Annotated in this window: 50 protein-coding genes and 1 tRNA gene (2 of these 51 running past the window's edge); 15 read left to right on the top strand and 36 right to left on the bottom strand. The window is 63.0% G+C overall.

The annotated features are described in order from the left end of the window. The 3 genes from LDN70_RS18810 to LDN70_RS18800 form a co-directional block, all read right to left on the bottom strand. A protein-coding gene (locus LDN70_RS18810; RefSeq protein WP_223941099.1) for an FG-GAP repeat domain-containing protein crosses the window boundary here: on the bottom strand, window positions 1–1,119 show its 5' portion. It extends 87 nt beyond the left edge of the window; only the first 1,119 of its 1,206 coding nucleotides appear in the window; its start codon is at window positions 1,117–1,119; its stop codon lies off the left edge, out of view. A 128-nt stretch (window positions 1,120–1,247) separates the two neighbouring features. Beyond that, window positions 1,248–1,691, bottom strand: a complete 444-nt coding sequence (locus tag LDN70_RS18805) for a GNAT family N-acetyltransferase (RefSeq protein WP_223941098.1) — start codon at window positions 1,689–1,691, stop codon at window positions 1,248–1,250. A 36-nt stretch (window positions 1,692–1,727) separates the two neighbouring features. Beyond that, complete coding sequence (locus tag LDN70_RS18800) at window positions 1,728–2,066, bottom strand: ribbon-helix-helix protein, CopG family (RefSeq protein ID WP_166842153.1); 339 nt, start codon at window positions 2,064–2,066, stop codon at window positions 1,728–1,730. A 395-nt stretch (window positions 2,067–2,461) separates the two neighbouring features. Between LDN70_RS18800 and LDN70_RS18795 the strand changes: the two genes are divergently transcribed. After that, complete coding sequence (locus LDN70_RS18795; protein WP_166842154.1) at window positions 2,462–3,391, top strand: threonine/serine dehydratase; 930 nt, start codon at window positions 2,462–2,464, stop codon at window positions 3,389–3,391. A 97-nt stretch (window positions 3,392–3,488) separates the two neighbouring features. Here the strand turns inward: LDN70_RS18795 and LDN70_RS18790 are convergent, their stop codons facing one another. Then, on the bottom strand, window positions 3,489–4,481 hold the full coding sequence (locus LDN70_RS18790) for an ABC transporter substrate-binding protein (protein WP_166842155.1): 993 nt from the start codon (window positions 4,479–4,481) through the stop codon (window positions 3,489–3,491). A gap of 280 nt (window positions 4,482–4,761) precedes the next feature. Here LDN70_RS18790 and LDN70_RS18785 point away from each other — a divergent pair, with 280 nt between their 5' ends. After that, the gene (locus LDN70_RS18785; protein WP_142937697.1) at window positions 4,762–5,751 is read left to right on the top strand and encodes an LLM class flavin-dependent oxidoreductase; all 990 of its coding nucleotides are present in this window, start codon (window positions 4,762–4,764) and stop codon (window positions 5,749–5,751) included. A gap of 10 nt (window positions 5,752–5,761) precedes the next feature. On the opposite strand, the gene LDN70_RS18780 is transcribed toward LDN70_RS18785, so the two are convergent. The 5 genes from LDN70_RS18780 to LDN70_RS18760 all read right to left on the bottom strand — a co-directional run bounded on the left by LDN70_RS18780 (window position 5,762) and on the right by LDN70_RS18760 (window position 12,742). Further along, the gene (locus tag LDN70_RS18780; RefSeq protein WP_223941097.1) at window positions 5,762–7,198 is read right to left on the bottom strand and encodes an amidase; all 1,437 of its coding nucleotides are present in this window, start codon (window positions 7,196–7,198) and stop codon (window positions 5,762–5,764) included. Then, a complete protein-coding gene (locus LDN70_RS18775; RefSeq protein WP_223941096.1) occupies window positions 7,195–8,427 on the bottom strand; it encodes a M20 family metallo-hydrolase in 1,233 nt (410 codons plus the stop codon). Before LDN70_RS18775 ends, LDN70_RS18780 begins: the two co-directional genes overlap by 4 nt. A 44-nt stretch (window positions 8,428–8,471) precedes the next feature. After that, complete coding sequence (locus LDN70_RS18770; protein ID WP_142937700.1) at window positions 8,472–9,815, bottom strand: MFS transporter; 1,344 nt, start codon at window positions 9,813–9,815, stop codon at window positions 8,472–8,474. A 339-nt stretch (window positions 9,816–10,154) separates the two neighbouring features. Further along, entirely contained in the window at window positions 10,155–11,072 is a 918-nt protein-coding gene (locus LDN70_RS18765) for a LysR family transcriptional regulator (RefSeq protein ID WP_166842158.1), read from the bottom strand. A 29-nt stretch (window positions 11,073–11,101) separates the two neighbouring features. Next, window positions 11,102–12,742 carry a PucR family transcriptional regulator gene (locus tag LDN70_RS18760; RefSeq protein ID WP_223941095.1) on the bottom strand — a complete coding sequence of 547 codons (1,641 nt, stop codon included), beginning with the start codon at window positions 12,740–12,742 and terminating at the stop codon, window positions 11,102–11,104. Window positions 12,743–12,854: 112 nt separating this feature from the next. Here LDN70_RS18760 and LDN70_RS18755 point away from each other — a divergent pair, with 112 nt between their 5' ends. The 3 genes from LDN70_RS18755 (at window position 12,855) to LDN70_RS18745 (ending at window position 18,550) form a co-directional block, all read left to right on the top strand. Next, window positions 12,855–14,342, top strand: coding sequence for a CoA-acylating methylmalonate-semialdehyde dehydrogenase (locus tag LDN70_RS18755; RefSeq protein WP_223941094.1), 1,488 nt, complete (start codon window positions 12,855–12,857; stop codon window positions 14,340–14,342). 43 nt (window positions 14,343–14,385) lie between these two features. Beyond that, a complete protein-coding gene (locus LDN70_RS18750; RefSeq protein ID WP_223941093.1) occupies window positions 14,386–15,747 on the top strand; it encodes an aspartate aminotransferase family protein in 1,362 nt (453 codons plus the stop codon). Between the two features lie 166 nt (window positions 15,748–15,913). Next, window positions 15,914–18,550, top strand: coding sequence for a trehalase-like domain-containing protein (locus LDN70_RS18745; protein ID WP_223941092.1), 2,637 nt, complete (start codon window positions 15,914–15,916; stop codon window positions 18,548–18,550). A 272-nt stretch (window positions 18,551–18,822) separates the two neighbouring features. Here LDN70_RS18745 and LDN70_RS18740 read toward each other — a convergent pair whose 3' ends face one another. The 8 genes from LDN70_RS18740 to LDN70_RS18705 form a co-directional block, all read right to left on the bottom strand. Then, on the bottom strand, window positions 18,823–19,746 hold the full coding sequence (locus LDN70_RS18740; protein ID WP_223941091.1) for a nucleotidyl transferase AbiEii/AbiGii toxin family protein: 924 nt from the start codon (window positions 19,744–19,746) through the stop codon (window positions 18,823–18,825). After that, window positions 19,743–20,765, bottom strand: coding sequence for a type IV toxin-antitoxin system AbiEi family antitoxin domain-containing protein (locus LDN70_RS18735; RefSeq protein ID WP_223941090.1), 1,023 nt, complete (start codon window positions 20,763–20,765; stop codon window positions 19,743–19,745). The genes LDN70_RS18740 and LDN70_RS18735 overlap by 4 nt, the downstream gene beginning before the upstream one ends. 221 nt (window positions 20,766–20,986) lie before the next feature. Then, the gene (locus LDN70_RS18730; RefSeq protein WP_223941089.1) at window positions 20,987–21,913 is read right to left on the bottom strand and encodes an AEC family transporter; all 927 of its coding nucleotides are present in this window, start codon (window positions 21,911–21,913) and stop codon (window positions 20,987–20,989) included. A gap of 173 nt (window positions 21,914–22,086) precedes the next feature. Next, a complete protein-coding gene (gene panD / locus LDN70_RS18725; RefSeq protein ID WP_178995752.1) occupies window positions 22,087–22,518 on the bottom strand; it encodes an aspartate 1-decarboxylase in 432 nt (143 codons plus the stop codon). A gap of 155 nt (window positions 22,519–22,673) precedes the next feature. Further along, on the bottom strand, window positions 22,674–24,185 hold the full coding sequence (locus LDN70_RS18720; RefSeq protein WP_223941088.1) for a rhamnulokinase: 1,512 nt from the start codon (window positions 24,183–24,185) through the stop codon (window positions 22,674–22,676). An 8-nt stretch (window positions 24,186–24,193) separates the two neighbouring features. Further along, on the bottom strand, window positions 24,194–26,230 hold the full coding sequence (locus LDN70_RS18715) for a bifunctional aldolase/short-chain dehydrogenase (protein ID WP_223941087.1): 2,037 nt from the start codon (window positions 26,228–26,230) through the stop codon (window positions 24,194–24,196). A gap of 2 nt (window positions 26,231–26,232) precedes the next feature. After that, the gene (gene rhaI / locus LDN70_RS18710) at window positions 26,233–27,399 is read right to left on the bottom strand and encodes an L-rhamnose isomerase (protein WP_142937712.1); all 1,167 of its coding nucleotides are present in this window, start codon (window positions 27,397–27,399) and stop codon (window positions 26,233–26,235) included. Beyond that, a complete protein-coding gene (locus tag LDN70_RS18705) occupies window positions 27,396–27,800 on the bottom strand; it encodes an L-rhamnose mutarotase (protein ID WP_223941086.1) in 405 nt (134 codons plus the stop codon). The genes rhaI and LDN70_RS18705 overlap by 4 nt, the downstream gene beginning before the upstream one ends. 126 nt (window positions 27,801–27,926) lie before the next feature. Between LDN70_RS18705 and LDN70_RS18700 the strand changes: the two genes are divergently transcribed. Further along, window positions 27,927–28,937 carry a LacI family DNA-binding transcriptional regulator gene (locus LDN70_RS18700; protein ID WP_166842166.1) on the top strand — a complete coding sequence of 337 codons (1,011 nt, stop codon included), beginning with the start codon at window positions 27,927–27,929 and terminating at the stop codon, window positions 28,935–28,937. Window positions 28,938–29,045: 108 nt separating this feature from the next. Here the strand turns inward: LDN70_RS18700 and LDN70_RS18695 are convergent, their stop codons facing one another. From LDN70_RS18695 to xylA, 7 genes are all read right to left on the bottom strand, one after another. After that, complete coding sequence (locus tag LDN70_RS18695; RefSeq protein ID WP_166842167.1) at window positions 29,046–29,942, bottom strand: aldose 1-epimerase family protein; 897 nt, start codon at window positions 29,940–29,942, stop codon at window positions 29,046–29,048. Beyond that, window positions 29,939–31,474, bottom strand: a complete 1,536-nt coding sequence (gene araA / locus LDN70_RS18690; RefSeq protein ID WP_223941085.1) for an L-arabinose isomerase — start codon at window positions 31,472–31,474, stop codon at window positions 29,939–29,941. The genes LDN70_RS18695 and araA overlap by 4 nt, the downstream gene beginning before the upstream one ends. Before the next feature lie 72 nt (window positions 31,475–31,546). Further along, entirely contained in the window at window positions 31,547–32,254 is a 708-nt protein-coding gene (locus LDN70_RS18685; protein ID WP_142937718.1) for an L-ribulose-5-phosphate 4-epimerase, read from the bottom strand. Further along, complete coding sequence (gene araB, locus LDN70_RS18680) at window positions 32,251–33,981, bottom strand: ribulokinase (protein WP_223941084.1); 1,731 nt, start codon at window positions 33,979–33,981, stop codon at window positions 32,251–32,253. The genes LDN70_RS18685 and araB overlap by 4 nt, the downstream gene beginning before the upstream one ends. 227 nt (window positions 33,982–34,208) lie before the next feature. After that, entirely contained in the window at window positions 34,209–35,192 is a 984-nt protein-coding gene (locus LDN70_RS18675; RefSeq protein WP_142937769.1) for a LacI family DNA-binding transcriptional regulator, read from the bottom strand. Window positions 35,193–35,259: 67 nt separating this feature from the next. Beyond that, the gene (locus LDN70_RS18670; protein ID WP_166842170.1) at window positions 35,260–36,690 is read right to left on the bottom strand and encodes a xylulokinase; all 1,431 of its coding nucleotides are present in this window, start codon (window positions 36,688–36,690) and stop codon (window positions 35,260–35,262) included. A gap of 90 nt (window positions 36,691–36,780) precedes the next feature. Continuing rightward, entirely contained in the window at window positions 36,781–37,968 is a 1,188-nt protein-coding gene (xylA, locus tag LDN70_RS18665; RefSeq protein WP_142937721.1) for a xylose isomerase, read from the bottom strand. A gap of 82 nt (window positions 37,969–38,050) precedes the next feature. Between xylA and LDN70_RS18660 the strand changes: the two genes are divergently transcribed. The 3 genes from LDN70_RS18660 to LDN70_RS18650 all read left to right on the top strand — a co-directional run bounded on the left by LDN70_RS18660 (window position 38,051) and on the right by LDN70_RS18650 (window position 40,760). Then, complete coding sequence (locus LDN70_RS18660; RefSeq protein ID WP_223941083.1) at window positions 38,051–39,319, top strand: ROK family transcriptional regulator; 1,269 nt, start codon at window positions 38,051–38,053, stop codon at window positions 39,317–39,319. A 131-nt stretch (window positions 39,320–39,450) separates the two neighbouring features. Further along, window positions 39,451–40,530 carry a YihY/virulence factor BrkB family protein gene (locus LDN70_RS18655; protein ID WP_223941082.1) on the top strand — a complete coding sequence of 360 codons (1,080 nt, stop codon included), beginning with the start codon at window positions 39,451–39,453 and terminating at the stop codon, window positions 40,528–40,530. A gap of 5 nt (window positions 40,531–40,535) precedes the next feature. Continuing rightward, entirely contained in the window at window positions 40,536–40,760 is a 225-nt protein-coding gene (locus LDN70_RS18650) for a hypothetical protein (protein WP_223941081.1), read from the top strand. Between the two features lie 4 nt (window positions 40,761–40,764). On the opposite strand, the gene LDN70_RS18645 is transcribed toward LDN70_RS18650, so the two are convergent. From LDN70_RS18645 to LDN70_RS18630, 4 genes are all read right to left on the bottom strand, one after another. Further along, window positions 40,765–40,938: a hypothetical protein gene (locus LDN70_RS18645; RefSeq protein WP_165450167.1), complete on the bottom strand. Its 174-nt coding sequence runs from the start codon at window positions 40,936–40,938 to the stop codon at window positions 40,765–40,767. 236 nt (window positions 40,939–41,174) lie between these two features. Next, on the bottom strand, window positions 41,175–42,017 hold the full coding sequence (locus LDN70_RS18640; RefSeq protein WP_223941080.1) for a sugar phosphate isomerase/epimerase family protein: 843 nt from the start codon (window positions 42,015–42,017) through the stop codon (window positions 41,175–41,177). After that, a complete protein-coding gene (locus LDN70_RS18635; RefSeq protein WP_223941079.1) occupies window positions 42,014–43,228 on the bottom strand; it encodes a dihydrodipicolinate synthase family protein in 1,215 nt (404 codons plus the stop codon). Before LDN70_RS18635 ends, LDN70_RS18640 begins: the two co-directional genes overlap by 4 nt. Next, window positions 43,228–44,397, bottom strand: a complete 1,170-nt coding sequence (locus tag LDN70_RS18630) for a Gfo/Idh/MocA family protein (protein ID WP_142937728.1) — start codon at window positions 44,395–44,397, stop codon at window positions 43,228–43,230. The genes LDN70_RS18635 and LDN70_RS18630 overlap by 1 nt, the downstream gene beginning before the upstream one ends. A gap of 195 nt (window positions 44,398–44,592) precedes the next feature. Between LDN70_RS18630 and LDN70_RS18625 the strand changes: the two genes are divergently transcribed. Continuing rightward, window positions 44,593–45,630 (top strand): LacI family DNA-binding transcriptional regulator, encoded by a 1,038-nt coding sequence (locus LDN70_RS18625; protein WP_223941078.1) that lies wholly within the window; start codon window positions 44,593–44,595, stop codon window positions 45,628–45,630. Continuing rightward, window positions 45,627–46,379 (top strand): alpha/beta hydrolase, encoded by a 753-nt coding sequence (locus tag LDN70_RS18620; protein ID WP_223941077.1) that lies wholly within the window; start codon window positions 45,627–45,629, stop codon window positions 46,377–46,379. The genes LDN70_RS18625 and LDN70_RS18620 overlap by 4 nt, the downstream gene beginning before the upstream one ends. An 11-nt stretch (window positions 46,380–46,390) precedes the next feature. Here LDN70_RS18620 and LDN70_RS18615 read toward each other — a convergent pair whose 3' ends face one another. Together LDN70_RS18615 and LDN70_RS18610 are read right to left on the bottom strand one after the other, a co-directional pair. Then, window positions 46,391–47,164, bottom strand: a complete 774-nt coding sequence (locus LDN70_RS18615) for a sugar phosphate isomerase/epimerase family protein (protein WP_223941076.1) — start codon at window positions 47,162–47,164, stop codon at window positions 46,391–46,393. Window positions 47,165–47,440: 276 nt separating this feature from the next. Continuing rightward, entirely contained in the window at window positions 47,441–48,295 is an 855-nt protein-coding gene (locus tag LDN70_RS18610; protein ID WP_142937733.1) for a LysR substrate-binding domain-containing protein, read from the bottom strand. Window positions 48,296–48,461: 166 nt separating this feature from the next. Here LDN70_RS18610 and LDN70_RS18605 point away from each other — a divergent pair, with 166 nt between their 5' ends. Continuing rightward, window positions 48,462–49,847, top strand: coding sequence for an MFS transporter (locus LDN70_RS18605; protein WP_223941075.1), 1,386 nt, complete (start codon window positions 48,462–48,464; stop codon window positions 49,845–49,847). A gap of 49 nt (window positions 49,848–49,896) precedes the next feature. Here the strand turns inward: LDN70_RS18605 and LDN70_RS18600 are convergent, their stop codons facing one another. The 4 genes from LDN70_RS18600 to LDN70_RS18590 all read right to left on the bottom strand — a co-directional run bounded on the left by LDN70_RS18600 (window position 49,897) and on the right by LDN70_RS18590 (window position 53,023). Continuing rightward, a complete protein-coding gene (locus LDN70_RS18600) occupies window positions 49,897–51,054 on the bottom strand; it encodes a N(5)-(carboxyethyl)ornithine synthase (protein WP_223941074.1) in 1,158 nt (385 codons plus the stop codon). Further along, complete coding sequence (locus tag LDN70_RS21185) at window positions 51,051–51,185, bottom strand: hypothetical protein (protein WP_011776304.1); 135 nt, start codon at window positions 51,183–51,185, stop codon at window positions 51,051–51,053. Before LDN70_RS21185 ends, LDN70_RS18600 begins: the two co-directional genes overlap by 4 nt. Before the next feature lie 144 nt (window positions 51,186–51,329). Beyond that, window positions 51,330–51,403, bottom strand: a tRNA-Gly gene (locus LDN70_RS18595). Window positions 51,404–51,514: 111 nt separating this feature from the next. Next, window positions 51,515–53,023: a M15 family metallopeptidase gene (locus LDN70_RS18590; protein ID WP_464093672.1), complete on the bottom strand. Its 1,509-nt coding sequence runs from the start codon at window positions 53,021–53,023 to the stop codon at window positions 51,515–51,517. 215 nt (window positions 53,024–53,238) lie between these two features. On the opposite strand from LDN70_RS18590, the gene LDN70_RS18585 reads away from it, so the two are divergent. Further along, window positions 53,239–53,682 (top strand): SRPBCC family protein, encoded by a 444-nt coding sequence (locus LDN70_RS18585; RefSeq protein WP_142937738.1) that lies wholly within the window; start codon window positions 53,239–53,241, stop codon window positions 53,680–53,682. A 55-nt stretch (window positions 53,683–53,737) separates the two neighbouring features. Here the strand turns inward: LDN70_RS18585 and LDN70_RS18580 are convergent, their stop codons facing one another. Beyond that, window positions 53,738–54,916 carry a CAP domain-containing protein gene (locus LDN70_RS18580; RefSeq protein ID WP_286198867.1) on the bottom strand — a complete coding sequence of 393 codons (1,179 nt, stop codon included), beginning with the start codon at window positions 54,914–54,916 and terminating at the stop codon, window positions 53,738–53,740. Between the two features lie 295 nt (window positions 54,917–55,211). Between LDN70_RS18580 and LDN70_RS18575 the strand changes: the two genes are divergently transcribed. Beyond that, window positions 55,212–55,700, top strand: coding sequence for a hypothetical protein (locus LDN70_RS18575; RefSeq protein ID WP_223942709.1), 489 nt, complete (start codon window positions 55,212–55,214; stop codon window positions 55,698–55,700). A gap of 204 nt (window positions 55,701–55,904) precedes the next feature. Continuing rightward, entirely contained in the window at window positions 55,905–56,480 is a 576-nt protein-coding gene (gene dcd, locus LDN70_RS18570) for a dCTP deaminase (protein WP_011776299.1), read from the top strand. Window positions 56,481–56,601: 121 nt separating this feature from the next. Here the strand turns inward: dcd and LDN70_RS18565 are convergent, their stop codons facing one another. Beyond that, window positions 56,602–56,877, bottom strand: partial view of a cation:proton antiporter gene (locus LDN70_RS18565; protein WP_142937739.1) — the 3' portion only. Its footprint extends 924 nt past the window's final position; the window shows 276 of its 1,200 coding nt (coding positions 925–1,200); the start codon falls outside the window, past its right edge — the gene reads right to left on this strand; it ends in the stop codon at window positions 56,602–56,604.

Here is a 56,877-nt window from a genome sequence, read left to right as displayed (position 1 = left end):
CGTGACGAGGTCGCCGTTGCCGTTGATGGCGACAAGATTGTTGTACTTCTGATGAGCGAAACTGCCAAGGCCCGCCACATCCAGGAACTCATTCCAGCCACCACCCATGAAGGCCTGGGCGCCCCAGCCGCCCTGGCCGTTGGCTGAGTAGAGCTGGAGGCCGCCGTTGATGTCCCGGCCGAAGACCTCCACGGTGCCGTCACCGTTCATGTCGCCCCCGGGGATGATCTTGTTCATGACCTGCCAACCCCAGCCCACCTTGGACGGGGCGAGCCATCCGCCGTTGCCGTCGCCGGGGTAGAGGAACAGCTCTCCGGCAGCGTTTCTGGCCAGGACGTCGTTGGTGCCATCGCCCGTGAAATCCCCGGGACCCACGATCGAGTCGAAAATGTTCCACCCTGCACCAACCTGACGGGTGGGGAGCCAGCCGCCGTTGCCGTCGCCGGGATACAGGAACAACTGACCTGACGCGTTCCGCGCCAGGAGGTCGTTGAACCCGTCGCCGTCAAAATCTCCGGGGGAGAAGACGATGTTGAACATGTTCCAGCCGGCACCCACCTGCCGGGGTTCATCCCAAGAGCCGAAGTAGGCCGGGCAAGGGCCCTCGCACATGCCTTTGTAATAGGTGTACGTGCGCGGATACAGGACCAGCCTGCCGTCATGGGTGCGGGCAAGAGGTTCAAAATTGCCGCGCCCAGTCCAGCCCATGGCTCGGCTGGAAGCCTTGATGGGTGTGGTCTCGGCGCTGACTTGCGTTCCAGTGGGGCAGCCTTGTTCACCAGGAGTGAGCGGGTAGACCCTCAAGGAGATGCGGCTGCCCTGGTCTTCAGGGAGAACACGCAGAGTTTCACCCTGACGCTCCGCCGGGAGTGGTTCGCCGTCCCTTAACCACTCCAAGGTGATGGCATCCCCGGAGCCATCCGGGTTCCGGCAGCCCCAGTAGTCGTAGTTGTACTGCCGCCTCATCTCGGAGCCCACATAAGGGACGCCGTCGATGAACGGCGTAGGCTGTGATGCCGCAGTGGCCGGACCGGCGGCGACTAGCCCTGAGCCCAGTAGTCCCATTGCGAGTGCGGTGGTGGCGGCGCTCTTGAATAGGCGCGCCTTAAAGATCCCCATGTTTCCCCCCGGAAAGTATCGCGTGGTAGCCGCGTGGTGTGTGCTGAGGGTACCGCACTTCCGACCACCGAGTCAGGGGGTGGTGGTTAGGGGGTGGTGGTTAGGGGGTTGGTGGTTAGGGGTGGCGGTCACGGCTTGGCGGGCGCCACCATGAAGACATCAACGGGGTCCTCGGATTCCAGCACGAAGCCGTGGCGTTCATACAGGCGACGGGCCGGGCTTCCCTGCAACACGTCCAGACGAAACGGGCGCTCGTCCACCGTTGCCGACATCACGTGGCGAAGCACGGCACCGCCCAGCCCTTTGCCCTGATGCGCCGGAGCCACATAGAAATGTTCAATCCACCGGCTGTCCGACTCGGGGCGGATAGCGATCACGCCCGCGTCAACGCCGTCCGAATGGATGATGTACGTGTGCTCGGGCTGGAAGCCTTTCAGAAAGCGCTCGCGGACCCTCACTGGATCAAAGCGCTGCAGCCGTTCGAGATCCGGGCGCATCACCACGGCGCGCAGTTCGGCAATCCAGGAAGCGTCGGTGGCAACGGTGGGGCGGAGGACGAAGTCAACGGACATGGGTTCAAGCCTATGTCCACCCCCATATCGTTTTGTTCAGGACGCCTTGGCCAGGTACTCGGCCAATGCATCACGCATGATGGCTGAGGGCTTTCTCTGCTCAGCAGCGGCGCGGGCCACCAGTTGTGCGTCCATTTCCTCCGGAAGCCGGAGGGAACGAGACGGCGAGGTGCCCCGGGCACTCAATGACGGCTTTCCAACGGCGCGTCGTACAGCTTCCGCTGAACCCAGCGCAGCCTCAAGAATCGATCGTCCAGCTTCGGGACCGCTAGCCTTCGTGATGTGAGCATCAGGTCCGATGTCCGCTATCTCAGCCCAGTCGGCGAGACCCGCGTAGCGGTCCTCCTCTTTTGCTTCCATTCCAGCGTCACTCATAGCGCACTGCCCCTTTCTGCAATATCAAGAATCTTACGTCTGGCTTCCATGACGTGAAAGACAAAGATGTCGTCTGGCGGTGTAATAGACGCCATCACCTCTAAGGTCATCCGGTTGTCCCTACTGGGTCCGATAAAAAGATCAGGCCTGGTGGTTGTGTCCACGCGAGGCTCATCAAATTGTTGGATGCGGTAGGTGTAATTGAGGATTGCGTTCAGGGCATCTTCCCGCGTTACGCCATGTTTACCTGAGCTGCTAGCCCATCTAATCCCCATGGATTATTGTCACACAATAATGGTTAATATTGCAAGACAATACAAGTGGATGCTGGAACCGGCAGGACGTCGCGCGCCCACGCGAACCATAGGATGACATGGACGAAAGGTGCAGCCAGGATGGTCACACGTGAAGAGGTAGAAGCAGCGTACTCAAGGACGGCAGGTTGGGTTCGTCATACTCCGCTGGCTGAGAGCGGCGACCAAGAGGCCTATCAGCTGTGGTTCAAATGCGAGTACATGCAGCACACTGGATCCTTCAAGGCACGCGGCGCCTTCAACAGGCTCCTCACGGCGCAGGAAAGCGGCGAGCTAAACCCGGAGGTGGGCATCGTGGTGGCGTCCGGTGGCAATGCCGGCTTGGCCAATGCCTACGCCGCGGCCAGGATGGGGGTCCCGGCGACTGTATTCGTCCCGGAGTCTGCTCCGGCAAACAAAGTGCACAAGCTCTACGCGATTGGTGCCACTGTGGTCCAGGGCGGCGCGGAGTATGCGGACGCTTATGCCGCTGCGATCCGTTACGCGGAGGAAAAGGGCGCGGTCTACTGCCACGCTTATGATCAGCCCGAGATCGTAGCCGGTGCCGGTGGTGTTGGGCTTGAGCTCCTGGATGAACTGCCCGACGTCGACACCATTCTTGTTGCTGTAGGCGGCGGCGGGTTAATGGGTGGCATTGCTGCGGCCGCCGAGGGCAGGGCGCAGGTGGTGGGCGTCGAACCCGAGACAGTCCCCACGCTGCACACCGCGTTGGCCCAAGGTGAGCCGGTGGATGTGGCCGTGTCCGGAATCGCTGCGGACTCCCTTGGCGCCCGGCGGATTGGCGAAATCGGCTTTGGAGTGGCCCGGCGTACCGGTGTCCGGAGCGTCCTCGTCAGCGATGAAGACATTGTGACCGCCCGCAGGGCTCTCTGGGAAAATTACAGGATTGTGGTGGAGCACGGTGCAGCAGCGGCCTACGCGGCGTTGCTCTCAGGCGCCTACGCTCCACGGGCGGGCGAAACCGTTGCAGTGATCCTCTGCGGAGCCAACACCGATCCCGCCCACTTCTAACCGCACCCAACTGAGTAACAGCAGCACACAAAGAATCCCCGCCGGTTGATGTCCGGCGGGGATTCGTCGTCGGCAGGTGGCCCTGCCATAGCGGTTCCTACTTCTTGGGCAGGCCTGCCGGGTTCAGCTCGGACGCAGGAATCGCCTCGGATGAGAGGCCCCAACGGTCCAGGATCTTCGCGTAGCTTCCGTCCTTGATGAGGGTGTTCAGTGCAGCCTGAGCAGCCACCGCAAGGCCGTTGCCTTTCTGGGTGGTGAAAGCAATTTCAGCCTTCAGCGGCCAGCCGCCTTCCAACGTGCCCACTTCCTTGGTCTTGCCATCCTTCGCAGCTTTGTAGGCCGCGGATGCATTGGGTCCGAACGTCAGGTCCGCACGGCCCGACTGAAGGGCGAGCTGGGAGGCGGAGTCGTCGTCGTAATACTGGAACTCAACCGGCTTCAAGCCGTTCTTCTTGTTCTCCTCGTCCCAGCGCACCAGGATTGCTTCCTGGTTGGTGCCCGAGCCAACGATGATGCGCTTGCCGGCCACGTCCTTGGCTTCCTTGATGGTGGAGATGTCCGAGTCGGTCTTGGCGTAGAAGCCCAGGAGGTCGTTGCGGTACGTGGCGAAGTCGAACTTCTCCTTGCGCGCCTCGGTAACGGTGACGTTGGAGAGGACTGCCTCGTACTTGCCGGACTCGACACCCAGCGGCCAGTCCGCCCAAGCTACCGGCAGCACCTCAACCTGCAGGCCCAGGCTCTCGCCCACTGCATAGGCAATGTCCACTTCGCTGCCGATGAGGGTCTTGTTGTCCGTGGCGAAGGTGCTCAACGGGGGAGTGCCGCCCGTGGTCACCACGGTTAGCTTGCCATCGGCCTTGATGGCGTCAGGAACCAAGGCGGCCGCGGCGGAGTCCACAGTCACCTTGATGCGGTCCTGCTGCGGGGTCAGGTTGAACTCTTTGGTGGAGGAGTTGGAAGAAACGTTCGACGCCGGGGCGCTCGGACCCGTAGCGGCGGTCGCCCCAGGATCGGAGCAGGCAGCCAGCCCCAGTATCGCCGTAGCGGCCAGCGCCGCGGTGGCCCCGGTCTTGAGAGCAAAGCGTGCCATGTGTTTCTCCTTGGGTTTCCCTGATCATCACGACAGGGAGGTCTGATGCGTACTTGTGGCTGCAACTATCCGGCAGCTTCCGGGAGCGGGTCAAAGCGTTCTGAAACGCTGGGATACAGGGGTTCACGGCAGTTAATCGGGCGTCGAAATGGGTCACAAAACACGGGCCAGGACACCGCGCGACGCAACTCACAGAAATAAGCCGGGGGCCGTCGTCGTTGTCCATAGAGTGCCGGGCAATCAACCGTGCGGGCACCACAACGTACCGAAAGGCTTTCCTGTGACTGTTCCTCTTTCCATCCTCGACCTGGCAACCATCGGGAAGGGCCAGACGGTGGCGGAGAGCTTGGCGGGCAGTGTTGCCATGGCGCAGAAAGCCGAAGAGGTTGGGTACCGCCGTGTTTGGTACGCCGAGCACCACAACATGTCTGCGATTGCCTCCTCCGCTACCAGCGTGCTGATCGCTCACGTCGCCGCCCACACCAACACCATCCGCCTCGGGGCCGGTGGTGTGATGCTGCCCAACCACTCGCCGCTGACCATCGCTGAGCAGTTCGGCACGCTGGAAACACTGCACCCGGGGCGAATCGACCTCGGACTGGGCCGTGCCCCCGGCAGCGACCAGAACACCATGCGCGCGTTGCGTAGGGACCATACTTCCTCGGACCGCTTCCCGCAGGACGTGTTGGAACTGCAGGGCTACCTCACCGGTCCCACCCGCATTCAAGGTGTTGAAGCGACGCCGGGCAAGGGCACCAACGTGCCGCTGTACATCCTGGGATCCTCGCTGTTCGGCGCCCAGCTGGCAGCCCAGTTGGGTCTTCCGTACGCGTTCGCTTCACACTTTGCCCCCGCCGCGCTTCAGGACGCTGTTGCCGTTTACCGCCGCGAATTCAAGCCCTCGGATCAGTTGTCCGAGCCGTACGTGATCGCCGGCGTGAACGTTACTGCCGCGGACTCCAACGCCGAGGCACAGGCCATCCACCTCGCTGTGAAGCGCGCCCGCGTCTCACTGTTCTTCGGTGGCGGCCGCGAGTTCACCGACGACGAAGCAGACATGGTGCTTGATTCCCCGCAAGGCCAGCACATTGCCCAAATGATGAAGTTCTCCGCTGTGGGAACCAAAGATGTGGTGCGTGACTACCTCGACGAGTTTGCGGCATTCGCTGATGCTGATGAACTGATCGTGGCCCACCAGAGCATCGGCACCGAAGAGCGCCTGCGGTCGGTGGAACTTGTGGCTGAGGTCGCGGGGCTAGTGGCCGCGTAGGCTGACTCCGCTAGCCCACATGCCCCGCGAATTCGGGAGCCACGGGATGGCGATCAGCCCACGGAAGTGTGGATTCCACGGCCGCCCCGAGGTGGAAAACGGTGGCGTCATCAAATGGGTGTCCCACAATCTGCACTCCTGTGGGAATACCGCAGTCAGCCATTCCACTGGGAATGGCCAGGACCGGGCAACGGTTGGCGATATTGAACGGTGCCGTCATGTGTGCCTGCCAATAATGGCTGAGGTGCTGGCCGTTGACGTCGATTCCGTTGAGATAGTGGGCGTCTGCGTCCAAAGCCGGAGTAGCCGACGCAGGACACAGCAGCGCATCGAACCCGGTCATGGCCTCTGCCAGCTGTCCCTGCAGGAGGGTTTCGGCCCTGAGCCCGTCCACAAAACGGTTTTCTTCGGCGGCCGCGCGGGCATCAGCCATAAAACGCCTGGTGTAAGCGGCGAGCTGGGGCTCAGTCCCGGCCGTGTCGTCCTCCATGGCGGGACCCAGCAGGTATCCGAAATGCGTGAACATGGTTTTGCTGATCTTCTGGACGGTCCACGGGAGGGTGATCTCTTCCACCACGGCCCCCGCCGCCGTGAGGGCTTGCGCCACTCGCCGCGTGTTGGCCTCAACATCGGGAGCTACGGGGTAATCGCCCAAGCGTATGCACAGCGCAACCCGTAAACCGGCCACAAATGCAGGATCGGGAGTTATGGACGCCGCATCCGCCACAGTGGTGTGATCGCCGGGGTGTCGCCCGGACATGATATTCGCCAGCAACGCGGTATCTGCCACGGTACGTGCCATGGGCCCATCGCCGCGGTAGTGGTCCGCTGACAGAGGGGCTAATCCCGGGATCCTTCCGTAGGGAGCCTTATAGCCCACGGTTCCTGTGAACGACGCCGGCAGCCGGGTTGATCCCGCAATGTCTGATGCCGTGGCCAGGGGTGCGAAGCCTGCAGCCAATGCCGCACCGGAACCTCCCGAAGACCCGCCGGGGGAGAACCGCAGATTCCAGGGGTTTCGGGTGACACCCCAGAGCGGGCTGTGCGTCACCGTGGCGCAGCTCAATTCCGGGGTGGTGGTCCGGGCATGAATGATTCCGCCGGCGCGTTGAATTCTCTCGATCACAGGATGGTCCGCCGCTGCAATGGTGTCCCTCCGCGCCAACAGGCCTTGGGAGAGTGTGCGGCCTTGAAGCCCGTGCTTTTCTTTTGCAGCCACCGGCAACCCCAGAAGGGGAGTGATATCGCGTCCGCGGGCGTAGCGCGTGGCGGCTTTTTGCGCAGCCGGCAGGGCGTCGTCGAAGAGCGTCTCCGTCAGTGCATTGATGCCGCCGTTCACTTCCTCGATGCGGCTGATCAGCGATTGCAGGAGCTCCACAGGCGAGAGCTCACGGCGTCGGAACAAGCCCAGGGCAGTACTGGCGTCCAAGTAGTGCAATTCGGTCACGCCAATTCTCCCTGCACCAGAGCCCGGGTAAGACCCGTCAGCATCTCCACGCCGGTCACCATATCCTCGTCCGTGGTGAATTCGCGCTCGCAGTGGGATACGCCGTCCACACTAGGTACAAACAGCATCACCGAGGGAACAGCAGTGTTCATGGCCACGGAATCATGCCCGGCCATGGTCTGGATGCGGCGGGAAGACAGCCCAAGGTTGGCAGCGACCTTGGCGGAGAGCTCCAGTCCGGCTTCCGGAAACCGGCGGATGGGGCGGATATCGAAGTCTTTGACGTTGACCTTGATGTCATGCTCAACGGCCAGCTCCTGGATATCTGCCAGTAACTTGGCCCGGGCCGACTTCACGATGTCCGGTTCAGCGGATCTCAGGTCCGCCACCAAGTGCACACGACGTGCCACGACGATTGGCGAGTTGGGCTCCAGCGTCAGTTGGCCCACGGAGGAGACCAGGGCCTCTTCTGCGAATTCCTCGGTGACCTGGTGGACCATCAGGATGATTTTCGATGCAGCTACCAGCGCATCGTGGCGGTCTGCCATGGCCGTTGCACCGGTGTGGGACTGTTCGCCCAGCACTTCAATATCCAACTTCTGCGTGTACCAGCTGCTATCAACGAGCCCGATGCTGATCCCTTCCCGCTCCAGGATCCGGCCCTGCTCGATGTGGATTTCTGCGTACCCCGCCGCTTTCGGTCCCGTATCTGTGCCGAGGTAGCCGATGCCTTCCAAGGCTTCACGGACTGAGACGCCTTGGAGATCTTTCACGGACAGCATCTCTTCGCGGTCAAACAGCCCCGTGAAAACAGAGCTTCCCATGACCGAAGGTGCGAACCTGCCGCCTTCCTCGTTGAACCAGTTGACCACGGCCAGGTTGAAGCGGGGCGCGTCGCCGGTGGTCTTGACGTCCAGGTCGATGGCCCGGGCAGCATGCAGAGCGGCAATGACGCCATAGGCGCCGTCAAACCGCCCACCCAGGGGTTGGCTGTCCAGGTGGGAACCGATCAGGATGAAGGGCGCCCCGGGCGTCCACTCAACCAGCCCGAACATATTGCCGATGCCGTCTACCTGAAGCTGCCATCCGGCGTCGTGAATCCACTGCCCAAACCAGGCGCGGGTTTCGGCATCTTCCGGCGTTGCGGCCTGGCGGTCCACGCCGTTGTTGGCTGTGGCACCGATGGTGGCCACGTGGTGGAAGTCCTGAAGAAAAGCTGAGGAAGTCATGGAGGTCCTTAGGGTGCTGTGGAATGCGGTGGGTGCGGTGTGCGTCAGCCCATTCGGCCGCGGGTCTCGGGCACCTTGGTGAAGAGGATCAGGAGAAGCACGACGGCGGCAGCTGCCGCCATGTAGAGGCCCGGCGCGTGCGGTACTCCAGTAGCGCCTACCAAAGCCGTGCCGATGAGTGGAGCGGTGCCGCCGAAGATCGCATAGGCGCCGTTATAACTAACAGCGGCCGAGGTGAAGCGTGTTTTTGTGGTGAAGATCTCGACGAAGAACGTGTAGCAGCCGCCGCCGTAGATGCACAGTGCCACCACGAAGATGGACTGGCCGAGCAATGCCAGGGGCAGGCTGCCGCTGGTGACGAGCATGAAGCTCGGTATGGACAGCAAAGCCAAGGCAGCGGAACCAGCAATCAACATTGGCTTGCGGCCGAAACGATCCCCGATTCGTCCGCCGATCGGCAGGAGTACGGCATACAGTGCCAGTGCTGCGGCGTTGACCATCAGCGACTGCTCGCGGCTGAGCTTTCCTGTGGTCTGGACATATGAAACGAAGTAGGCAGAGAGGAAGTAGAATCCCATGGCTGTCAGGCCCATGACGAAGATGACCTGCACCATGCGGAGCTTGTTTTCGCGGAAAGCCTCGCGGATGGGGCTGAATTCCTTGGTCTGACCGGATTGTGCCTCTTTGAAGACATCGCTTTCTTCGGTACGGCTGCGAATCCACACTCCAAACAAGGCAAGGGGGAGGGCCAGCAGGAACGGAAGGCGCCATCCCCATTCCATGAATGCTGAGTTGGGCATGGACTGGCTGAGGATCAGGATCATGGAACCTGCCACCACAGAGGGCAGCGCTGTTGCCGCGATGGTGATGTTGAGCCAGAAGCCACGTTTGCTCACGGGCGCGTGTTCGAACACGAAGGACGGGGCGCCAACAGATTCGCCACCCGCGGAGAATCCTTGGATAAGCCGGCAGAGCACCAGGAGGGCCGGTGCCCAAGCTCCGATTTGAGCGTAGGTGGGGAGCAGTCCCATGAGGGCAGTGGCTCCGCCGATCGCTATGAGGGTGATGGTGAGGACGCGCCGCCGACCGATCCGATCACCCAGTGCACCGAAGAACAGGCCGCCGAGGGGGCGGACCACGAAAGCCACGCCGAACGTCGCGAACGTAGCGAGCATGGCTGTCAGCGGGTTGCTGCCCGGGAAGAAGAGTTGGGAGAACACCACAGCTGTGAGGCCGTAGAGGGTGAAGTCGTAGAATTCGATGAACTGACCGACGCTGCCGCCTGCCAGAACACGCTTCTGCATGGTTGTGGACTTGTCACTGGTGGAGGGCGCCGAGGCCGCTGGATCTTTGGCCGATTCGTGTGCGGCGAGCTTGTTGAGGGTCATGACTGCCACGCTAGGTTGCTCAGGTTTCCTGTTGCCGATTCAGTGTTTCGGCTATGGGAAATGATGTTGGCGATTATTGCCTGGTTATTGCTGACGGGGCCATGCGGGGAAACCGCGCGGACATTTTCGACGCTGTTCTGCACCATCGAATCTCCTCTGATCAGGATGGCAAACCGGGGTCCGGCCAAGGCGACTTTCCTGCAGTGGCGGGGACCTGGGGGTCTTCCGCGCTGATGTCGATGCCGGACTTGTTCAACCATCGGTGACCCGCGTCACATCTGTCCAATTGATTGTTTTTGATTCTGCGATCGATTTATTTGATAGAAGCTGGAGCGAAACCTAGTCGCGGGCAGCTCCGTACAAGGTCAGGCAGGTCTCTTCGAAAGCGAGGACGCGCTTGGTGGCTTGGACACCTTCGGGCCTGACCAGCATCACCTCGATCGGGGGAAACGCATCCGTTAATGCCAACGGGACCACCTTGCCGCCCGAGTAGGTCACGTCGCTGTGCAGGCGCTGGTTGAGGATGGCATAGCCGTGACCCTTGGCAACAAACGAGCGGACCGTCTCGTAGCCGGCAAATCGATGGCGGACATTCTGGACTACCCCTGCTGTGGCATACAACTGCTCGTAGTACTCCCGGCTGTGCGGGAGGTCCAACACCACGGAAGGCTCGCCGTCGAGCTCTTTCAGGGCAATTTCGCGTTCCGGGCGCCCCGCCGCCGGATGACCCTGGTGGACCAGGATGTGCGGCGGAACCCGCTCCACCACCTTGTAGGCGAACCCCTTGCCAAGACCCAGCCCGTAAGTGAGGGCAACATCGCAGCGGCCATCCATCAGCGCGTCCTGCAACGTGGCCAGGTCCGCCTCCAGAATGGAAACTTCGACGCCGGGATGCCGGGTTTCGAAGGTCTGCAGGATGGCGGGAAGACGGAAAGGCGCCAAGGGGGCAAAAACGCCCACTTTCAACTCACCTACCAGCGTGGTGGAAAGTCCCCGCGCCGACTCATACAGCGAATCTGCCTGCTCCAGGAAGGACTTGATGTCCTGGGCGAATTGGCGGCCGCTCTGCGTCAACCGCAAACCGCGGGACTTGTGGCGCACGAACAACTGCGTAGCCAGGCTTGCTTCCAGCTGAGCCATGGCAGCCGACAGGGCAGACTGCGTCACCATGAGCCGCTGGGCGGCAGCTGTCATGTTCTCGAGTTCGGCCACCACGGCGAAGTACCGAAGTTGCGTCAGGGTGAAGGGCTTGGCCATCTGTCCATGGTGCCATCAACAGCGAGACGTCACTGCCCCCGGATGAGGTGCGCCAGGAGCGCCACGTGCAGTGAGGTCCGCGATTCCGCGTCCTCCAAATCCACCCCCAGCAGATCCTCGAGTTTCCTGAGCCTGGCGTAAAGAGTGGGCCGGCTCAGGTAGCCACTGCGTGCCATGGCGGCCTTGTTGCCACCGGATCCGAGGTACCGTCCCAGCAGGTCCAGGTATTCGCCTTTGCCTTCGGCATCCGCTCGGAGGACGGCGGACAACTCCGACTCCACGAACTGCTGAACGCGGGGATCCTTGCGCAAGAGAGCCAGCAGCCCGCGGAGGCGCACGTCCGTAGCCCGGAAGTAGGGCTTGCCCGTATCCCGGAGCGTGGCGGCGCTTTCGGCCACATGCGCTGCTTCGTCGATGCCCGCTGCGGCCTCCAAGAGCGTTGGCTGCAGACGGCCAACTCCGATGATCCAGCCGGGGGGTGTGGCCTCAGCCGGACCGGCGGCTGCCTCCGAGAGGATGTGGAGCGTCGGTTCCTCCTGCTGCCGGGCGGGGAGGGAAAGGATCATTCCTACTGAACCGGACTGGATGCTTGCCGCCAACGCTGTGCCGGCGCTGGACTTCAATGCTTTGGCCAGCCTCTCCAAGAGTTCGCGCTCGTCCTGCTGGCCGGCGAAGGGGTCGCCGGAAAGGATGGGCGAACCCCATGCTGTGAGGGCAGTCCTGAATACGAGCGGCACATAGTAGGAGGATCGCTTCAACCCCAAGGAACCGGCGCGTGCCAATGCTTCTGCTTCGCTGAGCCCACGGGGTTGGCGGAGTGCGTTCAGGAGTCCGGCTTGCGCATGGTGGCTGAGCTCGCGCTGATCGCGTTCCGCCAATCGGTTGATGGCCAGGGTCTGGGCCGCCCGTTCCAGAACCATGATGGCCATGTCCTGATCAGCGTCCAAATCGGCGGGTGGCATAGGCACTACCAACCTGCCCCACACTTGTTGCCGTACTCCCACTGCCGCCTGGAGCCACTGTTCCGGTCCGGATCGTGCGGTGTGGGCAGGGAAGGGGGTGGTCCGGGATCGCCGCTCCCAGTCGTTCAGAAGATCCGTGGTGGATACGCGCTGCCCGGCATAGGCAAGAACCAGGTGTGAGAGGTCCTCCAGCACTACCGATGCACCGATCATGGAGGCCGCTTGCCCCACCACACGTTGGGTGTCGGCACTTTCCAAGCTCAGCACGGTGAAGGCCTCATGGACGTCGCGGGCACGTTCCACACGCTCCAGTTGTTCAGCCACGATCATCCTGTGCACAATCTCCGTGACCTGGACAAAGCGCACCCGACGCTCCACCACAACCACGGGCATGGAGGCGGAGCGGGCCGCTTTCTCCAGGGCCCTGCGGCTGCGGGGGCGCTGGCCAATGAGTTCCACAATCAGTCCGGCCGCTCCGGCGGCCTCCAGCGAAGAGATGAACGACGCCGACTCTTCCGGGGACTTCTCCAACTCCAGTCCTGTGGTCAGCACCAATTCCCCGCCGGACAGCAGGCCGCCGACGTCGAGAATTTCGCTGACGTGCACCCAGCGAACGGGCGCCTCCAAGCGGTCAGTACCGCCAAGAACGGTGGGTACGGCGGCCCGCAACACGGGAAGCTCAAGGACGGCGCGAACAGTGGGCAGCATTTACACAGTGTAAGGCTCTCAAGGAATTCTCTTACACATAGGCCCTACTGCGACTGCTGAACGCCGGACAGACTGAATCCAGCCTTCACATCACCCGCACCAAGGAGAACTCTTGAACACCATCGAGCACTGGATCAACGGCAGCTACGTCCCGGCCGGAGACCGCACCGCTCCCGTTACCAACCCGGCCACGGGTAAGGTCACCGGGCAGGTTGCCCTGGCCAGCGTGGAGGACGGAAACACCGCAGTCGCCGCCGCCAAAGCGGCCTTCCCGGCGTGGCGCGATACCTCCCTGGCCCGCCGAACCCAGGTTCTTTTCGCTTTCCGTGAGCTCCTCAACTCCCGCAAGGACGAGCTCGCCGCGATCATCACCTCCGAGCATGGCAAGGTGCTGGACGACGCCCTGGGCGAAGTAAGCCGCGGCCAGGAAGTGGTGGAGTTCGCCTGCGGTATTCCGCACCTGCTCAAGGGCAGCTACACCGAAAACGCCTCCACCAAGGTGGACATCCACTCCATCCGGCAAGCGCTGGGTCCCGTGGCAATCATCAGCCCGTTCAACTTCCCGGCAATGGTCCCCATGTGGTTCTTCCCCATCGCCATCGCGGCAGGCAACACCGTGATCATCAAGCCCAGCGAGAAGGACCCCACGGCCGTCAACTGGGTGGCCGAGCTCTGGAAGGAAGCCGGCCTTCCCGACGGCGTCTTCAACGTCCTTCACGGTGACAAAGTAGCGGTGGATACCCTGCTGACACACCCCGACGTCAAGGCCGTTTCCTTTGTGGGATCCACCCCGATTGCCAAGTACGTCTACGAGACCGCCACCGCCCACGGCAAGCGGGTCCAAGCCTTGGGCGGCGCGAAGAACCACATGATTGTCCTGCCCGACGCCGATCTTGACCTCGCCGCCGACGCCGCCGTCAACGCCGGGTTCGGTTCGGCCGGTGAACGGTGCATGGCTGTCTCGGCGCTGCTGGCCGTCGGCGACATCGCTGATGCTTTGGTGGATAAAATCGCTGACCGTGCCCGCTCGCTGCGCACCGGCGATGGACTGCGAGGTTGCGATATGGGCCCGCTGGTGACCTCCCAGCACAGGGACAAGGTGTCCGGATACGTCGACGCCGGTGAAGCTGCAGGTGCCACGCTCGTCGTCGACGGTCGCAGCGTAGTTCCCGACGCCGAAGGCGACGGCTTCTTCGTAGGCCCCACCCTGTTCGATCACGTCACCACGGACATGTCCATCTACCAGGAAGAGATCTTCGGCCCGGTGCTCTCAGTGGTGCGGGTGGACAGCTACGACGACGCCCTGGCCACCATCAACGCCAACCCGTACGGCAACGGCACCGCGATTTTCACGAACGACGGCGGTGCCGCCCGCCGCTTCGAGAACGAGGTTGAAGTGGGAATGGTAGGCATCAACGTCCCCGTCCCGGTGCCCATGGCCTACTACTCGTTTGGCGGCTGGAAGAACTCCCTGTTCGGCGACACCCACGCCCACGGTTCTGAAGGAGTGGGCTTCTTCACCCGGGGCAAGGCCGTCACCACCCGCTGGCTGGACCCCAGCCACGGTGGCATCAACCTCGGTTTCCCCCAGAACTCCTAAGCGTTCCCCCGAACTACTCAGCGACGACGTCAGGACAACCACCATGACCGCCATCCTTGAACCACCACAGACTGACCGCGATGCAGCCCTCCGCGCCTACGAGTTGGACCGCAAACACGTCTTCCACTCCTGGTCCGCACAGGACACGCTGGATCCCATGGTCATCACAGCCGCAGAGGGCTCACACGTTTGGGACGGTGAGGGCAACAAGTACCTGGACTTCTCTTCCCAGCTGGTCAACACCAACATCGGGCACCAGCACCCTGCCGTCGTCGCAGCAATCGCCGCACAGGCAGCCAAGCTGTGCACTATTGCTCCCAGCTACGTCAACGACGCCCGATCCGAAGCCGCACGGTTGATCGCCGAGCGAACCCCGGGGGAGCTGGACAGGATCTTCTTCACCAACGGCGGGGCGGACGCCAACGAGCACGCCGTCCGGATGGCCCGCTTGCACACGGGCCGCCACAAGGTCCTCTCCGCCTACCGCTCGTACCATGGCGGAACGCACTTAGCCGTTAACATCACCGGAGACCCACGGCGGTGGGCCAGCGACAACGCCTCCACGGGAACCCTGCATTTCTTCCCGCCGTACCTCTACCGCACGGCCTTCCACTCCACCACCGAGGAGCAGGAAGCTCAACGGGCCTTGGAGCACCTGGAACAGCTCATCGAGTTCGAAGGTGCAACCAGCATCGCTGCGATCATGTTGGAAAGTATCCCTGGAACGGCCGGGATCTATGTTCCGCCGGTTGACTACATGCGGGGCGTGCGGGAACTATGCACCAAACACGGCATCGTCCTGATCGCCGACGAGGTCATGGCCGGCTTCGGACGCACCGGCAAGTGGTTCGCCGTCGAGCATTTTGACGTTGTCCCGGACCTCATCACCTTCGCGAAAGGAGTGAACTCCGGCTACGTACCGCTTGGTGGCGTTGCCATTAGCCCGGAAATCGCAGCCACTTTCGGTACACGCGCCTATCCCGGCGGGCTGACCTACTCAGGCCACCCCCTGGCTACCGCGGCCGCAGTGGCCACCATCAACGCCATGGAACGCGAAGGCATGGTGCAGCATGCGGCAAACCTGGGCACCGAGGTGATCGGCCCGGCGCTCGCCGGATTCGCCCAACGCCACCGCTCCGTGGGCGAAGTGCGGGGCCGGGGTGTTTTCTGGGCCATCGAGCTGGTCAAGGACCGCGCCACCCGCGAACCACTGGCTCCTTATGGTTCTTCCAGCCCCGAAATGAACCAACTCGTGGCGGCCTGCAAGTCACGCGGTCTCATCCCCTTCGCCAACTTCAACCGCATCCACGTGGTTCCGCCCTGCAACATCAGTGCTGAGGATGCCCGTGCGGGTCTGGCGATCCTGGACGACGTCTTGGACATCGCGGACACGTTCGCGGAGTAGCCGTGCTGCAGCATGTCCCGTTTCCCGAGCCGGTGGTGGCGTTCGGGGAGCGGGACCTGCCGGGGGATAAATCCAAGGAAAAGCTTTACGCATTTGCAACTTACTAGGTAGTCAAGCGAAACCGGAAGGGCGGAAACTGTAGCTATCCGCCCCGGAAGGATCCGCCATGCCTACGCACCTGAACCAAGCAGTAGCCGACTCTGCTCTGCTCATGAAGTCTCTCCCGCTTGGCCTCCTCCGCACCGTTCTCCAGTCTGACGCGGAGAGCGGAATTACGCCGCAGCTGTTCGCCGAACTCAGGGCACTCGCCCGCGTCCCCGGACTACTGGTGGCGTGCAATTACGGTGGGACTCTCTGCTCCGCTGAGGGCGTGTCCACCGAGACCTTGCCACTGGATAGCGCTGCGGTGGCACTCCGTGCGCTCGCCGCCTTGCCCAACACGCACACAGCCATCATTTCCGGGCGCTCGTTGCGGGACCTGGCCGCCGTTTCCCGGCTTCCGGCTGAGGTTCATCTGGTGGGTTCCCACGGTGTGGAATTCGACATGGGCTATGCCTACACCTTGTCCCTGGCCACGGAACAGCTCCTCCAACAGGTGGCTACGGCGTTGACCGAGGCTGTGGGCTTTGAGAAGGGCATCAGCATTGTCCGCAAACCCGTGGGCGTGGCCGTGCATACCCGGCCGGCTACCCCCGAGGTGGTGGATCGGGTGATTTTCCTTTCGCAGAAGATCGCCATTGAGTTCGGTCTGTACTTCATCATCGATGGCACCGTTTTGGACCTCACCGTGGAAGAGCCTGCCAAAGGCCAGGCGCTTGAGCAGCTACGTGCACGGCTCGGGGTAAGTGCCGCGCTGTACGCCGGTGACGCCGAGAGCGACGAAAAAGCAATCGCCACCTTGCGCGGACCGGACCTCGGCCTTCATGTGGGTTCCGGGGATACGACGGCGGCGCACACCATCGCTGACCCGGAAGCCTTTGCGCGCGTACTGGCGTTGCTGTTCGAACTCCGGCGGGCGTGGCTGTTTGGCGAAGATGCGGTGGGGCTGGAACGGCATTCCATGATCGGCAACGGGAGCTCCACAGCATTGCTGACCCCGGACGCCAAAGTCTGCTGGATGAGTCACCCCCTTCCGGATTCCGGATCCATTTTTGCCCACATTCTTGGCGGTGAACCCGCCGGTCACTTCAGCATAGAACCGGTGAAGCCATCGCAGGTGCTGGCTCAGCGGTATGTGGATAACACCATGATCGTGGAGACGCGCTGGGCTGACGTGACGGTGACCGACTACTTGGAACCTGCACCCGAAGGGATCACCAGCCTGGTGCGGGTGCTCTCCGGGACGGGCTCTGCGCGCGTGGTGTTCGCGCCCAGGCCGGACTATGCCAACGCGCCGTTCAGCATGGAGGTCCGGGGCGACGAGGTCCATATCATGGGTACTTCGGATCCGATCATCCTCTCCGCACCCGGGGTTTCGTTCCGGATTACCAGCGACGGCAAATACGCCACGGCCACCGCAGAGGTTCCACTCAACCAGGGCCCCGTGGTGTTGAACCTTCGCTGCGGTGACACCGAGCCGCCACCCGCGGACCCGGGCGGCGAACCAAACCGGCGCACCGCCGTCGGGCAGTCCTCCCGTGACTGGATCAAGGCACTGCAGCTGCCCACCATCAAAACATCATTGGTGCGCCGCTCCGCGTTGGTGCTGAAGTCGCTTGTTCATGAGCCCACCGGCGCCGTGTTGGCCGCGCCCACCACCTCCCTGCCTGAGGGCATCGGCGGGACCCGAAACTGGGATTACCGCTACTGCTGGCTGCGTGACGGGTCCATGACCGTGAATTCCCTGGTGTCGTTGGGTTCCACGCAGGAGGCCGACGGTTTCCTTGCCTGGCTGGACCGCATCCTTCAAAATGCGCCGGGGCCCGAGTGGCTGCACCCCCTGTACTCGGTGACGGGTGCGCCGCTGTCCACGGAGGCAATTGTGGAAAGCCTGCCCGGCTATGCGGGGTCGCGACCGGTGCGCATCGGCAACGCGGCGGACCACCAGGTGCAGCTGGATGTGTTCGGGCCCATCGCCGAGCTGATCCACGATCTTGCTGAACGCCGTGGGTTCCTGCCCGATCAACACTGGTTCCTGATGGAGCAGATGGCCCATGCGGTGCTGGCCCGCTGGCATGAACCTGACCACGGGATTTGGGAAGCACGACGAGCCCCCAGGCATCACGTCTACACCAAAGTGATGTGCTGGGTGACGCTGGACAGGGCCCTCCGGGCCGCCGCCCTGCATGGGCGCCGGCCTCATGCGGACTGGGCCGTCACTGCCGAAACCATCCGGGAGGAAGTCCTTCGCGAGGGCTGGGATGAGTCCGCAGCTTCCTACACTGTGGCTTACGACAGCCCTGACCTGGACGCCGCGGTCCTGCACATCGGGCTCTCGGGCCTGCTGGATGTCCAGGACCAGCGCTTCCTGGATACCGTCACGGCGGTTGAACGCGAGCTGCGTGTGGGACCCACCGTTTTCCGATACAGGTACGACGACGGGCTGCCGGGTTTGGAGGGTGGCTTCCACATTTGCACCACTTGGCTGATCGAGGCGTACCTGGCTGTTGGCCGCTTGGATGATGCCTTGGAGTTGTTCAATCAGTTGGTGGCACTGTTCGGACCCACTGGCCTGTTGCCGGAGGAGTACGATCCCGGGACGGAAACGCATCTGGGCAATCATCCTCAGGCATACTCGCATCTGGGCTTCATCCGCTGCGCCCAGCTCTTGGACTACTACCTGGCCAGCGCGGACGTGGAGTAACCCTCGCTTGGGCGGCACAGGGCGTCTCGACGCCTCAATACGCCCTTTGCTGTTATTTACTTGGGTGGGCCCTGGTGTCGGCCTGGATCGAATCCCATATGTGCCATTACTAGATGGCAAGCAGTACCGGCGCCAGGACATCCTTTCGTAGCCAACGAGAGCAACGAACCGGTCTTTGACGTGCATCTCTTGGACAGCCGAACACGGGCGATGATTCAGCGGTGTCTTCGGGCAGACCTGCGGGATACCCTACATATGTGAAGCCGTTATATCTAGGAATCTGAGACCGCCACCCACTGAAGTGTGTTGCAATCCCAACGGTGCTCCGCAGTCTCGGCACGGCAGGCTGGTTCTAACAGCTTCGTAGTCAGTGCCCTCGCTGATTCGAATGTCGTAAATTCGCCACAAGCGGGAACGTCGCGCGCGACTGACGAATATTGGCCTTGCCAGTCTAGAGGCGGGTCAAACGACGGACTGCCCTCGAGTTTGCGTACGGCCCATTCCGAGCTTATGGCGACGGATAAGGGTGCAAGATAAATATCTTGCGTACGAGCGAAGACGACTAGATCGACCAGATCACGGACCCGGCTAGATCGGTTGTTGGCGGACCCATACCGAGCCTGGGTAGCACAGAGCTTGTCGGCGATATGGTCGACAATGGGATAGAGCAGCATTTTTGGTGATTCTAACCCCTCGATCTCCAGCACAGGCTTAGAGCTTTCCTCGGGATCCGCAGTCATGATGGAACCGACTACCAAGTCGACCTTTACTGATTGCACCTTTCTGCTTCCACAGTATGCGTCGAACACCACTCTCACTCCTTCTACGGCGGGTTGATCGCCTCCGTGACCAGCAGTGGTTTTCTTAACCGGCTCGAAGCGGAAGTGGTCCTCGAGATCCACCTTCGCTGCCGCAATAAGTTCATTGTAGGCAACGTCTAGGTCAACAAGCTGACGCAATAGATCCACGTCCTGGGTCGTGCGGGCATCGCTGACTCTAGCGAGGACAGCGTTTCCCCCCTTCAATACCCAATTTCCCGTTCCGCTAAATATCCGCGCTAGGAAACGTTCATGAACGAACTGTCCCAAGAATGCCGTGACGGTTCGTTCGTCACTCTTTGTGGCAGTTTTCGCATGCTCGGTAACAGCGCGCCAAAAACTCTGACTGGTCTTGTAGGAAGCCGGTGATTTCATCATTTTTCTTTTTCCTCTTGGCGCTCTCCCTTGGTATTTTGCAGAATCGTGTGTGGATCATCTTTGACGGTGAAACCACGATTTGCCAAGGTCATCTGCTTTATCGCGTCCGCCATTCCGCTGGTGAGCGCGGGGTTGGCAAGGTTTGCCATGGAAGCCGTAGCGGTCATCTGCTTTATCGCGTCCGCCATTCCGCTGGTGAGCGCGGGGTTGGCAAGGTTTGCCATGGAAGTCGAAGCGGTCATCTGCTTTATCGCCTCCACGACTCCACTGCTGAAAGCAGACGTAGAGAGCTGATCGAGGAGGCCCTCCTGATAGTGCTGGATTGCTGTGGTGGCTATGAGCTGTCCCACCGGGGACTTAGCTGTACTTGTTACAAGGGCGGCCGTGCTCAGTCCCACTAGATCGAGTAGGTTCTCCAGGAGCTCACTGCCATCGCCATATGGGGTGCGGTAGGCGACTGTATCTAGTTTTTCACGGAGCTTCGCGAGGTCGAGTATGCCGGAGAGGTGCCCATCCCTTATGGCATCGGCAATGTGTGTAAGGTCGTGACCGCTTTGGACGAGATCGGCGATCGTCCGTTCTGGAGTTGTTGTAGGTAGGGCATCGATAAGGACTACATCCTCTGGGGTCAGCGGAAGTCGATGCAGCCGTATGGCACGGACAGTTTGTTTCCGCCTTTTTGTGTTGAGTTCAGGAACATCGCTCAGCAGATCGCCCATAGCGTGCAGCGCGGCCGCCGAAGTATGGGAGGCAACGATGGCTTCACGACTCTTGTTTATCCGCTCCTCTACTGTGTGCCCGGGATCGAGGCTAAGCCATGCAGCATGAAGGGCTTGGAAACGATCTGTGCTGGACACCATTGTGTAGATTCCCTGTTCTACACGGTCTAGTAGTCCAGCATCAACGAGGCGTACAAGCTGCATGCGAGTTACGCCCTGCGCTACTGCCTGCCTAGTGGTTAGAAGCCCCCATTGGGCCGCTGCAAGTTCGCTAACTGTCGCTAGAACTTCGGATGACATACTGACATTGTATCGCGACAAGTGACAAAGTCAGTATCATGAGGGCTTGATGCTTGCGTCTGTACTGACTTTGTATCGTTAGGTGATACAAAGTCAGTACACCCTAGGTTGAGGTGCCGTGGTTAGCTGCATGATGAACATCAGCAGGGCCACGACCAGCATTCCGCCCACAGGTCAGGGCGGTGGTTGCAATGCCGGCGGGATCGAGTCGCCCACCAGCACTAAGTGAGCAGCAGCGCCACGGCGATCATGGCCGGCACAGCCACGATGGTGGTGATCAGCACGGTGTCCTTGGCCACGGTGATTCCCGCTTGGTAGCGGTTGGCTGCAACGAACACATTTTGGGCCGTGGGCAGGGCCGAAGTGACCACCACGGCAAACAGTGCGTGACCGTCCATGCCCAACGCGAAGCGGGCGAACAGGTACGCGATCAGGGGATGGACAACCAGCTTGAATCCGCTGGCCAACAAGGTATCCAACCTCCGGCCTGCGGCTTTTTGCAGTGGCTTGGACCCGTTCAGGCTCATGCCGAAGGACATCAGCATTGCCGGAATCGCTGCGCCGCCAATGAGGTGGATGGGCTCCAAAATCAGTGTGGGGACCTGAAATCCAGTGCCCGCCACCAGAAGCCCCAGCGCTGAGCCCACAATCATGGGGTTCTTCACGATCATCAGCAGGAAACGCACGGGAGTGGTGCGGTGCGAGCTGGTGCTGGCGTCCAGGGCCATCAGGTACATCGGCGTGAAGAACGCCAGCTGGAAGATCAGCAGGGGAGCCACATAGCTGGCGTCACCCAGGACGAACACGGCGATGGGGATGCCAAGGTTGGCGGAGTTGGCCAAGGACGAGCTCATGGAGGACATCAGGGCTTCGGGCATGGCCCGCTTCAGCCAGAACTTCGCTACCAGGAAGAACAGCAAGCCCGTCACCACAGCGCCCACGGCTGTGACCAGCAACGGGGCGGCGAAGACGTCATGCAGTTTGGCTTTGCTCAAGGTCTCGAACAGGAGCGCCGGGCTCGCCACGAAGAAGGTCAGCGAGCTTAGGACGGACCGGGCATTCTCGCCAAGGATGTTCCGGCGTCCAACGAACATGCCCACCAGGATGATGGCCCACACCACGAAGAACCCGGAAAGGACGCCGATCATGGCGCTGTGCGGGCGGTGGTTTGCTGGGTCACGGTTCCCAGCCTAGCCAGAACCGCCGTCCGAGTAAGCGTTTTCTGCCGAGAGTTCCGTCATACGGACTCACAACGCGCTCGACGTCGGCCCTCCGGTGAGTGCCGACGTCGAGCGTTGCCGTGGTTATTTGTTGTGGAGCTTTAGCTGAGGTGCGCCGCATTACTGAGTGCGTGCGGCGGGCGCATGAGCCCGGGAGTATGGCCCTCTGCGGGATCGTTGCCGAGCTGCAGGATCTTGTTGTCCTTGCCCACGTGGACTACGCGGGGCTCATAAGTCCGGGCCTCTTCCGTGGTCATCTCCGCGTAGGTAATGAGAATGACGGTGTCTCCAACGTGGACCATGTGGGCCGCTGCACCGTTGATCCCGATCACGCCGGAACCGCGCTCGCCGGCAATGGTGTACGTCTCCAGCCGGGCACCGTTGGTGACGTCCACAATGGAGACGAGCTCGCCGGGAAGGATGTCGGCCGCGTCCAGGAGGTCCAGGTCGACAGTGACGGAACCGACGTAGTGGAGGTCGGCGTGCGTCACCGTTGCGCGGTGGATCTTGGACTTGAACATTGTGCGGATCATAATGCGATCAGTTTAGCGCGGCACCCTCATCCGGCGCTGTGACGTACCAGACGTTCGGCCGATGGCGGTGTGGCTTCCTGACCTTGATTGAACGATGGATGGCCGCAAAGCAACCCCTGCGGGTTGTTTCGCGGCCATCCTCTTGCCAATGAGGGTCAGAAGGCCACGCCGCTGACCTCAGGGGCCGGCTCGTAGCGCGCCAGCTCCGTTCCGGCGGCAACCAGCCCACGCAGCTCAGCCAGGCCGCCGGCCACCACTTCAGCGGCGCGTGCCTGCACCAGCACGTTGCCCAGCGCGGTGGCTTCCACAGGTCCTGAAACCACAGGCTTTCCGGTGGCATTCGCGGTGAGCTGGCACAGAAGCCGGTTCTGCGAACCGCCGCCCACAATGTGCACCACGTCCACGCTGCGGCCGGTGAGCCGTTCGGCGTCGGCCAGTGTGCGAGCGTAGCCGGCCGCGAGGCTGTCCATGATGCAACGCACGACGGCGGCAGGACGGTCTGCGAGCACGGCACCCGTGTTGCGCACGGCTGCGCGGATGCGGTCCGGCATGTTGTCCGGGGCGGTGAAGGCGGGGTCGTCGGCGTTGATCTGTGGGCCGCCCTCAGGCAGCGCCGCAGCTGAGTCCAACAATGCCGGCAGTGATTGGCTGAACCCCTGCGCAGCCCAAGCCCTCTGACATTCGCTGAGCAGCCACAGGCCGCCTACGTTTCGCAGGTACCGGATGGTGCCGTCCACGCCGCGTTCGTTGGTGAAGTTGGCCTTGCGGCTTGTTTCAGTCAGCACAGGCTTGTCCAGTTCCACTCCTACCAGCGACCATGTGCCGGAGGAGATGTAAGCGAAGTCCTGTTCCCGGGCGGGAACGGCTGCGACGGCCGAGGCTGTGTCGTGCGAGCCGACAGCCACCACTGTGGTCTCAGCGGGCAGGCCGGTCCGCTCCAGGATCCCCGGGAGCAGTGTGCCCACAGTTTCTCCGGGCTGGACCAGTGGAGGGAAGACGTTCCGGGGCAGGCCCAGCGCGTCCAGGAATTCTGTTGCCCACTCACCTTTCACGGCATCGAAGAGTCCCGTGGTGGACGCGTTGGTGGCCTCGGTCCTGCGCTTACCCGTCAGCAGGAAAGCGATCAGGTCCGGGATCAGCAGAGCCTGCAGCCCTTCCAAATGCGGTTCGGCAGCGAGCTGGTAGATCGTGTTGAACTGCAGATATTGCAAGCCGGTGGTGGCGTACAGCTTTTCCGGCGGAACGGCTGCATGCACCCGCTGCGCCGTGGCCCGGCTGCGCTCGTCCCGGTAGCTGAACGGAACCGAGGTGAGTTCGCCGGCATCGTTCACCAATCCGTAGTCCACAGCCCAAGTGTCGATGCCGATGCTGACGATGCGCTCGCCGTTCGTGGCCGCAACGGAAGCGGCGGCCGTCAGTCCCTTGAGTACCTCTGCGAAGAGGGCATCGAAGTCCCAGTGGAGGCCGCCGTCGAGCTCTATGACGCCGTTGGGGAAGCGGTGGATGGTCTCGAGGGAGACGCCTGTGGAGGGAGAGACGCGGCCGAGCATGACGCGGCCGGAGGAGGCGCCGATATCTATTGCTGCGAACACTGCGTTGGGGGCTGCGGGAGCGGACACCGCCCCGGCGTGTGCCGGGGCGGTGTTCACGGTGGTTCCGTGGGTCACTGTTGGTCCTAGCGGAGGAAGGCGGCTGCCACGCCGGCGTCCACGGGGATGTGGAGGCCGGTGGTGTGGGAGAGCTCGTTGCTGGTGAGCACGGACGCGGCGTTGGCCACGTGTTCGGGAAGGACTTCGCGCTTGAGGAGCGTGCGCTGGGCGTAGTACTTGCCCAGTTCCTGCTCGTCCACGCCATACACGGCGGCTCGCTTGGCGCCCCAGCCGCCGGCGAAGATACCGGAGCCGCGGACCACGCCGTCGGGGTTGATGCCGTTGACGCGGACACCGTACTCGCCCAATTCAGCGGCAAGGAGACGGACCTGGTGGGCCTGGTCTGCCTTGGTGGCCGAGTAGGCGATGTTGTTGGGGCCGGCGAACACGGAGTTCTTGGAGGAGATGTAGATGATGTCCCCGCCCAGGCCCTGATCGATCATGACCTTGGCCGCGGCCTTGGACACCAGGAACGAGCCCTTGGCCATGACGTTGTGCTGGAGGTCCCAGTCCTTCTCGGTGGTCTCCAGCAGCGGTTTGGAGATGGACAGGCCGGCGTTGTTGACCACCAGGTCGAGCCCGCCGAACGCGAGCACGGCTTCCTGGATGGCAGTAGCGATCTGGGCTTCGTCGGTCACGTCGGCCTGGACGCCGATGGCGACGTCGGAACCGCCCAGTTCCTCGGCGACCTTTTGCGCGTTCTCAAGGTTCAGGTCGGCAATGACCACGCACGCGCCGTCGGACGCCAAACGGGTGGCGATCGCCTTGCCAATGCCCGACGCCGCACCGGTCACCAGCGCGATGCGGGTGGCGTGGGACTTGGGCTTGGGCATGCGGGCGAGCTTGGCTTCTTCCAGCGCCCAGTACTCGATGCGGAATTTCTCGGATTCCTCGATCGGGGCGTAGGTGGAGATGGCCTCGGCGCCGCGCATCACGTTGATGGCGTTGATGTAGAACTCGCCGGCCACGCGTGCGGTCTGCTTGTCCTTGCCGAAGGAGTACATGCCCACGCCGGGGATCAGCACGATTGCCGGGTCCGCACCGCGGAGGGCCGGGCTGTTTTCGTCTGCATGACGGTCGTAGTACGCCTGGTAGTCCTCGCGGTACGCGGCGTGCAGTTCCTTGAGGCGGTTGGTTGACTCCTCGATGGTGGCGTCGGCCGGCAGGTCCAGGACCAGCGGTTTGACCTTGGTGCGTAGGAAGTGGTCCGGGCAGGAGGTGCCCAGCGCGCCGAGGCGCGGGTGCTCTGCGGACTCAAGGAATTCAAGCACGACGGCGTCATCGCTGAAGTGCCCCAGCTGCGGTTTGTCCGTGGAAGCCAGGCCGCGGATCACCGGAGCGAGGGCAGCTGCCTTGGCACGGCGCTCAGCCTCTGGGAGGGCGCCGTAGCCGGGAAGCTGGGCGCCGAAGGGCTCCGTCTTGCCGTTGTCCTTGATGTAGTTCTCGGCCTGGTCAATGATCCACAGCGAGTTGGCCTCGGCTTCTTCGCTGGTGGCACCCCACGCGGTGATGCCGTGGCCGCCCAGGATGGTGCCGATGGCCTGCGGGTTGGCATCCTTGATCGCCGCGATGTCCAGGCCCAGTTGGAAACCGGGCCGACGCCACGGAACCCACACCACTTTGTCGCCGAAGACCTTGGAGGTCAGTGCCTCGCCGTCAACCGCGGTAGCGATCGCGATGCCCGAGTCCGGGTGCAGATGGTCAACATGGGCAGCATCAACCAGGCCATGCATGGCGGTGTCGATCGACGGCGCGGCGCCGCCCTTTCCGTGCAGGCAGTAATCAAAGGCGGCCACCATTTCGTCTTCTCGCTCGACGCCGGGGTAAACAGACTTGAGTGCCTGCAGGCGGTCCAGCCGGAGTACTGCAAGGTTCTCGGCCTTCAGGGTGCCGAGGTCGCCGCCGGAGCCCTTGACCCACAGGAGCTCAACGTCCTGGCCAGTGACAGGGTCCTTCTCGGTGCCCTTGGCGGAGGTGTTGCCGCCGGCGAAGTTGGTGTTCCGCTTGTCCGCGCCGAGGCGGTTGGAACGGGAAATCAGCTCTTCAACAGTCTTGCTGGTCATGCTTATGCGCCCCATCCGGCTTGCTGGCCGCCTGCGCGGTCCTCGTTGATCTTCTTCTGGTATCCGCTGGCCTTGTAAGCGGCCATCGGGTCGGCGGGCAGGCCGCGGGATTCGCGCCACTCAGCCAGGACCGGGCGGACGTCGGTGTAGAAGGCATCGTTGAAGATGCCGTTGGCGGCCAGGACATCACCGGCACGCTGCGCTTCGGAGAGTGCTGCGGTGTCCACGAGCAGGGCGCGGGCGGTCATTTCCTGGACGTTCAGGACCGAGCGGATCTGGCCCGGGATCTTCTCTTCGAGGTTGTGGCACTGGTCCAGCATCAGCGCGACACCGGAGTCCTTGCCGAAGCCGCCACCGCGGATGACCTCGTGCATGATGCGGAACAGTTGGAAAGGATCAGCCGCGCCAACAATCAGGTCATCGTCGGCGTAGAAACGGGAGTTGAAGTCGAAGGAACCCAGCTTGCCCAGGCGCAGGAGCTGCATGACGATGAACTCGATGTTGGTACCCGGGGCGTGGTGGCCGGTGTCCAGGCAGACGAAAGCCTTCTCGCCCAGGGCAAGGGTCTGCGCGTAGGAGGTTCCCCAGTCCGGAACATCGGTGTGATAGAAAGCCGGCTCGAAGAACTTGTACTCCAACACCAGGCGCTGCTCGTCACCGAGGCCCGCGTAGATCTCCTGCAGGGACTCGGCCAGGCGGTCCTGGCGGCCGCGGATGTCATCCTGGCCCGGGTAGTTGGTGCCGTCCGCCAGCCAGATCTTCAGGTCCCTGGACCCGGTAGCGTGCATGATCTCGATGCATTCCAAATGATGATCGATCGCACGGCGGCGGACGGACTCGTTGGAAGAAGTCAGGGAGCCGAACTTGTACTCGTCATCCTGGAAAGTGTTGGAGTTGATGGTGCCCAGTCCAACGCCCAAACCTGCGGCGTATTCGCGCAGCGCTGCGTAGTCATCCACCTTGTCCCACGGGATGTGCAATGCCACAGTAGGTGCCAGCCCCGTGAGCTCGTGCACCTTCGCAGCGTCGGCGATCTTTTCCTGAACGGTGCGTGGAGTACCGGGGGTGCCGAAGACCTTGAACCGGGTCCCGGAATTTCCGTAGGCCCAGGACGGCACTTCAATGGCCAGTTCCCCTAGACGGCCCAGGGCCGATTCTGTGGTGTTCATGCTTGTTCCTTTTGGTATTCGTGGGCGGCGTGCTTGTTGATGTGTGTGGGGTCGGCGGCATCTGTGACGCCTGCTGCGGCGAGCTGATCCTCAAGGTTGAAAACTTCCTCGACGATTTCGAAGCCCTGGTCTGGAGGGAGGTCACTGTTGGCGAACAAGGTTGCCATCTCGGCCTGCCAGCGGGCGTTAACCTCAGTGATTGCCATGCGGGCCTGCGCTTCTGCGTAGTCCTCGCATTCCAGGTAGCCGATCAGTTGGCCATCGGGAGCGAGGAACAGGGAGTAGTTGTTCCACCCTGCGTTTTTCAGTGCGGACAGCATCTCCGGCCATACGGCGGCGTGGCGCTGCTTGTACTCGGCCATCAGTTCCGGCTGGACTGAAGAGCGGAAACAAACCCTCATGTGCGGATCTCCAGGGTTACTCGTCTTTGAATCGTTTCATTTGTTACGATTCAAATTACCCTCGTAAACGGGAGGGTGTCAAGACGTTTCCAACACATTGACGTCAGCCAGCGGAGATCGGAAAGCATGTCCCAGACAGCCAGCATCAAAGACGTTGCCACTCACGCCCAGGTAGCAGTGGGAACTGTTTCCAATGTGCTGAACTATCCGGACAGGGTTTCGCAGAGGACCAAGGAACGTGTCCTCAAATCCATTGCTGAACTCGGCTTCGTCCGCAACGACGCCGCCCGTCAGCTCCGCGCCGGCCAAAGCCGCACCATTGGCCTGATCGTGTTGGACGTTGGAAACCCCTTCTTCTCCTCAGTGGCTCGCGCGGCGGAAGATGCTGCGGCGGCCCTGGGCAGCGTAGTGCTGGTGGGGGACAGCGGTCAGGACTCCTCCCGCGAAGCGCACTACATGGACCTTTTCCAAGAGCAACGCGTCCAAGGCCTGCTGATTTCTCCGGTAGGAGATGTGGGGGAGCGGATCGATACCCTCCGCGAACGCGGCGTGCCCACTGTTCTGGTGGACGAACTCGCGGACACCGATCGCTGCAGCTCGGTCTCCGTGGATGACCAAGAAGGTGGCTACTTGGCCGCCAAGCACCTGCTGGACCAGGGCCGCCGTCGTTTAGCTTTTGTTGGTACGCCGTCCATACGACAGGTGGCCAGCCGACTCAAGGGCGCGCAGCGTGCCGTCAGCGAAGTGGCGGATGCCAGCATTGAAGTGCTCGACTCCGCCGGACAGACCGTTCTTGCGGGCCGACAAGTAGGCAATAGCCTGGTGGAGCGCTCGCCGGAAAAGCGTCCCGAAGCCGTGTTCTGCTCCAACGACCTCCTGGCACTCGGCGTCATGCAGTCGTTGACCATGCTGCGGACCGTCCGGATACCCGAGGACATCGCGCTCATTGGCTATGACGACATCGATTTCGCCATTTCCGCAGTGGTCCCGTTGTCCTCCATCCGCCAGCCCACGGAAGCGCTGGGCCGCACGGCGATCGAGCTGCTCGCGGAAGAACAGGAGAGCGGCGGCGCCAAGCACCGGGCGGTGGTGTTCACGCCCGAGCTGGTGGTCCGCCAAAGCACCGCCGGCGCTTAGCTGCGCTCCTGCCCAGTTAGTCCCCGAAAAGCCCGGATTCCCGCGAGCAGTTTCGCGGAAAGCCGGGCTTGTGCCCCCCGTTGCCTCGGCTAACTGGGCAGGAACGCGCTACAGGGTGTAGATGCTCCACGACGCCGTGTGCTCGGCCCCGGGTTCCAGTCGGATCAGGTCTGTTCCGCTGTTGAAGGCATCCGGCGGACACGTCATGGGCTCCACGGCAAGGCCGATTCGCCCAGGGATCGGTGCCGGCTTGTCTGCCGTATGGATCTGCAGCCAAGGGCAGCTTTCGTCCCAGGACATTCCGACGCCGGTGCCCGCCGGGTCGCGGACGGACAGCCGCGCCAGCCCGCCGTCGAACGTTATGTCCGTAAAGGCGTGGTCGATTTCGGTGGTGCCGATGGCGCGCGGGGAACGGAAGTCGAAAGCGTGCCCCTCCACGCCCACCACCTCAACGGGCAGCAGCCTGTCCGGGGTGACTTCCAAGAATGAATCCGCAGCGAACTCAAGCACCCACTCATCCAGGGGCGACGAGCCGGCCACCAGGTACGGGTGCGGGCACACGCCGTAGGGAGCTGCGATGTCAGCGGCGTTCCGGGCAGTCACCGTGGTGTGCAATCCGTCAGCGTCCAGCACGAACCGAGCCGACAGCTCCAGCACGAACGGGTAGCCCGCGGTGGGACCCACAGTGCATGTCAAGGTGAGCGACCCGGCGTCGGACTCTTTCGGAGTCCAATCGAGCGGGAAGGCCAGCCCGTGCAGGGCAGTGCCCCGCTCAGGTTCGTTGACAGGCAACTGGTGATCGACGCCGTCGGACGTGTATTTGCCGTCGGCGATCCTGTTGGGCCACGGCGCAGCAATGATGCCGCGGTAATCCGGGATCGGACCGCCCTCCGGAAACGGCACAACCAGGTCCCTGCCCTGAAACTGCAGAACGCGCAGTGCGGCCGCCCGGGCGGTCACAACTGCCGTGTAACCGCCAGCGCTCAGCGTGAATTCAGTGCTCACAGGCCGCCGGCCAGCTTGTAGTACGCGGCGTTCCAGTTGAGTTCCTTCTTGAACTGTTTGATGGTGGTGTCCTCATCAATGGTGAGAAGTTCGGTTTTGGCGATGTCGGCGAAGTCCTCGAATACTTCGAGGCCCACCTGTGTGGACAATACCGTGTGGTGCGCGGCGCCGGCGGTGAGCCACGCGGCGGCCGATGTGGCGAAGTTGGGCTTCGGTTCCCAGAGCGCGCGGGCTACGGGCAGGTTGGGCAGCGGCTGGTCAAGGTCGACGACGTCAACCACGTTCGCCACCAGGCGGAACCGATCGCGCATATCGGACAGCGCTACGACGATGCCGGGGCCGGCGTCGGTGTCAAACACCATGCGGACGGGGTCTTCCTTGCCGCCAATTCCCAGCGGGTGGATCTCCACCCGCGGCTTGGTGGCCGTCAGCGAGGGGCAGACTTCCAGCATGTGGGCACCCAGGATCTTCTCCGAGCCGGGCTGCAAGTGGTAGGTGTAGTCCTCCATGAGCGACGCGCCTCCGGGCAGGTCGCCGCCCATCACCTTGGCTGCGCGGACCAGGATGGCGGTCTTCCAGTCACCTTCGGCACCGAAGCCGTAGCCGTCGGCCATGAGGCGTTGGACGGCCATACCGGGGAGTTGGCGCAGTTCCCCCAAATCCTCGAAGGACGTGGTGAACGCTGCCGATCCGTTGGCTTCAAGGAAACTGCGGAGACCCAGCTCGATCTTGGCGCTGTAGCGCAGCGATTCGTGGCGGGCAGCGCCCTTTTTTAGTTCGTCGGCCACCTCGTAAAGTCGCTCATACTCGGCAACCAGGGCGTCGACGTCGGACTCTGCAGTTGCGTGGACAGCGTCAGCGAGCTCGTTGACGGACCAGGTGTTGACCGAGACGCCGAAGCGAAGCTCGGCTTCTGTCTTGTCACCTTCTGTGACGGCGACGTTACGCATGTTGTCACCAAAACGGGTCAGTTTCAGCGTGCGGATCGCGGCCCATCCGGCCGAGGCGCGCTGCCACGCACCCACCTGGCGGGCCACCTCAGGGTTGCTGACATGCCCGACGACGGTCTTCCGCGGCACGCCGAGGCGCGACTGGATGTACCCAAATTCGCGGTCGCCGTGGGCAGCCTGGTTGAGGTTCATGAAGTCGAAATCGATGTCAGCCCACGGAAGGTCCCGGTTGGCCTGGGTGTGCAGGTGCAGCAGCGGTTTGCGGAGCAGGTCCAGGCCCTGGATCCACATCTTGGCGGGGCTGAACGTGTGCATCCAGGCGGTCACGCCAATGACGGAATCGTCTGAGTTGGCTTCCAATGCGGTGCGGCGGATGGCATCGGAATCGGTGAGGACCGGCTTCCACACGAGCTTGACGGGAACATCGCTGCTGGCGTTGAGGGCGTTGGCAATCTCCTGCGACTGCGCTGCCACCTGCTTGAGGACGTCCTCGCCGTAGAGGTGCTGGCTACCGGTGAGGAACCAGACCTCGTACTGGCCCAGGGACGTACTGTTGGCGGAAGTGTTGTTGGCGCTGGGCATTTAGTGGCTCCTGAGGTGCTTTTGAGTTTCGAGTGGCTTGGGTGGTCCGCAATGGCGGCCGGGTTGTCCGCGTTAGCGGCCGTAAACGTTCTGGTATCGGTTGTAGAGGGAGTCGATCTTGTCCTGATCAATGGGCAACGGCTCGCCCAGCTGGCGGGAGATGTGGACCGTCCTGGCCACTTCCTCGCACATCACTGCTGCCTTGACTGCATCGCGGGCGGACTTGCCGATAGTGAAGGGACCGTGGTTCTGCATGAGCACCGCGGGGGAGCTGGAGTTCTTCAGAGTCTCCACGATTCCCTGGCCAATGGAGTCGTCGCCGATCAGCGCGAACGGTCCCACCGGAATCGATCCGCCGAATTCGTCGCCCATCATGGTCAGTACGCAGGGGATTGCCTCACCGCGTGCAGCCCAGGCCGTGGCGTAGGTCGAGTGCGTGTGGACCACGCCGCCTACCTCGGGCATGTGCCGGTAGACGTACGCGTGCGCGGCGGTATCGGAGGACGGGGAGAGGTCCGGGTTGCCCCAATCCACGGTCCCCGCGCTGCCGGTGTTCATTCCCCGCACAGGTGTGCCATAAAGGTCGGTGACCACCATGAGCTCGGGTGCGAGGTCATCGTAGGAAACGCCCGACGGTTTGATCACCATGAGATCGTGCCCGGGGATGCGGCCCGAGACGTTGCCAGCGGTCCACACCACCAGTTCGTAGCGGGTCAGTTCGGCGTGCAGATCGCAGACTTCCTTGCGGACTTTGGCAATGGACTCCAAGAGCGTACTCATGCCGAGGCTCCTTCCAAGGCGGCGGGCTGGTCGGCGTGTTGTCCGGAGCCTTGGATTGCCGCGCGCTGGATGGCCTTGAGGCGGTGCATGACGTTGTTGGTGCCGCGGCCGAAGTAATCGTGCAGAGCCTTGTATTCCTGGAAAAGGACCTCGTAGGCGGCAACGTTTTCCGGGATGGGGGTGTAGACCGCGCCAGGAGCGGCAGCCATGGACGCTGCGGCGTCGAGGATGTCCTTGTATTTCCCTGCGGCCACGGCGGCGTGGATTGCCGAGCCCAGCGCAGGACCTTGCTCCGATCCGATGGTGGAGAGCTGCAGGCCGGTGATGTCGGCGTACACCTGCATCAGGAACTTGTTTTTCAGGAGCCCGCCGGCCACGATGAACTCCTTGACCGGGACGCCGGAATCGCGGAAGGCATCCACAATGGTGCGTGTGCCGAAGGCTGTGGCTTCCAGGAGTGCCCGGTAGGTGTCCTCCGGTTTGGTGGCCAAGGTCTGGCCTACCACTACGCCGGAAAGTTCATGGTCCACCAGCACTGAGCGGTTGCCTGAGTGCCAGTCCAAGGCGATCAAACCATGCTCGCCGATTGCCTGCTTTTCCGCGAGATCGGTGAGGTACTCATGGATGCCCAGGCCCTTGTCCTTGGCGGCTTGGTGGTATTCCGGCGGGACACCGTTCTTGGTGAACCAACCGAAGATGTCGCCTACGCCGGACTGGCCTGCTTCGTAACCCCAGAGGCCATCCACAATGCCGCCGTCCACTACTCCGCACATGCCCGGGACTTCGCGGAGAACGTCGCCATTCATGACGTGGCAGGTGGAGGTGCCCATGATCGCGACGAGCTGCCCTGGTTCAACGGCGTTTGCGGCGGGTGCGCTGACGTGGGCATCAACATTTCCCACAGCCACTGCGATTCCCGCAGGAAGCCCGGTCCAGGCCGCTGCTTCTTCCGTGAGGTAGCCGGCGGCATCTCCCAAGCGGCCGATGGTGTGTTCAAGCTTTTGGGACACAAAGTCTTTGAAGTCCGGGTTAAGCGCAGCCAGGAAGTCCCGGGAGGGGTACTTTCCGTCCTGGTAGATGCCCTTGTACCCGGCGGTGCAGGCGTTGCGGACGTAGCTGCCGCAGAGCTGCCAAACGATCCAGTCGGCGGCCTCAACCCAGTGGTCCATGGCGCCGTAGACTTCCGGATCTTCCTCGAGGAGCTGCAGCCCCTTGGCGAACTCCCATTCGGAGGAGATCAGGCCGCCGTAGCGGGGAAGCCATGATTCGCGCCGTTCTTCGGCGAGCTGGTTGATGCGGTCGGCCTGTGGCTGGGCTGCGTGGTGGCGCCATAGTTTGACGAAGGCGTGCGGGCGATCCGCGAAGCGTTCCAGTTCGTTCAGCGGCGTGCCGTCCGCCGTCGTCGGAACCATGGTGCAAGCGGTGAAGTCGGTGGCGATGCCCACCACATTTTCCGGGTTGATTCCGGCGTCGGCGACGGCGGACGGGACAGCGTTGCGCAGGACGTCGCGGTAGTCGTTGGGTACTTGGAGGGCCCAGTCGGCAGGGAGTCGCTGTCCGCTGCCGGGGAGTGTTTCCGACACGACAGCGTGCGGGTATTCAAAGACGCCGCTGCCGATCTCGGCGCCGTCAGAAACGCGCACCACGACGGCGCGGCCGGACAGGGTTCCATAGTCCACGCCAATGACGAACTGCTCGTCCAGCGGGAGGTTTTCAGAGGTATTCATGGGGTCTCCATCCGGCTGGCCTGGGCCTCATTGCCGGGGGTAGGGGTGGAAAACTGAAGAAGGTCTGATGCAATTGTTAGCGCTCACAACTTTGATGTCAAGAGCGGGCCGCGCGGAATGGGTCCTTCTGAAGAAGTCAGTGGCTGGCGCACCCAAGTACGTAGCAGCTGAGCACGTTTAGAGTCCTCAAAACGTGCTCAGCTGCTATTTAGTTGGGAGGGGGATGCCTAGCTGGCTGCTTGGGCCGTGGTGGATCGGACCACCAGCCGCGGCGCCACCGTGGCAGGCGTGCCCGTGGCGCCGCTCTCCAGCCGATCCAACAGCAAGCCAATGCATCGCCGGCCGAGCTCCTCGAAATCCTGCGCCACGGTGGTCAGTGGAGGTATGAAATATGCCGACTCCGGTTGGTCGTCAAAGCCCACTACGCTGATGTCCTCCGGCACCCGGACGCCTACTTCATTGAATGCCCGGAGAACGCCAAGAGCCATCTGGTCATTGGCCACAAAGAGAGCCGTCACGGATCGATCCGCGGCGATCTTCAAGCCTTCCCGGTACCCGCACTCAGCGCTCCAGTCGCCCTCGATAAGGGTCTCCGCCTCGATCCCGGCCACGCCCAGCGCATCCCGCCAACCCTCGATCCGGGCAGCGGCATCAATCCAATCAGCAGGCCCGGACAAGTGGCCGATCTGAGTGTGGCCGAGGTCCAAAAGGTGCTGGACCGCGAGCCGTGCCCCCTGCTTCTGATCGACCGTGGCGCCGCTGAGGTGTTCGTCGCCCACTGACCCCACGGCCACCAGCGGAACCTGGGCGGTGACATCGCGGAGGACGTCGAACGTACCCGGGTGGGGAACAGTGACCACGATGCCATCTACGCCTTGGTCCATGAAGTGGGCAATAGCGTCCTTGATGGTCTCCGGGGTGACTTCCCGCAAACCGGCGACGCTCACAAAATAGCCCGCATCCCGGGCGGCTTGCTGCACACCAAGGAGGGTGTGAGACGGCCCGTACTGTGCCATTTCGCTGCCGAGCACGCCAATGGTCTGGGAACGCCGCGTCACCAGGCTGCGAGCAGCCGTGTTTCGTCGGTAGCCCAGCTCGGTGATTGCCTGTTCCACGCGCTCGCGGGTCTTGGAACTCACGTTGGGGTGGTTGTTCAGAACGCGCGACACGGTTTGATGCGAGACGCCTGCCACGCGGGCCACATCCTCCATGACAGGAGGTCGCTGATGTGCAGATTGTTCAATGCTCACCCTGTCACGATAGAGCACCGGTGTGGGATCAGCCTTTCGCGACCCCCGCGGCGTAAAGCCGGTACCGGGCCAGGAACCCAGGAACTCCGGAAGCACTCTGCGGTGTCAGCTCCCGCCCTTCAAGCTTCCAGCCCGGGAGCTGACCGGTGAGAACGCCTGCGGCCTGCCTGGCAGCGCCATCGGCCACGTACTCGCCGGGCCTTGGGACGAAGACAGGCAAGCCGAAAGTTGAGGCTGCAATCTGTTGGACGGCGTCTGATTGCGCTCCGCCGCCAATCAGAATGATGCGCTGGGCAGAGACACTCTGCGCCTGCAGAGCAGCCAGCCCGTCGGCCAAGGAACACAGCACACCCTCAATGGCTGCCCGGGCCATGTTGGCTGGAGTGTAGTTGGAGACGGTGATGCCGTGGAGCGATCCCGTGGCATCGGGCAGGTTGGGTGTCCGCTCCCCGTCGAAGTACGGGACGAGGGTCAGCCCGTCGGCGCCTTCCGGAGCTGACAGGGCCAGGTTGCCGAGTTCCGTTAGGGTCACTCCCAGAAGTGCAGCTGTCGCGTCGAAGATCCGGGTCGCATTGAGCGTGCAGGCCAGCGGAAGGTAGTTGCCGGTCGCATCCGCGAAGCTTGCCACGAGTCCGCTGGCATCATGAGAGGGAACATCTGATACCGCGAACACCGTCCCCGATGTTCCGATCGAAATGACAACGTCCCCGACGGCGGCGTTGACGCCCAGCCCTGCTGCGGCGTTGTCTCCCGCACCCGGGCCGATCAACGCGCCCGTGGGAGTCTTGCCCGCCGCTTCCAAAGGCCCGACGACGGTTGGCAGCACCGGGACGTGGCCCAGCGTGCGTTCCAGGACTGCGGGTAAGTACTCCCCAGTGGTTGCCGAAAAGTAGCCTGTGCCGGAGGCGTCGGAACGGTCGGTGCGGAGGAGCTCCAACGATGCCGGGCCGGTTCCGGGTCCGTGACCCGCCAAACGCCAAGACAGCCAATCATGCGGAAGGCACACCGCAGCCGTACGTTGGGCATTGGCGGGTTCGTTCCCTGCGAGCCAGCGAAGCTTGGTGGCGGTCAGGGATGCTACGGGAACTGTGCCTGTGGTGGAGGCCCAATATGCGGCCCCGGCGGCGGCATCGCCACCACCGGCCTCAAGGATTAATTCCTCTGCGTCGGGCGCCGAACGGGTATCGTTCCACAGCAAGGCCGGTCGGACGACGTTGCCGTAGTCGTCCAAGCACACCATGCCGTGCTGTTGTCCACCGATGGAGACGGCATCGACGTCGTCAAGGCCGCCTGCCTGGCTGATCGCGTCCTGCAGGGCTGTCCACCAGTGATCCGGGTGGACTTCGGTGCCGTCAGGGTGGGAGGCCCTGCCCTGGCGCACCAAGGTACCGGTGACGGAGTCCCGGATGATCACTTTGCAGGACTGGGTTGAGCTATCGATCCCGGCTACGAGAGGCATGCGTTAATCCTTTTGGGGTCCGCCGCCAAGCCGTTCCGTGAGTGAATTCCGGAACGACCTGGCGGCGGGATATCAGTGTGGTGGTCTGATTTAGCGGGCGCCGAGCAGGTGCTCGATGGCCAGCTGGTTGAGGCGGACGAAAGCGAACGAGCGTTCGGCGGCCTTGTCGGCGTCGAACGTTTCGAAGGCGCTGGCGTCAGCGAGCAGGTCCGCCGTGGTTTCTCCGGCGTTCAACGTCGGCTCACCCAGCTCGAACACGCCCGACGTAGCAAGTGCCTCCTGAACGTCTGGATCAGCGCGGAAGGCCAAAGCGCGTTCCTTCAGCAAGAGGTACATGGACATGTTGGACTTGGCCGATTCCCACACGCCGTCGTAGCCGTCGGTACGTGAGGGCTTGTAATCAAAGTGGCGGGGGCCATCGTATTTTGGTCCGCCGTTGGGGAAGCCGTTCTCCAGCAGGTCCACCGTGAAGAAGGCGCTGGTGAGGTCGCCGTGGCCGAAAACGAGGTCTTGGTCGTACTTGATGCCGCGCTGGCCATTGAGGTCAATGTGGAAGAGCTTGCCCGCCCACAGGGCCTGGGCGATGCCGTGGGTGAAGTTCAGCCCCGCCATCTGTTCGTGGCCGGTCTCCGGGTTGAGGCCCACGATGTCGCCATGCTCGAGCTGCGCGATGAACGCCAGGCCGTGGCCGACCGTGGGGAGGAAGATGTCGCCGCGGGGTTCGTTCGGCTTGGGCTCGAGCGCGATCCGGAGGCCGTAGCCCTTTTCCTTGATATACCCGGCTGCGGTGTCCACGCCTTCCTTCATGCGGTCCAGCGCTGCGGAGAGGTCCTTGGAGCCGTCGTATTCGCTGCCTTCACGGCCGCCCCACATCACGAAAGTTTCTGCGCCAAGCTCTGCGGCGAGGTCAATGTTCCGGAGGATCTTGCTGAGGGCAAAGCGGCGGATGGAGCGATCGTTCGACGTGAAACCGCCGTCCTTAAATACCGGGTGGCTGAAGAGGTTGGTGGTCACCATGGGCGTCTTCAGCCCGGTCTCTGCCAAGGCTGCCTTGAAGTTCTTCAGAATGAGGTCGCGCTCGGAGGCAGTGGCGTCAAAGGGGATCAGATCATTGTCGTGGAAAGTGATGCCGTAAGCGCCCAGCTCGCTGAGTTTATGCACGGCTTCCACAGGGTCCAGTGCCGGACGGGTGGCCACGCCGAAGGGATCGGCGCCGGTCCATCCGACAGTCCAGAGGCCAAAGGTGAAGCGGTCCTGCGGGGTGGGCTGCGGGGTCATATTTGCTCCTTTGCAAAGCACTGGGGAAGAACTTGGAGAAGTGCATTCCAATTAGTTTTCAATCTGAACTATATGGGGGATAATGGATCATGGTCAATGGAAGCCGGAAAAAAGTTCTTTGAATCTGCAGGGAGGTCCCACGCCAGTGAATGAAGCAGCCGCGCCCGGGCGTGTAGGGGACGTCCGCCGTCGAAATCTTTCGCTCGTCTTGGACTCCATCGCCCGAACCGGGGACGCCAAACCCAGCCGCGCGCAGCTCGCGGCCGGAACCGGACTCACTAAAGCCGCCGTATCCAGTCTTGTTGCCGACCTCGTGGAATCCGGGCTGGTTTCCGAGGTGGGTCTCTATCGTGACGGCGAGCGGGGTCGGCCGGGGCAGGGGCTCGAACTCAGCTCGCGCCGCGGCGTGGTGGGCATGGAGATCAATGTGGACTACCTGGCCGTTGGCCTCGTGGATCTGGGTGGCAACCTCCGTTTCCACTCAACGGTCGAATCGCGGAACCGGGGACTGGCGCCCGAAAAGGTCATGGAACGCCTGGGTGTGCTGGCTGCCGAAGCCATCGCCGCCGCGGCTGCGGCGGACATCTCAATCCTGGGCGGCGGATTGGCGGTGCCAGGCCTCGTGGATGAGCAGCGCAACCTTGTCCTGTCTGCTCCAAACCTCCACTGGGAGCACGAGGAACTGAACCCGCGGTCCCTGCTTGAAGATGCGCCGCTTGGCGTCAGGTTGTCCAACGAGGCCAACAGTGCCGCGCTCGGCGAGCTCTGGTACGGCAAGGGCCAACCCGATTTCCTCTACGTTTCAGGTGAGGTGGGTGTGGGTGGCGGCGTCATTATCGGCTCCGAGCTTTACACCGGGCCGGGCGGCTCTGCGGGTGAGCTCGGCCACATCGTAGTCCACCCGGATGGGCCGGGCTGCTCCTGCGGAGGCACGGGCTGCCTGGAAACGTTCGCTGGCCAGGAGGCCATTTTCGAGGCCGCCGGCATTCCTGAGGGCTCACTCGGTGCGCGTACGGAACTGCTGCTGGCGGCCTTGGCTGCCCAGGAGCCGCAGGCCACTCGGGCGGTACACGACGCCGGAAAGTATTTGGGCGTCGCGCTCGCTTCTTCTGCCCGGTTGATGGACATAGAGGCAGTAGTTCTCGGCGGACACTTTGCGGTCCTGGCGGAATGGCTCAAACCGGCGCTGCTGACCAGCTTGGACCGTTATGCGCCCGGCCTGCTTGATCCGGGCAACCTGACGGTTTCGGCCCTGGAGCACTCCGGAACCCTTCTTGGTGCTGCGGGCCAGGTGATCCGGTCCGTTATTGAGTCGCCGTTCGAGTTCCTGCTGGCGAGCAAGCTAGCCTGAGCGGGGGTGCCTGGGCCGCGTTTGCGATCGCTGGCGATAAAACGGCGTGGGTCCTTCCGAATGAATCATCAGCATGCTTACTATTGATGGATCAGTTGTTCGCGCAAACTACCCCCACGGACGAGTGCCCCATGACTTCACAAGACTCAGCCCACACCAGTACCGCCAAGGCGCAGACCGCTCCCTCTCCGGAGGATTCGCGTAAGCCGGACAGTCCCAACGATCTCGCCAAGCCCACATGGATGTACATCGCCAAGCGGACGCTCCGGGAGTTCACCAAGGATCAATGCCCTGACGCGGCGGCCGGCCTAACGTACTACGCCGTCCTCTCCTTGTTTCCAGCGCTCCTGGCGCTGGTCTCCCTCATTGGCATCTTCGGAGACGCCGGCAAGACAACGTCATCACTGTTGGATATTGTGCAGCAGTTCGCGCCGGGGCCGGGCGTTGACGCCATGCGCCAGCCGATCGAGGAACTGACTCAGTCCAACACGGCCGGGCTCGCCCTGGTTTTCGGTATCTTGGTAGCGCTCTGGTCCGCCTCGGGCTACGTCACCGCCTTCAGTCGAGCAATGAACCGGGTTTACGAAGTGGACGAAGGCCGCGGCTTCATCAAGCTGCGGGGCACCATGCTCGCCGTCACCGTCGTCGCCGTCGTCGGTGCAGCGCTCGCCGCTGCCATGCTGGTCCTGAGTGGTCCCGTGGCGGAAGCCATCGGTGGCGCCATCGGATTGTCGGAGACCCTCCTGACCGTCTGGAACATTGCCAAATGGCCGGTCCTCATAGTTATTGTGGTCGCGATCATTGCCGTGCTCTACTACTTCACGCCCAACGTCAAGCAGCCCAAGTTTCGCTGGATGAGCATGGGCTCTCTCATTGCCTTGGTGATTTTCGCCCTTGCCTCGCTGGGCTTCGGTTTCTACGTTGCCAACTTCAGCAACTACAACAAGACGTACGGTGCCCTCGCGGGCGTCATCATCATGCTGCTGTGGCTCTGGATCCTCAACATGTCCTTGCTGTTCGGCGCCGAGTTTGACGCCGAGATGGAGCGCGGCCGCCAACTCCAGGGCGGTATTGAGGCCGAGGAGAGCATTCAACTCCCGCCGCGCGATACCAAGAAGAGCGACAAAATGCAGGAAAAGGAAGACGAAGTAATTCGGGACGGCGAAGAAATCCGTGAAACCCACGGCGACGAGCCGAGGACAGGCAAGTAACCCGAATGGAGACTCCCGCCGCAAGCACTGACATGCGCAGCAAGAAGCTCAAAGCCATCAAGAACGGCGACAGCGTCCGGATCAGCGGTGAGGTTTTCCACGTCGACTCAATCGAACCCCAAGCGGGCTCGCGGAACATCAGGTTGGAATTGACAGCGCCCGACGGCGGCTCGGTCACCTTGATCGGCCGGCCGAAAGCCCGCATGCAGCTGACTGCTCGAGCTTCATGAGCCATCAGGCCTCGGCGGGGAAACCCTGATCGGCGTCATCCCACCAGCCCTCCCAGGCGCTGGAGGTCAGGCGTTCGGTGGCGACAGCAGGGGCGTGTTCGCTGGCGGAATCGCCGGACGGCCCGCTGTGGCTGCCGCTGGCGTCGAGGAAAAAGGTCAGTGTCTTCAAGAGCATCATGGTGGTGTCCTTTCAGGGGTTTCGTGGACGTCTTTGTCCAGGTAAAACCAGCGTAGGTGCCCATTGTTTCCTCCCATCGACGCCATGTTTCAGCTGTGTACCACTTATCTCACCTGCGCGTTCGAGGACTTTTAGCTGACACAAAAGCGGGCCCCTGCCGTGACCTTGGCAGGAGCCCGCTGGCTTTGGAGCGATCCTCCCGCGGAACTTAGGGCATCCGCGGGAGGACCACGTTGTTAGGCGAACGGGAGGACGAGCTCCGCGTAGCGCTGCTTCATGGTTTCCAGGACTGCGTCGCCATCGGCGTCCCAGATTTCCTGGTTGAAGATCTCTACCTCGATGTCGCCCTTGTACCCGGCGTCCCTGACCCAGGTGCCGATGGTGGCAAAATCAATGACGCCGTCGCCCATCATGCCGCGGGACAACAGCGCATCCGCAGCGATGGGTAGGTTGAAGTCGCACACCTGGTAGGAGGCGATGCGGTTTTCGCGCCCGGCACGTTCGATCTGCGCCTTCAGTTCCGGATCCCACCAGACGTGGAAGGTGTCGACGGCGACGCCAACAGCCTTTGCGTCGTACGGCGCGGCGAGATCCAAGGCCTGGCCAAGGGTGGAGATGAGTGCGCGGTCCGCTGCGTACATCGGGTGCAAGGGTTCCAGCACCAGGCGGACGCCGTTTTCGGAGGCGAAGGGAACCAGTTCCTCAAGGCGGTCGGCCACGCGCTGGCGTGCAGCGACGACGTCCTTCTCTCCGGGAGCAAGCCCGCCAACCACCAGGAACAGTTCCTGGGTGTCCAGCGCTACTGCTTCGCGGACGGCTTCGAAATTGTCAGCCAGAGCTGCGGCCTGTCCCTCGGCATCGGCTGCGGTAAGGAAGCCACCGCGGCACAACGAGGAAACGCGGAGTCCTGCGTCCTTGATGAGCTTGGCTGCCTTGTCCAAGCCAGCCTCAGCCACGCGGTCGCGCCACGGCCCGATCGCGGGGATGCCGGCGCGGGCGCAACCGTCAACAGCTTCGGCGAGCGTCCACTTTTTGGTGGTGGCGCTGTTCAGGGAGAGTCGCGAGAAATCGGTGCTCATGCGCCCACCCCGTTGATCCGCAGGAAGTCTGACATCCGGAACGCGGCCAGCGACGGATCCTTCAGCAGGCCGGCCTGGTCTGCCAGCTCGAACGTCTTCGCCAAATGCAGCACCGAGCGGCCCGAGTGCAGGCCACCCACCATCTGGAAACCGGGCTGCTTGCCGTTGAGCCATGACATGAACGCGATGCCGGTCTTGTAGTAGAACGTGGGTGCGCTGAAGATGTGCTTTCCGAGCTCACGGGTGGAGTCCAGGATGGCGCGCCCTTCGGCGCCATGACCGGCGTCGTACTTCTGCAAGGCAACCGAAGCGGCCGGGTAGATGGCAGCGAAGATACCCAGAAGGGCGTCCGAGTGGTGGGTTTCGTCTCCGTCGATCAGTTCCGGGTAGTTGAAGTCGTCGCCGGTGTAGAGGCGGACGCCTTCCGGCAGGTTGGCGCGGAGGGCGACCTCGTGTGAGGCGTCCAGCAGCGAAACCTTCACGCCGTCAACCTTATCCGAGTGCTCGCGGATCAGGCTGAGGAACGTTTCGGTGGCCACAGAGACGTCGTCGGAGCCCCAGTAGCCTGCCAGTGCGGGGTCAAACATGGTGCCCAGCCAGTGCAGGATGACGGGCTGGTCAACTTCCTGCAGGAGTGTCGAGTAGACGTGCAGGTAGTCGTCGGCACCATTGGCAACCTTGGCCAGGGCACGGGATGCCATGAGGATGACCTTGGGACCGGCTTCGCTGACCACCGCGATCTGCTCGCGGTAAGCATCAATGACGGCCTGGATACCCGCTGCACCCTCGGGAAGGACGGTGATATCCAGCTGGTCGGTGCCGGCGCCGCAGGAAACGAGGTCCCGGACGGACTTGCCGGCGATCGCGGCGTTGCCCGCTGCCACGACGGAAGCGGCCTCGGTGCCGGTGCGCTTGATGAGCTGCTGGGTCGCGGCCCAATCCAGGCCCATGCCGCGCTGTGCGGTGTCCATGGCATCGGCAACGCCCAAGCCATAGGACCACAGCTCGTGCCGGTACGCCAAGGTGGCATCCCAATCGAGCTGGGCCGGGGCGCCGGGAGTGTTGTCCGCGGAGACCTCAGGGATGACGTGTGCTGCGGCGTAGGCGCGGCGGGCCGTCAAAGGAGCAGTCGGTTTGGCCCACGAAGTGGCTGCCTGAAGGCGGTACTCGCGGGTGCCGCCGTCGTCGGTGGGAAGAATCAGTGACGTCATTAGAGGGTGATCTCCGGGATGTCGATGGTGCGGCGCTCAGCCGAGGACTGCAGGCCGAGTTCGGCCAGCTGCACACCGCGTGCTGCGGAGAGCAGGCCGAAGCGGTGCTCGCGACCGGCGACGACGTCGCGCAGGAATTCTTCCCACTGCAGCTTGAAGCCGTTGTCCAGTTCAGCGTTGGCGGGGACTTCCTGCCACTGGCTGCGGAAGGATTCCGTGACGGGCAGGTCCGGGTTCCAGACTGGCTTGGGGGTGTGGGCGCGCTGCTGCGCAACGCACTTGTTCAAACCGGCGACGGCGGAACCGTGCGTGCCGTCGATCTGGAACTCAACCAGTTCGTCGCGGTAGACGCGAACGGCCCAGGACGAGTTGATCTGGCCGATGACGTCGTCGCCACCCGGGGTTTCGAGTTCGAAGATGCCGTAGGAGGCGTCGTCGGCGGTGGCCTTATATTCCTTGCCGGCCTCGTCCCAACGTGCGGGGATGTGCGTGGCGGTCTTGGCGTTGACGCTCTTGACCTTGCCGATGATGCCTTCAAGCACGTAGTTCCAGTGGCAGAACATGTCCGTGGTCATTCCGCCGCCGTCTTCCTTGCGGTAGTTCCAGGACGGGCGCTGGGCAGCCTGGACGTCGCCTTCGAAGACCCAGTAACCGAATTCGCCACGGATGGAAAGGATGCGGCCGAAGAAGCCTTCATCCACCAGGCGGCGGAGCTTGACCAGGCCGGGGAGGTACAGCTTGTCGTGCACTACGCCTGCGGTGACGCCGGCGTCCTTGCCGATCTGTGCCAGCTCGATTGCTTCTTCCAGGGTCTCGGCTGTGGGCTTTTCGGTGAAGATGTGCTTGCCGGCGCGCATTGCCTTCTTCAGGGTGGCGGCGCGGAGGCTGGTCATGGACGCGTCGAAGATGATGTCAACGGTGGGGTCGGCAATGACGGCGTCCAGGTCGGTGGTCCACTCGGAGACCTTGTGGAGTTCGGCGAGTTCGCGGATCTTGGCTTCGTTGCGGCCAACCAGGATCGGCTCCACCTGAACCTTGGTGCCGTCTTCCAAGGTGAAGCCGCCGGCATCGCGGATGGGGAGGATGGACCGCAGCAGGTGCTGGCGGTAGCCCATACGGCCGGTGATGCCGTTCATGGCGATACGGATCGTCTTTGTTTCGAAGCCCATGTTTTCTCCAGTGCCTTGTGTGCCGGCCGCTGAGCGTTGCCGGTGCTTACTTATGTCATGTGGGAAAGCGCATTCCCGCTGCAATCGATCATGCACCATGGCGCGCCGTATTGGCAAGCGCTTTCCCAAAATTCCAAGAGAACTGCCATAATTTCCTTAGCGCCAGTCCCGACGCTTGCAGAAAAGGAGTTCCCCGTGGCCGCCAGCACACTGAGTGAAGTTGCCCGTTTGGCCGGGGTCTCCCTCGCTACGGCATCCCGGGTCCTCAACGGCTCGTCCCGCAAACCAGCAGAAGACATCGCGCAACGCGTCCGCGAAGCCGCCGACAAACTGGGTTATGTTCCCAATGCGCAGGCGCAGGCGCTCGCAAAGTCCAGTTCAGGGTTGATCGGCCTTATTGTCCACGACATCGCCGATCCCTACTTCTCTGCCATCGCCCGCGGCGTCCAGGAAGCGGCCCGCCAACAGAACCGCATGGTCCTGCTGGCCAGCACATCAGGCACCCCGCACGACGAGAAGGAAGCAGTAGCTGCATTCGCTGCCCGCCGTGCCGACTCCATCGTGATCGCCGGATCGCGCTCAGTCCGCGCCGAGGACAAGCAAGGAAACAGTGAACTCGCTGCCGAACTGGACCGCTACTGCCGCAACGGCGGGCACGTGGGAGTGGTGGGTCACCCCGTAGTTGGAGCGTCCACCACCGAGGGCTACCACGTGGTCAAGGTCCCCAATGAAGAGCTCGCCGCCGGCCTGGCCGCCGAACTGGCCGCTACCCACGACGGCGAATTCCTGATCGTTGCCGGCCCCGAAGGGCTCTACACCTCCGACGACAGGGTCCGCGGATTCCAGCGAGGACTCGAAGACGCCGGCAGGCCCACAGCGGAAATCATCCGCACCGGATTCAACCGCGCCGGGGGATATGAAGCCGGCCTGGCGCTCGCGGACCGGATCAAGGCGTCCCAAGAACGGCTCTGCATCTTCGCCGTGAACGACGTCATGGCTATCGGAGTCACTGCGGCCCTACGGCCCGAAGGGGTGTGGATTCCCCGTGATGCCACCATCGCCGGCTTTGACGACATCGAAACCCTCCGCGACTTCCGGCCCGCTCTTTCAACGGTGCATTTACCGCTCGAGGACATTGGACGCCTCGCCGCAGGAGATCCTGACACTCCGCCTGTCAGCGGGGCGGTCAAGCTCCGCCGCAGCACCGAAACCCCGGTGGAATCGCAGGTATGACCGCAGCGGAGGCCCAGGCGCCCCGAGCGCTCACGGTGATTCCCGCCGTCGGGCCTTCCGGTCTGGCGGCGCCCGCAGTCCTGGTTCTGCCCGGCGGAGGCTACGCGAAAACGGCAGACCATGAAGCCGAACCTGTGGCAGAGTGGCTCGCTTCGCTGGGGATCCACGCGTTCGTGCTGCGGTATCCAGTGGCACCGCATCGGCACCCGGTGCCGTTAGCCGCCGCCAGGCAAGCCATGATCTGGATCCGCAACGGAGGGCATGGGCTGAAGGTTGATCCCTCGCGTGTGGGTGTCCTCGGGTTCTCGGCGGGTGGGCATCTTGCGGCCGCATTGTCTGTGCAGGTGCCCGCGGGCGATCCTGCGCTGGACATCCGCGAGTCGGTTCCGGACCTCAGCATCCTCTGCTATCCGGTCATTTCCTTCGTGGATTCGGTGCATCAGGGATCCGTGGACAACCTGGCCGGCGAGGGGGCGGGGCCTGAAATCCTGCGGCAGCTCTCCGCCGAGCTGCACGTCACCCCGGCAACACCGCCGGCGTTCCTCTGGCACACGGCAGACGACGAATCCGTTCCCGTCAGCCACAGCCTGGCCTACGCAGGAGCGCTCAGCCGAGCCGGAGTTGCCACGGAGCTGCACGTTTTTCCCAACGGTATCCACGGCATCGGCCTGGCAGCCGGAACGCCGGGTGCCGAGCAATGGACCGGGCTCTGCGCCGCGTGGCTTCGCCGGATGGGTTGGACTGCGTAGCGGTCTCCGGGCTAGTCCTCACCCAGAGTGATGGTGTGCAGGAACGCGGCGTCGTTGAGCACGTTGTCCGGGAGGTCGTCCTCCACGAATTCCAGCATGATGTCCATGTCCTTGCCGTTGCCCCGGAGGACATCGGTGACGGTCTGCCACAGCAACTTCCGATTCCGAAGCGGGAAACGCTCAGCTTCGGGGCCCCACGAGAAACAGTGCACGCCCACCAGATGCGGCAAGACTTCGTGGAGGGACTCAAGGGCCTGCTTGTCTGAAAGCCCGACGGCGGGCTGCCAGTAGGTGCCGACGTTGGCGTGGTTGACCCGGTCCAGTAGGTCGAGGGTGGTGGCGGGGGAGTCGGTGAGAGTGTTGCCGTGGTACTCGAAAGCGATGGCGACTCCGCGCGCCGCGGCAAGATCGGCAATGCGCCGGGTGTCCTTCACAACTCCGTCCCAGTGTTCTTGGCTGGCGTTCGCGGAACCGAGTTCCCCTGCCCAGACGCGGATCCTTGGCGCGCCTAAGGAGGCGGCGAGGTCCAGTGCCCGGCCGAAGTCTCCAAAGGCCCCGCAGCGGTAGTACGAGCCGAGCGATAGGACTGTCAGTCCGGCAGCCGCCGTGGCGTCCTTCGCGTGCGCGGCTGATTCTGCGTCACTGACATGGACGTCAGTACCCCACTCGATGCCGGCCAGGCCCGCATTCGAGGAAATTCGGACCACCTCGTCGATTCCGTGTGCGCGGAGGGTGACGGAACAAATGCCAGGCGTGAGGTCAGCCAGCGTGGTGAGGTCGATCATCGTCTTAGGATACCGGGAATGCGCTTACCCAGTAATGGCGTATCGCATGTCGAACACATCCGCACCAGTTTCCGTCGTGCGCACCCCTTGAGCGCCGGCGGCGCACCCCGTCCCGCCGTGCGCGCCCGTTTCCGCCCCGTGCACCCGTTTACGCCCCGTGCACCCCTTGAACGCCGGCGTCGCACCCGTTTCCGCCGTGCGCAGCAGCGGTTATGGGTGCATTCGGCGTTAAGGGGTGCGCAGGTGGAACCCAGCCCGGCCAAGCCATCCGCTCCACTAGTTCGACTTGCTCAGCGTCCGGCCCATGATCGCCTGGGTGAGGGCATCGATCACTTCGGCGTTGGCCAGCGGGTTCCGGATCAGGGTGAAGTCGACGTCCCCCACTGGCGGGAGGCCGAACCGCTGGGTGATCACTTTCAGGTCCTCGGGCACCAGCGAGGCGGGCATGACCGCAACTCCAATGCCCGCGCGTACCGCAGCCAACACTCCGCTGATCTGCTTGGTGCTGCACGTGATCCGCCAGGTCCGGCCCTCGGCTTCCAGTGCATCAATAGCCAGCTTCCGGCTGAGGCTTGGCGCCGGGTAGGCGATGAGAGGGACCGGCGCTCCGGGCTCAAGGATGGTTTGCTCGACGCCCACCCACGCAAAGTTGTCGTGCCGGACCACCGTGCCTTCCTTGGCTCCGGCCACCCATTTCACGAACACCAGGTCCAGTTGCCCGGCATTGAGCCGCTTGTAGAGCTGGTCGCTTTGACTGACGGTGAGCTCCAGGTTGATTTGCGGGTACAGCTGCCGGAACTCGCGAAGGATCCGGGGAAGGCCGGTGATGGCGAGGTCGTCGGCGGTGCCAAAGCGGAGCCGCCCGCGCATGGCTGAACCGGAGAAGTAGCGGGCTGCGGAGTCGTGGGCAGCAAGGATGCTACGGGCAAATCCGGCCATGGCGTCGCCGTTATCAGTGAGCCGGACCTCGCGCGTATCGCGGGCAACCAACACCCGTTTGGCGGAGGCCTCGAGCTTGCGGACGTGCTGGCTGACGGTTGGTTGCGCGAGTCCCAGGCGTTCTGCAGCCTTGGTGAAACTCAGCGTCTCTGCGACGGCCAAAAAGGAACGGAGCTGGACAGGTTCGAACACGTAACTCCTCAAGCGCAGGTCAGCGCCGGGCCGGAGTACTGCGCCATTGGAGAGGGCTCATTGCATTCCGCAATGCTAGTTATAGGCGCAATACGCTTCCATAATTGCTGCTGGCAACCATAGCGTTAAACGTATCCCACCGAAACTCTCGATCCGAGGACTACTTTTGGCACCCCCACCGCCTTCAGCGGCAAACGTCAGCCAGCCCGTCATCGATTCCCTCTCCGCGCCTCAGCCGCCGGACACCGTCACCCAGCCGCTCGCCGTCGTGAGTGAAAAGCTGCCCTGGCGGCATACTTTCATCTCCCTGAAGGTCCCCAACTTCAGGATCTTCGCGATTGGCCACTTTATAGCCGTGATCGCCATCTGGATGCAGCGCATTGCCCAGGACTGGATGGTGCTTCAACTCTCCGGGTCCGTCACCGCGGTCGGAATTACGGTGGCGTTGCAGTTCATGCCGTCACTTTTCCTTGGCCCATGGGGTGGCATGATTGCCGACCGTTTTGCCAAGCGCAAGATCCTCATCATCTGCCAATCGGCGGCCGCAGTACTGGCCTCCCTCCTCGCGGTGCTGTCCCTGAGTGGCCGCGTCGAAGTATGGCACGTCTACGTGATCGCCCTTGCCTTGGGCTTCGTGACTGTTCTGGACCAGCCAGCCAGGCAGGTGTTCGTCAACGAGCTCGTCGGACCCAAGTACCTGCGCAACGCCATCAGTGTGAACTCCACGACCTTCCAGCTCGGCGGGCTGATCGGTCCCGCCCTGGCCGGTGTGCTGCTCACAGCAGTTGGTGCCGGCTGGGCCTTCGCCGCCAACGCCGTGGCATGCTGCTCCACGGTGGCCATGCTGCTGATCCTCCGCAAGGACCAGCTGCACCTCAGCCAACCGACGCCGCGCAAGAAGGGCATGCTGCGCGAAGGCCTCAACTACGCGCTGAGCAAGCCAACCATCTACTGGCCATGGTTGATGGCCGGCTTCGTGGCAGTTTTCGCCATGAGCCTGCCGGTACTGCTGGCCGCCTTCGCGGACCACGTGTACGACGCCGGTGCCGGAGGCTACGGCCTGCTGAACGCTATGGTTGCGCTCGGTGCACTCGCGGGAGCGGTGGCGTCCACCCGGCGTCGTCAGTTGCGGTTGCGCTCGGTGGTGACCTCCGCCGGGTTGTACGGTTTGATGCTCTGCGTGTCCTCACTGATGCCAACCATGGTGTGGTTCAGCGTCACTATGGTCCTGGCCGGATTCTGGTGCCTGATGTTCCTCACTGCAGCCAACCAAATGGTGCAGACCAGCTCCAACATGAGCATCCGCGGCCGCGTCATGAGCCTGTACCTGGTGGTGCTGATCGGCGGCCAGGCAATCGGCGGTCCCATGATGGGCTGGCTCGCCGAGCACCTCGGTCCGCACCTGGCCGTCCTGATCTCCGGTGGGGTGCCGGCCATCGCAGCTGCGGTAGTCGCCGTCGTACTGGCCCGGAAGTCATCCCTGCACATCAAGGTGGACCTGCGTGATCGGCGTCGGGTGCTGCGGATCGTGCGGGAGCCGCAGACCGTATAAAACAGGTGAAGCGCCCCAGCCGAACCGGGGCGCTTCATGTGGCGTGGCGCTAGGCCGCAGGTATGTGCGGATACTCCGCTGAGCGTCCCTGGAACTCCAGGACGTCCGGGTTCCGGATCACGCCGTCGCGGATCTCGATGGCCCGGGAGATGGTGTCGTTGGCATCCCATCCCTCCGGTCCCGCCACCACGGTGTCCAGGAAGGGCAGCAGGGCCTCGCTGATTTCCCAGCTGGCCGAGTTCCACAGGTAGGACGGGCTGTGGTCCACTGCGTAGTAATTGACGTGCCCACCAACGCGGAACATGGGCTCGTCGAACGTGGTGGTCCGTGCCCAGCTGAAGCCCATGCCTTCGTCGCACGAAACATCCACGATGAGGCTGTCCGGCTGGAATTCGGCCAGGTCCTCCGTGCGCAGATATGTCAGCGGCGCATTGGGGTCCTGCAGGGTGCAGTTCACCACGATGTCCGCCGCTGCAAGGAACGGCGCAAGGGGTTTGCGGCCCTTGTCCGTGATGACTTCGCTCAGGAAAGGCGCCTTGCTGTCATGGTCGAACTGCACGATCCGCACTGAGTGGATCGGAGACCCGACGGCGGCGACGCCACGGTTTGTCAGGACCTGGACGTCGTGGATGCCATGGGCATTGAGCGCCGTGACAGCACCGCGGGCGGTGGCACCGAAGCCAATGACGACGGCGCTGAGCCGGCGGCCGTAGTCGCCGGTGGAACCCGTCAGGGCCAGGGCGTGCAGCACGGAGCAGTACCCGGCGAGCTCATTGTTCTTGTGGAAGACGTGGAGGCCGAAGCCACCATCGCCCGCCCAGTGGTTCATCGCTTCAAAAGCAATGAGCGTGAGCTTCTTGTCGATTGCCAACTGGGTGATCGCCCGGTCCTGCACGCAGTGCGGCCAGCCCCACAACGTTTGACCGTCACGGAGTTCAGCCAGATCCTGGGCCTGCGGCTTAGGGAGGAGGATGACGTCGCTGTTGGCAATCAATTCCTCACGCGTTCCGAGCCCGCCTACCAAAGACTCAAGTTTGCTGTCCGGAACGCCGAACCGCTCGCCGTAGCCATGCTCGAAGCGAAGTTGCCCGCGAACTTCAGGGGCAATCCGCTCCAAATGCTGCGGGTGGATCGGTAGACGGCGCTCATTGGGCTTCAGCGAGGAAGCCAGGACGCCTATGCTGAGCTGGCCGGTTGGCGCGGTCACTTCTTGTTGCCGGTGGAAGGCTTCGCGGCCTCGGTGGCGGAAGACTCGGAAGCCCGCTTATCCGCACGTTTTTCCTTGATGGATTTACTGGATTTCTTTGATGCGGTTTGGCGCGGTGATTTGTCGCCCATGATGGCTCCCTTAGAGCGGAGCCGCGATGGCTCCTGACTCCTGACGATACACCTTCCCCGGACCGGGTTGTGGCCGGAGTCACGAGGGCTGGGCGGCAGCCTGGAGACAAAAGAAACCCCGGATCGTTGGATCCGGGGTTTTCTTGGAGCGGGCGACGGGAATCGAACCCGCGTATCGAGCTTGGGAAGCTAGCGCTCTACCATTGAGCTACGCCCGCGTTGCCCGGGAAAAATCCCCTGAGCGAGTCCTAGCTTAGCGCAGTTGCGGGACTCCTCATGACCGGCGCACCGTAGACCGCTGCGGGCCGTCACCGCGGCCCACCCCGGCCCTATTTGAACAGCTTCATGCCATTCCAGCCGTTGCCCACCTGGCGCTGGGCACCCCAGACCCCCGCACCCAGGGCGTAGTCCACAAGATAGCCGTCCACGGTATGGGCAGTGATGCTGCGCGTTCCCGGGCCCGACAAACCAAAGCTCGGAACCAGCGCCTTCATGGTGCCCCAGCCGGAACCAATGGTGGTGGGCAGTCCCGCGAAGCCGCCACTGCCGTTGCCGGGGTAGCTGAGCAGGTGCCCGGAGGTTGTGGTGGCCAGGATGTCGTTGGCGCCGTCGGCATTCCAGTCGGCCATGGTCAGGCCCATTCCAGCCCAGCCGCTTCCAATGTCCACGCGGTAGATCAACGCCCTGCCCATGGTATTGGGGTAGTAGCGCAGCCCGCCATCCGGGAAATAGCCAACGACCCCTGGGAAGCGTTCCGCGGCGGACCATTTGCCCACGGTGATGTTCATCTTGTCCCAGTCACCGGTTCCCACCACGATCTGAGTGGAGAAAGCACCGCCAGGCCAGCCCGTAAACAAGCCCAGAGTGCCGTTGTCCCATTGAGCCAGAATGTCGTACACGCCATCAGAATCCCAGTCCACTACGAAGGCCTGCTTCAAGCCATGCCAGTTGGAGCCGATCACCGTGGGAACGCCGTAGCCGCCGCCACCGTGCGCAGGGTAGCGAAGGAGCCGGCCGGAAGAGTCTGCGGCCACCAAGTCCGCTCCGGAGGTGATGCTCGCATAAGCGGTGGGATTGCCCGCAAAGTACTGTTCCATGGTGGGAAAGCCCCGGCGTTTCATATCGGTGGCCAGATCCACGCCGACGTAACGCAGGTGCCACGGCTCATAGCTGTAGCCCGTGATGTTCGTATAACCGTTGGGATAGCGGACTATGAAGCCGTACTTGTGGGCATTCGCGGCCACCCAGATGCCGGCGGCCGTGTCACCGAAACACGTACTAAGCCCGCACGAACCGTTGGCGTTCCCCACATCCACAGCCAATCCGGTCTGATGCTCGCTGTGTCCTGGGCGTGCCGAAATGAGATCCGCCTGGGCCTGGCCGTAGATGCTGACGTAGTAGGAGTAAACCTGCTGCTGCTGCGCGTAGGAACGGTAGCCGCTCACCACTGCAAGCCCGCCCGTGCCGGCATCGGCCGCACCTTGGAACAAACCGTTGAGCCATGCCGCAGCTTCGGCGCGCAGGTACTGCCCGGAGCCGCGGGCATTAACAAGGTCGCCCGGAGCGTAGCTCACAGGATTCAGGGGCCTGGATTTATTGACCAAAACAGAGTAGCTCGCGGGGTTTCCCACAGGATCGACGCTCGGCAGCGGATTCGCTGCGGTTGGCACCGCTGCTTGAACGACGGCGGCCTGTGCTGCCGTGCCAGGGACCGGCGCTGCCGTGGCAGGCGCCCCAGCCATGACCCCGCCAGCTACCGCCAGGCTGAAGATCGCAGCGCAAGCTGCCAGTCGTCGTCGTGCGTTCCCCACGGAACCCGAATGATTTTTCCCTCGCATAACGCCCCCAATTTTTTTGTAACCAGCCGCAGGCACTCTACCCGGCCCGCGGTCGCCTGTCAGCAGTTACCCGCAATAATCGGCAGATAACCATTCGGTCAAGGCTCGGCAGTCTTGTGTCGTGGGCGCCCCGCCCCTGACTATTCTGAAGGTGTTAGCTGCAGCGTATGGGGAACCGGGCTACGAATATTCGACCGTACGCCGAAAGAGGTTCCGTGGCATTCGCAGCCCATGAAGTGGTGATCAATAGGGACGCCATGACCGTCTACGGATTCCTCATGGACGGGATGAACAACTCCCTCTGGCGTTCCGGAGTGCGCAGCATCGCGCTTCGGTCCGGCGTTCGCGGCCAAAAAGGTGCCCTGTACCAGCAGACGATAACCGGCCCCGGCGGCCGCCCCGTCGCCGCCGACTTCAGGATCACCGACGCCCGCCCAGGAGCCGAAGTCCGCTATTCCGTGGTGACTGGGCCAGCACGGTCCACCGGCGGTTTCTACCTCAGCACCGAAGGCAACACCACCCGGCTCCGGTTCGCCCTTGAATACCACCCCAAGGGCCTGCGTAAGCTCATGAACGGCGTGATCCAGAAAGCGTTAGAGGGCGAAGTGGCGCAGCTGGAACAGCTCAAGATTGCCATCGAAGCCCACCCTGAGGGGTAGTCGCCGCTGTTGACGTACGACGCCGACGCCCGGGTTAGGCGTTGAGGCGCAGCTTCTACTGGGCGAACTTCAGCCCGCCCCAACCGATGCCTATAGTCACCGGAGTTGTGAGGCGTCCGGTATTGAGATCCCAATACTCAACAACACCGTTGCGGTTCAGCCCGGCAACACCCGTCGAGTCGGGACCGGTCACACCTCGCAGCGTTCGCAGCCCGATGTAATCCGTCCATTCAGCACCCACTACCGGACGCGATTCCTGCTTGGGCGTGCCCAGTCCGCTGCCCCGATACAAGCGGAGGGTGCCGTTGGCCTCAGTGGTGAGCAAATCCTGGAATCCGTCGGCGTTGTAATCCACCATGTTCAGTCTGATGGCCGGGAAACCCGTTCCAATCGCCGCCTGCGCACGAATATAGGCCAGGCCCGCGTTCTTGTAGAGGTACAGGTTGCCGCCCGAGTCCATGGCTACGATCTGGGGAAGCCGGTTGTTGGCGCACCACGTGCCCACGGCAATATTTAGCGTCCCCCAGCCCTGCCCAAGTGCAACGGGATCCTTGAAACCTCCTGCTTGAAGACCGGGATACACCAAGAGGGCGCCGTCGAGTCTTTGGGCGATCAGGTCAAACACACCGTCGCGGTCCCAGTCCGTAATGAAGAGGTCCTTCAGCCCGGTGAACCCGAGTCCGATTCTCTTGCCACCGCCGTACCGGCCGCCACCCCACGAAGGGTAGGCCACCACGGAACCGTCGCCGGCGATTGATACCAGGTCTGCAGCGCTGCTGATCGATGCCGCGCTGAGGTTAAGGGTGGGTGGTTGGTGCTTGCTGCCAGGTTCGCAGACACCTACAGGATCCGTTGGTGGCGGGACGGTGCCGCCCGGGCTGGTGGTGGTCCCTGCCGGCAAGGTGGTGTAGCCGAAGAAATTCACCACACCCCAGAGCGTGAATCGATTCGGGGTGGTCTGCCAGTTTCCATCCGTGTACGTGATGCCGATGCCCATGACATTGAACCGAGGATCACGGAGAAGAGCATCGTGCCCCGGCGATCCCTTCCACCACTCCACAAGCTGCGCCGCGTCCCGGTCCCAGCGGACAGCGATCACCTCACCCGCGCCGTTGTTGGGGTTCAGCGCTCGAGGATCCGTCCAAAAATTGGCGCGGTGCTGGATCACCTCACGCGTTGCGATGTTGTTGGACCAATCCTGGGCCAGGCTGGCCACAGTTGCGTGGTACTTCACGGGGGCCAGGCCGAGCGATGCGCGGTAACTGTTGATCGCGTTGAAAACCGTCAGGATCGCTGCCGTGTTGCTGTCAGGGAGGAGGGCCAGGGCGCCGTTGTCAGGATTAATGTCGCCGCTGGGGGCCTTTCCCGGGAACGGCGCGGGGGCGGTGGGTGAGGGTGCCGGGTTTTGGGTTACTGCAGGGGGCGGAGGCGGAGTTGATCCAGATGGTGCGGTGTCGACTGCTGGGGGTTCGGTTGCCGGAGGTTCGGTCGCCGGGGGTTCGGTCGCCGGGGGTGGAGAGGCGGTGTCAGTGGGCGACGGGCTCGGAGAGCCCGTCGGTTCCGTCGGTTCGGTGGGTGAGGCTGGTTCGGTGGGTGAGGCTGGTTCGGTGGGTAAGGAGTCCGCGGGGTTCGGTCCTGCGGCCGGGGCCGTCGGCGGTGCCTCACTGGGGACGGTGCCGGCGGTCACTGGTGGCGCCGGTTCAGTTGCCGGCGGTCCGGAGACACCAGGGTCCGAGGGGTTGTCCGGACCCCACGAGGGCCCGATGCTGGGCAACGGCGGCGGAGTTTCAAAGACGGGATCCACGGCGACGGGACCACCGTTTGAGTCGGCTCCCGTCGTGATGCTTGGTGTCGGCGTCGAAGTCCCGGCGTCCGGGGCGGGCGCCGTGGACGGCTGGGATACGTTGCCGGCTGCCGGGAGGGGCGCGGAAGGTGCGGGCTCCGCCGTCGTGCTTTCCTTCGGTCCCGTCAGTCCTGACGGGACCTCTGCCGAAGGGGTGGACGTGGGGCCGGGGTAGGTCTGCGTTGAGGGAAAAATCTGGCTGGAAGCAACCACCCCAAGAGCCAGGGTGCAGGCCAGCACAATGGCGGCAGGCGCAGCCAGTTTTCTCACAATTACCCCGCGAATGCTCGTTGCCCCCAAGTACGGGCGCGGTTGTACATGTCCGGGAACTATAGTCCCATGGGGCGGCGTGGACAATGCATGGGGTATTTTTGATGCTGTGCTGATCTCTGACCGCGATATTCGTGCCGAAATAGACTCCCAACGGATTGTTCTTGAACCGTACGACCCCGCGATGGTTCAGCCGTCTTCCGTGGACGTGCGGATTGACCGGTTCTTCCGGCTCTTCGACAACCATAAATACGCCCACATCGACCCCGCCGAGGAACAGCCTGAGCTGACCCGGTTGGTGGAAGTGGAGGGCGACGAGCCATTCATTCTTCACCCTGGGGAGTTCGTGCTCGGTTCCACCTACGAAACTGTCAGCTTGGCCGACGACATTGCTGCGCGCCTCGAGGGGAAGTCATCCCTGGGGCGGCTTGGGCTCCTGACGCACTCCACGGCTGGCTTCATCGATCCCGGTTTCTCGGGTCACGTGACCTTGGAGCTCTCCAACGTTGCCACGTTGCCCATCAAGCTGTGGCCGGGCATGAAGATCGGCCAGCTGTGCTTCTTCCGTCTGACGTCCTCCGCTGAGCACCCCTACGGTTCCGGTGAGTACGGCAACCGCTACCAAGGCCAGCGTGGACCCACCGCCAGCCGCAGCCACCAGAATTTCCACCGGACGTCCATTTAGCGTCTTCTGGCGTGCCGCCGAGGGGTTAGCTCCCCGGGCTCTGGGTGTGTCTTTGGGGTGAGATCCCGCCCCCTCGGCGGAGGGTGAGATCCCGCCCCCTCGGCGGAGGGTGACGTGCTTGCTACGCGGGTGCGCGTTCCGGCGTGCGGGGTGGTGCTCCCGGAGTTTTTCGGATGGCCTTGACCACTGGCTCCACAAAGCGGGCCGCAAGCGGGCCGAGGATGGCCATGATGAGTACGTAAGCGGTAGCGAGGGCTGCAAGTTCGTCGGGCACTGCCCCGGAAGCAACAGCCAGCCCTGCGATGACAATGGAGAACTCACCGCGGGCGATCAACGCAGCTCCTGCGCGGAAGCGGCCCGGCACAGCGATGCCCGCGCGCTTGGCGGCCCAAATTCC

The organism is Arthrobacter sp. StoSoilB22, from assembly GCF_019977315.1.
Classification (GTDB): Bacteria; Actinomycetota; Actinomycetes; order Actinomycetales; family Micrococcaceae; genus Arthrobacter.
Note: the sequence above shows the minus strand (reverse complement) of the source record. Positions and strands in the feature narration are given on the sequence as shown.

Coding starts and splice junctions, on each gene's coding strand:
- panD (WP_178995752.1), bottom strand. CDS start 22,518: ATGATCCGCACAATGTTCAAGTCCAAGATCCACCGCGCAACGGTGACG.
- LDN70_RS18750 (WP_223941093.1), top strand. CDS start 14,386: ATGACCGCCATCCTTGAACCACCACAGACTGACCGCGATGCAGCCCTC.
- LDN70_RS18775 (WP_223941096.1), bottom strand. CDS start 8,427: ATGACTTCCTCAGCTTTTCTTCAGGACTTCCACCACGTGGCCACCATC.
- LDN70_RS18745 (WP_223941092.1), top strand. CDS start 15,914: ATGCCTACGCACCTGAACCAAGCAGTAGCCGACTCTGCTCTGCTCATG.
- LDN70_RS18705 (WP_223941086.1), bottom strand. CDS start 27,800: ATGAGGGTTTGTTTCCGCTCTTCAGTCCAGCCGGAACTGATGGCCGAG.
- araB (WP_223941084.1), bottom strand. CDS start 33,981: ATGAATACCTCTGAAAACCTCCCGCTGGACGAGCAGTTCGTCATTGGC.
- LDN70_RS18655 (WP_223941082.1), top strand. CDS start 39,451: ATGACTTCACAAGACTCAGCCCACACCAGTACCGCCAAGGCGCAGACC.
- LDN70_RS18770 (WP_142937700.1), bottom strand. CDS start 9,815: ATGACCCTCAACAAGCTCGCCGCACACGAATCGGCCAAAGATCCAGCG.
- LDN70_RS18620 (WP_223941077.1), top strand. CDS start 45,627: ATGACCGCAGCGGAGGCCCAGGCGCCCCGAGCGCTCACGGTGATTCCC.
- LDN70_RS18735 (WP_223941090.1), bottom strand. CDS start 20,765: ATGTCATCCGAAGTTCTAGCGACAGTTAGCGAACTTGCAGCGGCCCAA.
- LDN70_RS18715 (WP_223941087.1), bottom strand. CDS start 26,230: ATGACCAGCAAGACTGTTGAAGAGCTGATTTCCCGTTCCAACCGCCTC.
- LDN70_RS18730 (WP_223941089.1), bottom strand. CDS start 21,913: ATGATCGGCGTCCTTTCCGGGTTCTTCGTGGTGTGGGCCATCATCCTG.
- LDN70_RS18645 (WP_165450167.1), bottom strand. CDS start 40,938: ATGATGCTCTTGAAGACACTGACCTTTTTCCTCGACGCCAGCGGCAGC.
- LDN70_RS18640 (WP_223941080.1), bottom strand. CDS start 42,017: ATGAGCACCGATTTCTCGCGACTCTCCCTGAACAGCGCCACCACCAAA.
- LDN70_RS18805 (WP_223941098.1), bottom strand. CDS start 1,691: ATGTCCGTTGACTTCGTCCTCCGCCCCACCGTTGCCACCGACGCTTCC.
- LDN70_RS21185 (WP_011776304.1), bottom strand. CDS start 51,185: ATGGGCGACAAATCACCGCGCCAAACCGCATCAAAGAAATCCAGTAAA.
- LDN70_RS18740 (WP_223941091.1), bottom strand. CDS start 19,746: ATGATGAAATCACCGGCTTCCTACAAGACCAGTCAGAGTTTTTGGCGC.
- LDN70_RS18800 (WP_166842153.1), bottom strand. CDS start 2,066: ATGAGTGACGCTGGAATGGAAGCAAAAGAGGAGGACCGCTACGCGGGT.
- LDN70_RS18790 (WP_166842155.1), bottom strand. CDS start 4,481: ATGGCACGCTTTGCTCTCAAGACCGGGGCCACCGCGGCGCTGGCCGCT.
- LDN70_RS18700 (WP_166842166.1), top strand. CDS start 27,927: ATGTCCCAGACAGCCAGCATCAAAGACGTTGCCACTCACGCCCAGGTA.
- xylA (WP_142937721.1), bottom strand. CDS start 37,968: ATGACCCCGCAGCCCACCCCGCAGGACCGCTTCACCTTTGGCCTCTGG.
- LDN70_RS18615 (WP_223941076.1), bottom strand. CDS start 47,164: ATGATCGACCTCACCACGCTGGCTGACCTCACGCCTGGCATTTGTTCC.
- rhaI (WP_142937712.1), bottom strand. CDS start 27,399: ATGAACACCACAGAATCGGCCCTGGGCCGTCTAGGGGAACTGGCCATT.
- LDN70_RS18765 (WP_166842158.1), bottom strand. CDS start 11,072: ATGGCCAAGCCCTTCACCCTGACGCAACTTCGGTACTTCGCCGTGGTG.
- LDN70_RS18630 (WP_142937728.1), bottom strand. CDS start 44,397: ATGGGCTTCGAAACAAAGACGATCCGTATCGCCATGAACGGCATCACC.
- LDN70_RS18670 (WP_166842170.1), bottom strand. CDS start 36,690: ATGCCTCTCGTAGCCGGGATCGATAGCTCAACCCAGTCCTGCAAAGTG.
- LDN70_RS18675 (WP_142937769.1), bottom strand. CDS start 35,192: ATGGAGGATGTGGCCCGCGTGGCAGGCGTCTCGCATCAAACCGTGTCG.
- LDN70_RS18650 (WP_223941081.1), top strand. CDS start 40,536: ATGGAGACTCCCGCCGCAAGCACTGACATGCGCAGCAAGAAGCTCAAA.
- LDN70_RS18760 (WP_223941095.1), bottom strand. CDS start 12,742: ATGCTGCCCACTGTTCGCGCCGTCCTTGAGCTTCCCGTGTTGCGGGCC.
- LDN70_RS18795 (WP_166842154.1), top strand. CDS start 2,462: ATGGTCACACGTGAAGAGGTAGAAGCAGCGTACTCAAGGACGGCAGGT.
- LDN70_RS18635 (WP_223941079.1), bottom strand. CDS start 43,228: ATGACGTCACTGATTCTTCCCACCGACGACGGCGGCACCCGCGAGTAC.
- LDN70_RS18685 (WP_142937718.1), bottom strand. CDS start 32,254: ATGAGTACGCTCTTGGAGTCCATTGCCAAAGTCCGCAAGGAAGTCTGC.
- LDN70_RS18660 (WP_223941083.1), top strand. CDS start 38,051: ATGGATCATGGTCAATGGAAGCCGGAAAAAAGTTCTTTGAATCTGCAG.
- araA (WP_223941085.1), bottom strand. CDS start 31,474: ATGCCCAGCGCCAACAACACTTCCGCCAACAGTACGTCCCTGGGCCAG.
- LDN70_RS18590 (WP_464093672.1), bottom strand. CDS start 53,023: ATGCGAGGGAAAAATCATTCGGGTTCCGTGGGGAACGCACGACGACGA.